We start from the raw sequence: 57671 nt of genomic DNA, 5'->3' as shown, positions 1-57671 counted from the left end.
AGCGGAAAAGTTGCAATTCAGGCAGCGAAGATAGAACCTCCTGACTTGATTTTACTTGATATTAATATGCCTGATCTAAATGGCTATGAAGTTTGTAAGCAATTAAAAGCTCAGTCAGAAACTGCAAATATTCCCATAATTTTTATTAGCGCTTTAGACCAAACTATAGATAAAATTAAGGCGTTTGAGATTGGTGGAGTAGACTACATTACAAAGCCTTTTCAAGAGTTAGAAGTGTTAGCACGGGTAAAAAATCAATTGATCCTTTACCAGCAACATCAGCGACTGATTGAACAAAACCAGCAATTGCAGGAAGAAATAAAGGTACGCCGAAGAATTGAAGATGCTTTGCTTGCAGCCAATGAGCAGCTACAACAGTTTGCGCTGTTAGATGGATTGACAGGAGTAGCCAACCGGAGAAAATTTGATGACTATTTAAATCTAGAATGGCAACGACTTGCTCGTGAAAATATGCCTCTATCTCTATTATTATGTGATGTAGATTTTTTCAAAAATTATAATGATACCTATGGTCACTTAACGGGAGATTATTGTTTACAGAAGATTGCTAAAACAATAAAATTATCAACTAAGCGTCCATCTGATTTAGTAGCGCGTTATGGTGGAGAAGAATTTGTCATAATTCTCTCCAATACCGATTTTCAGGGGGCTGTATATTTAGCTGAACAAATCCGACAAGAGGTATATAATCTCAAGATTATCCATGCTAAATCTAAAGTTGATAATTTTATAACTTTGAGTGTAGGAGTTGCAACTATTTTTCCTCATTTGGAGATTTCTCCGAATAGCTTAATTGAGATTGTTGACAAAGCGCTCTATGCTGCTAAAGCCCAGGGTAGAAACCGCATTATAGCTGAAAATTTAACAGAATCACAGACAAGGGAAAAGTGAAAGACAGAAACTAGTACCGCTTTGCGTAATTCGTAATTCGTAATTCGTAATTCGTAATTCGTAATTCGTAATTCGTAATTCGTAATTCGTAATTCGTAATTCGTAATTCGTAATTCGTAATTCGTAATTCGTAATTCGTAATTCGTAATTCGTAATTCGTAATTCGTAATTCGTAATTCGTAATTCGTAATTCGTAATTCGTAATTCGTAATTCGTAATTCGTAATTCGTAATTCGTAATTCGTAATTCGTAATTCGTAATTCGTAATTCGTAATTCGTAATTCGTAATTCGTAATTCGTAATTCGTAATTCGTAATTCGTAATTCGTAATTCGTAATTCGTAATTCGTAATTCGTAATTCGTAATTCGTAATTCGTAATTCGTAATTCGTAATTCGTAATTCGTAATTCGTAATTCGTAATTCGTAATTCGTAATTCGTAATTCGTAATTCGTAATTCGTAATTCGTAATTCGTAATTCGTAATTCGTAATTCGTAATTCGTAATTCGTAATTCGTAATTCGTAATTCGTAATTCGTAATTCGTAATTCGTAATTCGTAATTCGTAATTCGTAATTCGTAATTCGTAATTCGTAATTCGTAATTCGTAATTCGTAATTCGTAATTCGTAATTCGTAATTCGTAATTCGTAATTCGTAATTCGTAATTCGTAATTCGTAATTCGTAATTCGTAATTCGTAATTCGTAATTCGTAATTCGTAATTCGTAATTCGTAATTCGTAATTCGTAATTCGTAATTCGTAATTCGTAATTCGTAATTCGTAATTAGAAGAGTTCTCTGTTACCTGTTCCCTGTCATATCAATTCACTTAATTAAAGCTACAAATGAATCTCCGCGTCTGTCCATTTGTATCAATCTTAAAGTGAAACTTTATCACCTGTCACCTGCTATATCTGTTATTGAACTTGCTGAACTAAATCATAAAAAGGTTGCCAATTATCTTCCTGGGCGATTGGTTCCCAAATTGATTCAATTACAGGTCTTAATAATGCTGTTTGTGGATTATATTTAGCTAGAGTTTGGGCAATTATGTCCATTTCATCGGGATCAAAATGATTGAGAATTTGATGATAAAGTACACACCAATTATCAAAAATTGCTGATGCTCCCAAAGCTGGAACAATCTCGGCAGTATTCATCACAAATGCAGGTTCATCACGCCATTTACTGTTAAAGGTGCGAGCCATATCTGAAAAAAATTGATGATAACCAATTTGGCTATCTTGTAAAAAAGTGATTGTTAGTTGCAAAAGTTGATCAGCTTCGGCAAATTGCCCATTTTCAAATCCTAACTTTTTCAACATGAGAGTCCGATATTCAGCAAGATAATATTCGGCAAATTTAGATAAACCACTTTGCAAATCACCGATATCAATTACTGCCTTTAAAGGTTCTTGCAGCAATTCTAAATTCAGTTTGCAAATACCTGGCTGCTGACTGTAACAATAGCGTTTATAATAATCAAAATATGCCGCAGTAAAGGATAGATCATAAGTGGGAATAAAGGCGTAGGGACCATAATCAAAACTCTCTCCTGTAATCGACATATTGTCAGTATTCAGGACTGCATGACAAAAACCAGCCGCCATCCACTGTGCGACTAGTTCGGCTACTCGCTTCACTAATTCCGCATAAAACAGGGCATATTTATCATCTTCAGAATTGAGATGTTGGTAATAAGTCGCAATGACATGATCTAGCAACTTTTTGGTTAAATCAGGACGCTTTAAATAGTGCAGTCGTTCAAAACTTCCAAACCGGATATGGGATTTACTCATCCGTATCATTACTGATGAGCGAGTAGGCGAAGGTTCATCACCCCGCCACAAACCTAAACCTGTTTCAATCATACTCAGACAGCGTGAGGTTCTGACACCTAAGCGGTTTAGTGCTTCTGCGGCTAGAACTTCCCTGACTCCACCTTTGAGGGTGAGCATTCCGTCACCACCACGGGAGTAAGGTGTTGTCCCAGAACCTTTAGTACCAAAGTCGTATAATTCGCCATCGGTTCCCCGCACTTGTCCGTAGAGAAAGCCTCTACCGTCACCCAAACGTGAGTTATATTCACCAAATTGATAACCGTGATAACGCAGTGCTAATAAAGGTTTGCGTTCTTGAAATTTCCCAAAGGCTGTAATAAAATCTTCGTCTTTGACTACTTGAGGATCAAGTCCTAAACTGGGTAGTAGTGCATTATTGCGCCAACGCAGAATGTGTTGGGGAAATTCTGCTGCTGTGACTTCATCATAGTAGTCACTACCTAGAGATTCTAAGGCGCTTTCGTAGTTAAGGGTAAGTAAAGGATTACTAGAATTGGTGTGATTTGGAGTTTCAGCCAGAGTCATTATCAGCTAATTTTAATTGATCTTATCTTAATATTACAAAAAAAGGGAACAGGGAACAGGGAACAGGGAACAGGGAACAGATAAGAAACTTTAGTTCTAAGTTTAAAGCTCAGTCAAAAAAAGGATGTTTTTACCAGATGCGTAGCACAAAAAAACAGTGCGGAGGCGGAGCGGCTCCGTCCATTATTTCAATCTTATGTTTTTAAACATGAGTTTTTTCTGTTAAGAATTGCCCGTTAAGAGTTCCCTCTGAAATCTCTACAATGTTTTTCAATGCTATACCTATTTAGAAATAGTCTCTTTTCCAGTTAGGATTAGTGAGACTGGTGAGAATATGATCTTCCCATTCACCATTAATCAATAAATAGTCTCTAGCATATCCTTCAATCACAAAACCAAGTCTTTTGAGTACGTTACCGCTACGGCGATTATGGGGCATATAATTGGCCATGATGCGGTGAAAATTTAATTCTTGAAAGACATATTCAGTGCCGGCTTTTAGCGCTTCTGTCATATAGCCTTTACCTTGGGCATTTTCTGCTAGATTATATCCAACATTGCAATAACTGGCGGCTCCCCGGACAAAATTGCTAAAATTAACAGTACCAATAATTTGCTGGGGATGTTTTTTGGAAGAAATAAATAATTTTAATGAATAGTCATTAATGAATTCAAAACAATGTTTTTCTATTTGATCCTGCCAATATTCTTCTGTAAAAAAGCCATCCATCCAAGTTACACAATATGGAGTAAGGTAGGTTTTATTTTTGAGAAAATAGTTGATAATTTCCCTTGTATCTTGGGGAATCGCCATTCTTAATAACAGGCGTTCGCTTGTAATTAGTGGCAGTTCTGATTTCATAAGCTACATTATTGAGAATATGTCTTTTATTAACACGCTTGAGGGATCTGGAAAACCTGAAGAAACGGCTTCTACTGTCAACAATTTGATTAAAAAAAATCAGGAGTCAGGAGTCAGGAGTCAGGAGTAAAATCCTCTTGTAGTGAGAGTTTCATTATCAATTGATGTCCTAACCACCCTGTCCACGGCTATATAAGTTGTTTAATCAGCCAGTAACGGGTTGAATATAGGAATAATACAGCAGAATTCAGGAGTCAGGAGTCAGGAGTCAGGAGTAAAACTGCCTTGGTGTCTAGGTTTCAATTTTGATTCTGTACCTCATTGATCTGCAATCTGCTGTATTTGATTTTTGAAATATACGTAAGGTGGGAATTACCTACCAAACCTTTGCTAAGGTGGGCAATGCCCACTTGAATCCTCTGGCTTTAGACATGGGGTGTAAGAGTATCCCCGTATCCCCGTGTCCCCGCGTCTTCTTCAAGGCTGCTGTACTGAGCAGGAATTTTTTCTGAAAAATCGTGATGATATTATAGCAGTTGTTGATAAATCCAATCTACAAAAGGATAATGATGGTGGGAATACGCTACAATTGGCAGCAAGCAGAGATTTTGGCAATATACAATACACCATTTCTAGAGCTTATTTATCAAGCTGCTAGTGTGCATCGCCAATTTCATGATCCAAAACAAATACAAGTCTGTAAACTAATCTCTATTAAAACCGGGGGTTGTCCAGAAGATTGTAGTTACTGCGCCCAGTCTTCTCGCTATAAAACCGAGGTAAAGCCAGAAGCACTGTTAGAAAAAGAAACGGTGATAAATATTGCTAAGAAAGCGAAAGAAACTGGTGTGAGTCGCGTCTGTATGGGTGCTGCTTGGCGGGAAGTGCGGGATAATTCCCAATTTGAGCAAGTCTTGGATATGGTACAGGATGTCACTGCTATGGGTTTAGAAGTCTGCTGCACTTTGGGAATGTTGAGTGCAAATCAGGCGAAACGCTTAGAAGATGCGGGACTTTATGCTTACAATCATAATTTGGATACCTCTGAAGAATATTATAGTACGGTGATTACTAGCCGGACTTATAGCGATCGCTTGCATACAATTGAAAATGTTCGCCAAACTAATGTTACTGTCTGCTCTGGCGGCATTCTTGGTTTAGGCGAAAGCGTCGAAGATCGTGTAGGAATGTTGTACACTCTATCGAATTTACAGCCACACCCAGAATCTGTACCCATCAATATTCTCTCACAGGTTCCCGGTACACCTTTAGAAAATCAACCCGAAGTCCCAATTTGGGAAGTGGTGCGGATGATTGCTACCGCTAGAATCATTATGCCCGCTTCTGATGTGCGTTTAAGTGCAGGTAGGGCAAAACTTTCCCAAGTCGAACAAGCTTTATGTTTTATGGCGGGGGCTAATTCCATCTTTTCCAGCGATGATAACAAAATGTTAACGGTGACAACTCCCTGTCCTGATTATGATGCAGACCGGGAAATGCTGAATTTGCTGGGTTTAGAAATGCGTCCACCATTCCAAAAGCAGGAAAAAACTCCTACTGCTGTAACTGTGTAGATACCCCCACAAATAAATTGCTCCCCTATTGAAGGGGGAGTACAAATGGCCTTGCTTTAATGGAGGGTGTGTCAGACCCAACAATGCAAAAAACAGATATTTTTGATCTGACGCACTACACTAATACGCTATTCCCAAAGCTGAAAACTCAGCACTGTGGATTTTATTAATAAAATTTCTTAAAAATAGCTAAAACTAATTCACCAATATAGTTACTAATAATTATCCAAGCTGCTATTAAGCATTTATTACCTGCTAAATATTAATTCTATTTGTATCCAAAGTAAGTCAGTAACAGCCAAAAATGGCGGAATCTCCCTCATATAGAGGATGGTATTTTTTGACAGTCGGATAGTCTTAACGAGAATGTTACAAAAATTCATCTTTCATTAGTGATAAATTATCTCAATAAATCTGATATGATATGCCCAGAGCTTATTGAATATCTATCTCAATAAGTAAATCAAGCATCCTAGCTATTTCCCACAATTCACAGGAAATTACACCATGACGAGCATGGCTGTGCAAACCCCGGAATCAATCCCCTGGTGGTCAGGGAACGCCCCGTTAACACATCTTTCAGGCAGATTATTAGGCGCTCATGTTGCCCATGCAGGACTAATCGTGTTTTGGGCAGGTGCGACAACCTTATTTGAACTTGCTCGTTACCAAACATCTCAACCAATGTCCGAGCAAGGCTTAATTCTCCTCCCCCACCTAGCAACCTTGGGTTGGGGTGTAGGTAGTGGTGGAGAAATTGTAGATACCTATCCCTACTTTGTCATTGGAGTATTGCACCTAATTAGCTCTGCTTTTCTAGGTTTGGGAGAATATTTCATGCACTTTGGGGTCCTGCTATCCTCGAAGAGAAATTTTCCTTCTTTGGCTACCGTGGTCACGAGAAGCATACCTATCTTACCGCTTGGGAGCTTTAAGCTGAATGAGTTTTATCGCTGCCTATTTACTGTTAACTAATAGCAATTTCTCTAATTTGTTAGTAATTTCTGGGTGTGAAAATGTCAAAAAAAATTGGTTTGTTTTACGGTACTCAAACTGGTAAAACCGAATCTGCTGCGGAAATAATTAGGGATGAGTTTGGTGATGATGTGGTTACTCTCCAGGATATTTCCCAAGCTGATGCTGCTGATTTTGATGATTATCAATGTCTGATTATCGGCTGTCCTACTTGGAATATTGGTGAACTCCAAAGTGATTGGGAGGGCTTTTTCCCGGAATTGGGTACTATCAATTTCTCAGGTAAATTAGTTGCCTATTTTGGTACTGGTGATCAACTTGGTTATGGGGATAATTTTCAGGATGCTATGGGAATTTTAGAAGAGAAAATTTCCGAGCTTGGTGGTAAAACTGTAGGTTATTGGTCAAAGGATGGTTATGATTTTAATGAATCTAAGGCATTAAAAAATGGTAAGTTTGTCGGTTTGGCATTGGATGATGATAACCAGTCTGATTTAACTGATGAACGTATCAAAGCTTGGGTAGCTCAGTTAAAAAAAGAATTCGGTTTGTAAAAGATTCTGTGTTTGTTGGTTATCTAAGTGTGGGTAATTTTATCATCTCTTTACCTACACCTTTCTTCCTATCCTCTATTCTATTTTGTGAGCATATTTATGTCTGATATTTTTGATGTTTTGTGGTTAAGTTCTAGTCCTGCTTTGGCAAGGTTTGATCAACCGTTATTAAAATACTTATCTAAGTATATGAAGGTTGCTCAGTGGGAGTACCATCAAGAAAAAGATGAAGGTAGTTCTATAGATGAAGCTGTTGATTTACTCAATGAATTTTTGACACCTTGCACTGATTCTATCCATTTAATTGGTCATAGTTCTGGTGGTGTAATTGCTTTAGATTTTGCTCGTCGCTATCCCGAAAAAGTGCGATCGCTAACTTTATTATCTGTGTCTTCTCAACCTGCACATACTTGGCACACTCACTATTATGTACAAAGAGATTTATTTACTCTCAGTCGTGAACAAATATTAGCAAATAGTGTCCGTAATCTCTTTGGAAAACAACCTTATGATATTACTAAAAAGCTGATGACAGCTTTAGATAAAGATTTAGATCAAACTCCTTTGTCACACTCTTTACTCAAGTTGGTTGATTTGCCTAAAGGTGGAGTTTCTATGCCGTTGATGGTATGCGGTAGTAAAAATGATTTCATTGTTGATTCACCTGCATTACACAACTGGTTAAAATATTTTAAACCGGAAGATCATCTCTGGGAATATCCTAAAGGATATCATTTTTTTCATTATTTCTATCCTCAACCAGTGGGGGAACAAATATTGAGTTTTTGGCGACTTTATCATCTACAACCAATGCTGACATCTCAATTTATTTCCCAAAATTTATCCAATTAGCTACTTCCTGAATTATTAATTTTTTAGGGGCATATATATCACCCCTATTAACTCTTTTTCGACAACAAAATTACCTACTGCCGCTCATTTTTTGTTGCAATGTTTGTCTGAATCACTAATTGTTAAGTTTTATTACAAAATCATATTTTATTAAACATCGATTTTCATTTTCAACAATTACTTAAATCCTATGAATACAAGTTCTGATTTTCTGGCTGAACTATCTGATTTTCTCTATCCTCATAATCAATATCATGGAGAATTGAAGACAGAGTATTTACAATTTAATTTACACTTACAAGAATTTTCTCAACGAGTGAATTATATTTGTAGTTTGCAAACTGGTGGTAAAATTTCTCCAGATGAGGCTTACAAACAAATTCACCTGCTTTGGAAACAATTAAAGCGTAGTAAAAAAGCGATTCAAGATTGAGGTATGAAAATCAAAAATTTTCTTTCTTAAACACTTACTCTTTGCGTCTTTGCGTCTTTGCGTGAGACAATCTGCTACTTTGATACACAAATGCCTGATTTAGAATTACCTCAACAGATACAAAATGCAGGATTTTATATTTACACTTGTTCTAATGTTTAAATACCCCCTTAAAAAAGGGGGGAATTTTAGTAGTAAGGAAAAATCTTGTACTACAAAAACTACATTTCGGTCAATTGGCTATTAGATGATCTTGGCAGAACGCAGACCAAACAGCAATCCCACAGCTATACCCATAAACACGCCTAAAAAGACAATATATTCAACTACAGCCATTTGCGTTTCTCCTCTTTAGTTACTTATTTATATTGAATCATTAATAATTCGTAATTCGTAATTCACAAGAATTATTTCTCAGTCCCCAAATTACGCTAAAATACAGCCCACGCTTATATTAGGGTTTTTGAATGACTTCTGTAATTAAAGTAGATATACCAGAAAAGTCTTATGAGATAGCTGTTGCACCGGGGAGTTTAGATACACTAGGTGAACAGATGGCAAGTTTGCAGCTAGGCCAGAAGGTATTGCTGGTTTCTAACCCGATGATATTTAAATATTATGGTGAAAGAGCGATCGCATCCTTAAAAAATGCGGGCTTTGAAGTCACAAGTTACAACTTGCCACCTGGTGAACGCTACAAAACCCTTAACTCTATTCAAAAACTCTATGATATCGCCCTCGAAAACCGCCTAGAACGCTCCTCAACAATGGTGGCTTTAGGGGGAGGCGTTATTGGTGATATGACAGGGTTCGCAGCCGCTACATGGTTGAGGGGAATTAATGTAGTGCAAATTCCTACCAGTCTCTTAGCAATGGTAGATTCGGCAATTGGTGGTAAAACCGGCGTAAATCATCCCCACGGTAAAAACTTAATTGGCGCATTTCATCAACCGCGCAAGGTTGTAATTGACCCAGAAGTCTTAAAAACTCTGCCAGTACGAGAGTTTCGGGCGGGAATGGCGGAGGTAATCAAGTACGGCGTAATTTGGAACGCTGAATTGTTCACCCAATTGGAAGCGAGTAAACACCTTGACCAACTCCGCTATGTAAAATCCGACCTGATAAATTACATAATAACCCATTCTTGTCAAGCGAAAGCAGATGTTGTCAGCAAAGATGAAAAAGAATCTGGATTACGGGCAATTCTTAACTATGGTCACACTATCGGCCATGCAGTAGAAAGCTTAACAGGCTATCGTCTGTTAAAACACGGAGAAGCTGTAGGAATTGGCATGGTAGCAGCAGGAGAAATTGCCGTAGAATTAGGTCTGTGGCAAAAAGCAGACACAGAACGTCAAAATGCCTTAATTAAAAAATCTGGTTTACCAACACAATTACCCGCAGATTTAGATATTGAAGCAATTATTGATGCTTTACAATTAGATAAAAAAGTCAAATCCGGTAAAGTTCGCTTTGTGTTACCAACCCAAATTGGCGAAGTGAAGGTTACGGACGAGGTGACATCAGATACGATTCGGCAAGTATTGCAGAAAATCCAATAATCAGTTTTGGATTCAAGGAGACAGAGATATAAGCTGCCAACGAGTGCGGTTTGCACTCCCGCAACATCAGAAACACAACTATTACCTCTTTCCTCCTTTCCTCTTTTCTGTCACCTGCTATACCTGTGTTTCTTCAAAGTTGATTTATCCAATAGCCATGAAAGATGGTTAAATTTGTCCTGATTAAGCCAAAACACAGGCGGAAGTATATATACCTTAATTGACTAATTGCCCTCAGAGTGGAAACTGGGGGTTTAACTAAACCTTTTTCTAAGTTCTATATTTTACAACACAAAAAACCATTTGACTAACCGAAATCTTCCGGATATGGTCAGAACTCAGAAGGATAAGAAAATAGTAGATGCACCTTAATTTAGATTATATCCCTCAGAGTATAAGCTGGGGGTTTTATTTTAGCAATACTAGATTGCTTAATTCTGTATTTTTTTGATTAAAAAAGCTCTCTAACCAACAGAAATTTCCTGAATTGAGTAATAATAGCCTCAAAAAATCAAGATCACAAGTTTACTTAACTTGATGTATTTTTTTCAGCTTTTTATGCTGGGTAGCTTATATTAGCAGTTTACAGCTATGAATAGTATATATTTTTGTAACAAATTTGATTGAACTAGTACACAACGGCGTAAATCAACCATATTAGCAGTTTACAGCTATGAATAGTATATATTTTTGTAACAAATTTGATTGAACTAGTACACAACGGCGTAAATCAACCATATTAGCAGTTTACAGCTATGAATAGTATATATTTTTGTAACAAATTTGATTGAACTAGTACACAACGGCGTAAATCAACCATATTAGCAGTTTACAGCTATGAATAGTATATATTTTTGTAACAAATTTGATTGAACTAGTACACAACGGCGTAAATCAACCATATTAGCAGTTTACAGCTATGAATAGTATATATTTTTGTAACAAATTTGATTGAACTAGTACACAACGGCGTAAATCAACCATATTAGCAGTTTACAGCTATGAATAGTATATATTTTTGTAACAAATTTGATTGAACTAGTACACAACGGCGTAAATCAACCATATTAGCAGTTTACAGCTATGAATAGTATATATTTTTGTAACAAATTTGATTGAACTAGTACACAACGGCGTAAATCAACCAACCATTAAAAATTACTAAAAAGCTTGTATTATCTGCTTTTTTAATTTTTAATTGTTAATTTTTAATTCCGAGAAAGCGGTACTAGAGTCGAGGCTAGGATTTAGAAAATGATCTTCAGTTCTGTTTGTGATCTACTGACATTAGCTAAGAGCAAACATTATAGGCAGCAAATTGGGAGCTAACCACAGTGCATAACCAATAAACCCAAATAATAAGGTAATCAAGGCTGTAAAAACGTAGCTAATGCACATCAGCAGCCCGTCAGACTCAATAGTGGCAACGGACAAAAGTAATATAGCCACGGTGGGGATAGGATTGGTCAAGGGAATTGGTAAAATTAGTAATAATGTCAACCAAGAAATACAAAGCCCATTCAATTGCCAAGTCCAGGGATTATTCGCTATTCTTGCCAATCGGGGACGGGCAATTTTCTCTAATATCCTAGTTACCCGATGTAGATTGTTTAAAATTATCTGAGCAAAAGCGCCAGGAAACTGGTAGTTAGCGATTTTTTTGGGTAACCAAGGCGATCGCCTGCCCAAAACCATTTGCAATGATAATATTAAGCAAGCACCACCAAAAGGGCCAGTCAACCCCGGTGGCATCGGAAACAAAAACGGCAAAACTAATAATGCAATCACCAAGCTAAAACCCCGTTCGGAAGTTTCCGCCAGAATATGACCGAGAGTAAGAGGCTGTTGGGCTAAACGTTGGAGTAAAGACTGAATGTCTTGAGAAAATCTCAAATGCATTTTGGTGCTAAGTGATAGGGAATGACCACCATAGATAGATTATAGTGGTGGCACCAAAACACCTATAGCTTTAGGAATCACACGAAACACAGCGGGAGTATGTGTCGTTATTTCCCCATCTGTATTTATAGGGCGCGGTTTACGAGTGTATACTTCAATTTCCTGCCCTTGGATAGCGCGAACATTCTGCCAATGTATATGTCTACCTTGGCGCATTGCCGGGAGTAAGGGAATGATTTCCCACCAATGCTTAATTTCTAAACTATACAGATCCAGTCTTTGATCATCTATGGTAGCATCGTGAAATACAGCCATTCCACCACCATAATAGCGACCATTGCCTACAGCAATTTGCACAGTTTTGACGTGAACTGATTGGCTATTGATGCGAATTTCTGCACGAAAAGGGCGAGATTCCCAAATGACTTGTAATGCAATAGCAGCATAAGCAAATATTCCCCAACGACGTTTAACTTCTTTGGTTAATCGCTGGGTAATTTTTACACTTAATCCCAAACTGGCAACATTAAAAAAGTACTTACCATTTACCCAACCCAAATCAATCCGTCGCAACTGTCCACCGGCAATAATTTGACAAGCTTCCGGTAGAGAATTGGGAATCCCCAAAGTCCTCGCTAAGTCGTTAGCAGTTCCCAAAGGTAAAATTCCCAAGGGCAATTGAGTATCAACTATAGCCTCTACTGCGGCGTTGAGAGTACCATCACCTCCACCCACAATTACCAAATCAATTTCCTGTTGGTAGCGCCTAATAACATCGCCCAAGTGTGTTGGGTTTTCTGTAGATTCTTCAATCACATGAAAACCAAGTGTCTCCAGACAACGAATAGCTTCCAAGAGGCGTTCTTGTCCTTGACGGGAATGACGATTTACTAACAGCAGGGCGCGGGGATTCATGGGGTGTACCTTTTGTAGTTTAGATGTCAAGATTCTCCATGTCTTTCGACCTTGCGTGAATTTTCATCTTCAAGCTTAGTGAGATGAGGATCAAAGTTACAGGAACTTCCAATTAAAAAGATAGATATCCTAACCTCTAGGGTATGTTAGACAAAAGTCCAGCACTTTCATAGATTAAATTACACCAGTACCTTCGTAAAGCATCCTCAGAAATTGGATGACTTATTTTTGGGAATTTCCACAAACAAGTGAGGTTTTCTCTAGTTTAACTTTAGCTTAAACGAAAAGAAGCCCCACACTCCTAAGAGTGAGTGTGGGATGAATTTTTGGGCGATGACGAATTGACCCACAACCAATTCAATCCGCAGGATTGACAGGGCAGGGGGTCGATGAGGAGTCGCCATTTTTAACTTTGAGGGAATCTATAAAGTCTTCAACTACATGAGTCAGATACAGCAGAATTCAGGAGTCAGGAGTCAGGAGTAAAACAAAACTGGCTTGGTGTATAGGTTTCAATTTTGATTCTGTACCTCATTGATCTGCAATCTGCTGTAAAATAAATCAGCGATGCCTACGACGGAATATGCATAAATCAGAAAGGTGAATCCTACTTAAAGTAGTACGGACTTAAACAGAGAATTTTATTATGCATCGTCTTCAAAAATTAATGAGTACCACACTTTTAGCAACTGTGCTATTTTCCCCTGTTGCTATAGCACAACAACAATCATTAACTACACAAGTTGATCATGCTGAACAGCAGGTACCATGTCTTAATGACAAAGGCAGACCTATCCGGTGTCCTTGGGAAAAACCTATCAAGGCTCCCATAAATAGAAATACTGACGCTGAGAAAAAGGCAAATCCTTGTAATCCTAAAAAAGGAGCGCCTGTTGATACCAAAGCTTGCCGCGATTACATTCTTGGTACTCCTACACCTAAACCCAGCCCTAAATAAATTCTAATTTTGGTACTAGCTAGGTCTTAGGGAACACCAAAAAATTAATTACCCAAAAATCGTAGGGTGGGTTACGGACTACCTAACCCACCATAAATTTAGGGGATAATGCTGGGTTAACTGTCAAATAAATTTTGACGAATAAAGAAGCGAACCAAGAACAATGGCAAGATTTATTTACCCTTCAATTAGTTCTTAATAGACTACTAGGTCTTAATGTGAAGCAGGTATACATTTTTGTTATATACCTGCTTTTTAGGCACTCATATTTATAGCACTAGTACACAACGGCGTAAATCAACCAACCATTAAAAATTACTAAAAAGCTTGTATTATCTGCTTTTTTAATTTTTAATTGTTAATTCCGAGAAAGCGGTACTAGTGCCGACAGCAACACAGTAAATGGCAGCATGACGTTCCCCGTCAATACCCAAAAGAGTATTTAAACTTAAGTCATGGAATCCACCGATACAAAGACTGCCCAGTCCCAATTGCACAGCCATTAAAGATATATTTTCAGCTTGATGACCAGCTTCTAAAAGTGCAAAACGGTAGCCACGCGCACCATATTTAGACATTGAGCGCATAAAAACAGATGTCAACACAAAGAGAGCATTGGCATTCACAAAGTAATCCTGCTGTAATAATGGTTCTAAAAAATCTGTTAGTACTGCATCACTAACCCGATGAAGCCCGTGTCCGCGAGGTTCATAGTGATATAGTCCGGCTGTCAGACCTTCCACCGCTTGTGTAGATACGAACATCTCCATCGGATAAAGTCCTCCCGCAGAAGGAGAGTTGCGAGCTTCATAGAATTGACTATCCGCTTGACGCAGCCCGTTGAGTCCACATCCTGCGTCCAGCAGTTGAGCTAAAGAGATGAGTGGCATCACCTTATTCTCAAACGATCGCACAGAAGAACGTCGTTGCAAAAGCTCAATCAGCGGATTATCGTGTGGTGCTTTTGGCAGTTCTAGAAAAGGAGCCTCTGGCAGATACCGCAGTTCAGAGGCTGGAACACGCTTGACATAACTTTTAGGGACTGGAGAATTCAAATGATAGAGAAGAGCTAACTCTAGAGGTTCGTTGGCTGTGTGCATTGCTCTAATTTCCTCGTTTTAAGCCATCGGATGTGGGCAGGGATTGAGGTCATTTTCGGTACGTCGGCCACCATAACCCAACCTTTCTGGAACCTCGAACAAACGCCGAGTCCCCAGAGGCTCTTGTCCATAACCAAAATAGATAGGGACTAATTCACTGGCTAAAGTCCGCACTACTCGGAAACCGAGGGACGCGATATCAGGGGTGGTAATTTCCACTAAATACGCTTGGACACCCACTGAATGCAGCCTGGCAACTACTGATTGCAATTTTTCTACTTCGGACTCAGATTCGTAAGTTGGTAAATCTTCAACTTTGCAGGATTGGTCATGGTTAAATAAGAAATCCAACTCGCCCAGCCGAGCAGTTGTGTAGAAAAAAGCGTTGTGATCGTCCAAATACTTAATATCACTATATTGATGGAGATTAGCACCAGCACCAGTTTTCATCCGTTCTATGTCACCAAAGCGGGCTTGACAAACTTCAAAGATTGCCTTGTGAAAAGCCGTTTTCCCATCCAGATGACATCCTAAACCAGTGGACACAGCCGGACTTTTGCCTGACCGGTCAATTAACATAGCCATGACAACTGGGACGTTAATATCAGTAGTTAAATCGAAGGCAACTAGCTCAATTCCAAATCGGGCGTAGTGGCGGGCAATTTCCGTCTCAATTCCTGGTCGGTGGTCGAAATAGATACGCCGAGCAGATAGGCGATTTAACCAAGTAATGATGAAAGCATCGCGTTCAATCAACTCGCACAAACCACGGTAGGCAGCAAACTCCAAAGAGGGTCCACTAGCCATGCCGTTAGAAGTGACAGGTAAAATATGATCTCCTGGTTGATCGCCGTCCCAGTCCAAATAAACCAAGAACGTTGGCACTAAAACCTGTTGGTTGCTTGCTATAGATAGGGCATTCATCCACGAAGTCTGCGTGGCTGGCTCGAAAGCTGGAAAAGGGAAATTTGGGTCAGAGTATTGTTGGTCAGAAAAAGAGGAAAAAACTGAAGGAGGAACGGCACGATTACCTAATTCTTCATAGCTACCAACAATCAGTTGCCCATAATCAACAATACCACCGCAATATCTTTCTATAGCTTCACCCACAGCCCCAAAAATTGCTTGTTCATCAGTCATGCCCCTGCCTACACCGTAGCGTAAATCATCCTGTTGTTTGCAAAGTTGGAAATTTGCTAATTCGGCTTGCCATAAAACAGGAAACTCGAACTCTGTATAAGGCTTGGTGAATCTATCTAAGGCTCGGATGATGCCAGTATGGGGGCTGACTAAATCGCGCCAGCGAGGACTAGCGATCGCTGTATTCACTTTGTTTCTCTCCTATCTTTTTCTGTTCCCTGTTCCCTGTTCCCTGTCACCTGTTTTGCTGAACAATGGGGACAACCTGGTTTTTTGAGGACAACATTGTGAGTGAGCTTTGTGCCGAGCAAGTCTAGATGCAGTAATTTACCGTCAGTAGCGATCGCTAAACCGAGGATCATCTTCACCGCATCAAGAGCTAGATAACTACCCACCAACATCTGGGCTATGGGTAAATTTTCGCGCAGCCGTGGTTGAGAACGCCGTTCTCGGTTCAGAAACTGCTCAACTGCCAATTCCGCCTCTGGCAGCTTGGAACAGGCCATAGACCGCATCCGATAGCATAGATAGCAGGGTCCATCCTGGGAAAAAACCAGCGGACCAACAGTTCCCTCCACACCAGCCGCCCCACCTGGTAGCAATGGGCGCTGCATCTTCAGGCATAATCTGTTCAGACGATAGGCTAGATTCACAGATACGGCATCAGTGGCGACAATCACGAGGTCAACATCATCAAGCAAAGGATTGATTGTTGCGTCGTCAATTAAAGGCTCTGTGACGATCTCAGTTTGGGTAACTCCGCCAAGAGACTCAATCTGTTGAGCCACTTCCACACCTCGGAAAGCACCGATTTTATTCAATACCGAGCCTGACATGATCAGGGAATCATACGGAACTATGCAGGCATGATCGCACAAACGCAGAAAACCGATACCAGCCGTAGCCAGGTTGATTGCTGCTATTAGTCCCGAACCTCCCAGTCCAAAAATAGCAATCCTCGCATTGGCTAAGTTTTTCTGAGCATCCTTTTGGTCAAAGCCTAACTCATGATAAAGGCTGATTTGAGGAAGTAAATAAGCACGACTATCTAAATCGTCTGTATCCTCTAGATACTCTTCTACTAAGCGATTGTCCATCAAAAACTCTAAACATTGATTGACTGAAGAATCTGTCAACTTTTCGCCAATCGTAGCTCTGATTTCTCCTATTGTTCGAGAGCCGTCTAGTAAAGGTAAAACAATACTTTCCACATCATGCAGAGCTTGACCCTTTACTCTCAGGGTTCGTCGCGTCGTATTGAATATCATACTTTCTTCGCCATTACAATCTGACGGCATAACGTTAATGACGACGTGTTCTAGTAGACGTAGCCGCTGATCATCGTTTAATTTCATTGGCTTTATTTCAGGAGTTGAATGCTGCTGTAAGTGGCAATTTGTGAAAATGTGAAAATTGAAAAACCCTGTTTTTGCTAACAAAAAAAGAGTGTAATAAAAACAGGGTTCTTATCAGCTTTTCCAGCCAGATTTTGTGAATCTAAACTCAAAAAACTCCGTTTCTAAAATTAATCAATTGCAGTTCTATCTCCAGGTTTAGTTAGTATCCAGTTAGTATCCAAATCCGAAATCATCAGTGTCCTCCATCACGCCTGATACTGTTCCGTCACTGATAGATTTGCATCCGCCACATCCGCCACAGCCACGACATCCACGACATCCACATCCACCGCAGCCACGACATCCGCGACATCCACGACATCCTATACATCCTATGCATCCGACACATCCACCGCATCCGCCGCAATTAGCAAACCATCTTTGGGTGGTTTCAGAGTCAAATACTCCTGACATTGATAATTTTTCTAAAGCTGCTATTTCTTCTTCAGACAACAGAAGTTGTTCTAGTTTGTCGGCTTGATCTACCAAATGCATTTCTATTGTTGGTTGGGTCAGTGTTTTTTCTGCAAGCATTGTCACTTACTCCTTTTAACTTCAATTCAATAACCTGTTTGCAAATCTGTCTTTGACTTTGTGAAAAGCTGGAATGATTTTTTTGAGTCAACTATTTTTGAGTCAACTATTTTTCAGTAAAGCATCAGTTTTTGAACGACCGAAGGTGAAGAATTACCCGAAAATAAGACAACTGTTAATGCCTAACTATCTTCCCCATCCAAGTATAGTTAAACAAAAACACTAAGCCTCATATTCAGAATCTCACTAGTTCATAAAAGGTCAAAATCACTTTCTGGTCAGTGCAGGTAACTCCCAGATGGGATTTATATTCCCTCAAACTTTGTCTTTAAGAAAAATCTTGCTCTTGTTAGCGTCGCAAATGATGTCTTTTTTACTTATCTAACTCTTATCACAATATCTTTTACTGTCATATTTACTTCTTTCTTAAGTAGTATTCTTGTTATTCTTAATAGGGTAGAACGCCATTTACTAAATTGTCTTAAGGATGAATAAATCCCTGGTGATAGAAAGTTAATTTACAGTTTAAGTCAATTTAAAATAATGCTTATAGCTGATATAAAAGCGTAGTTCTATTTCTTTATGGTTACTACTTTAGTGAGGTATTAATATTACAGTTTTTTCGGGAGATTATCTAAAAATATCAAGTTAAGTATCTGATAATCCTTTAATTATAGAGCTTGTATTGATTCTAGGCTGTTTTGATATACGTGAAAATTCTGAAGAACATAGATTTCAATGTTTTTGATATATTCATCCTTAAGAAGTGGAGAATAAACTTTTTCAAAAGTAAAATATTAAAGTAATAGATAGCAGGAATCAGAAAAAATAACTCATAAACTAGGCAGCGACTGCATTCTGGTCAAGTCTAGCAGAGACCAAATTTTGATAACTGTATATTTTATCCTTAAGAAACCAATTTATCCAAAGTGATAAATCTAGTTATTAGTCAGAAAATATCAAATCTTTTGAAATCAGACAATAATCTAACATTTTATAAAAATAAGGTTTAATTAATGAGCGATTTAAGAGTTTGGTTTGAAGACTATACTAGAACTTTATTTCGTTCTTTGCCCTTATTATGGACAGCAGCACCTCAAGAAATGCTCTTTTTGATTGCTGTCACTTTATTACAGGGGTTTCTTCCTGCTATCAGTGTTTGGATTACCAAACTAGTAGTAGATACTGTAGCCACAGCTTTGACATCTGGTAGAGCATTAGACGATTCCATGTTATGGCCTTTAGTAGCAGCATGGGTGGGAGCTTTGCTACTAGAAACGCTTCTCTATCCTTGGATATTCGCACTTCAGGGAAATCTCAATGACAAGTTAACGGCTCACATTAGCTTATTATTAATGCAGAAAGCTGATACATTTTCAGACCTGAGTCGTTTTGAAGATGCTGAGTTTTATGATGAGCTACAACTTCTCCAAGAACAAGTTAGCTATAAACCGTTAAACTTACTGGAGAATTTGGTGGAATTAGGTCGATCTTTGGTGACTTTAATCGTAATAGTTGGATTACTAGTTCCCCTAGCGGTTTGGATACCACTAGTGATTGCGATCGCTACTATACCCCAAATAGTAGTTTCTTCCCAATATGGCAGGGCTATTTGGCTCACTTTATTTGAAAACAGTCCTCAAGCTCGAAAAATGGAGTATTACACGACAGTAATGCTCACTGACACCTATGCCAAAGAAATCAGGTTGTTTCAGCTAGGTGCGTTTTTTATGGGGCTTTACGGACAAGCATTCCAGTCTTTACATCAATCTATGCGTCATCTGCGGGGCAAACAAGCATTTTGGTCATCTAGTTTAGCTATTCTGAGTACATTAGGGAATGGTTTTTCTTTCTACTGGGTGGTACAAAAGGCTTTCAGAGGAGCATTCAGCCCCGGAAGTGTACTTCTGTTTGTACAGTCATTAACTTACTTCCAGAATAATCTAGAAAGATTTGTGACTCATTGGCTGGATCTGTTTGAAAATGTGATTTATATGCAGCAGTTTTTCAATTTTCTCGATAGCCCCACCCCAATGGTATTGAGTATACCAGGAGAAAAAATACCAACTCCGATTCGTTCAGGTATTACTTTTGAGAATGTTGATTTTCACTACCCAGATGGTAGATTAGCACTCAAGGATATTTCTTTTACTCTTTACCCAGGACAAACAGTAGCGATAGTCGGAGAAAATGGCGCAGGGAAAACTACTTTAGTCAAGCTATTAACGAGGCTTTACGACCCCACAACAGGACGCATTATCGTTGATGGTATAGACCTGAGAAATTTAAATTTAGAGCAGTGGCGGCAACAAATTGCGGGAGTTTTTCAAGATTTTGGTCATTATGCCCTTACCCTGGGGGAAAATATCGCCTTAGGAAACCTAGCGGCTCTAGAACATCGAGAAATTCTTAGATATGCGGTGGAAAAAGCCGATATCGTCAAACTAGTTGCTGATTTTCCCAGTGGAGAAGATACACAATTGGGTAAGCAGTTTGGTGGTACAGAACTTTCTGGAGGACAGTGGCAAAAGTTAGCTTTAGCTCGTGCTTTTGTTCGTAAAGAAGCCCAATTACTACTCCTGGATGAGCCTACCGCAGCCCTTGACCCCCGCAGTGAGTATGATCTCTACTTTCGCTTTATTGAGTTAGCTGAAGGCAAAACTACCATCCTGATTACCCACAGATTGGCTTCAGTGCGAATGGCTGACCGGATATTAGTCCTCAAAGATGGTCATTTAATTGAAGATGGCACTCACCAGGAACTTTTACAGAGTGGAGGCGAATATACCGCCCTCTGGAATATGCAGGCACAACAGTATGGGGTGTAGGATACTCATCAGCCATGAACATCAAAAATCCGATTCCTTGGCTAATCGGGCTGACTGTATTTAGTTTATCTGGAATTGGTATTGCTTACTTCAGCCATTGGTATCAAGCCCGTAAAGATGATATTACAGACTTGACAGTCCCTGTCACTACCAGCAACTTAAACATTAAAATCAAAACCAATGGAGTCGTTCAACCAGTCCGCAAAATTAATATCGGACCGAGAGAAGCAGGTCGAATCGCCAAACTCTATGTAGATGAAGGTAGTTTTGTCCAAAAAGGACAATTAATCGCAGAAATGGAGCGGCAAGCATTTCAAGCCCAGGTGAATCAGTATCGGGCGTTGTTATTGAAGGCAAAAGCCGATTTACAAGAAAAGCGCAATGGTTATAGACCAGAAGAAATTGCGATCGCTCAAGCTGATGTAAATAAATACACAGCGCAAGTGCGGGAAGCTCAATCTCGCTTGTCATTAGCCACTCAACGAGTCAAGCGCAGGGAATATCCTGTATCTCAAGGGGCGATATCCCGTGATGATTTGGATGCAGTTTTGAATGAAGAACAAAGCGCCAAGGATAACTTAGAACAAGCTAAATTTAGTCTGATATCTGCTCAACAACAACTGAAAAAACAACTTTTTGGCTATCCGGCTGAGGAAATTACCAAGGCCGCAGCTGAGGTAGCTCAAGCAACTGCCCAATTACAATTTTACGAAACTCAGTTAGAAAATACTTTTATCCGCGCCCCTTTCTCTGGGTTGATTACAAGGCGTTTTGCCCAAGAAGGCGACTTCGTAACCCCAAATACTTCTGTTTCTACCAATGAAGGGGGAACTAGTGCCTCCATTGCCGAATTAGCCAGTGGGTTAGAGATAGAAGCTAAAGTTCCCGAAGTAAATATGGCGCAAATTAAGCAAAATCAGCCTGTGGAAATTCGGCTTGATGCTTTTCCTGAGCAAGTTTTTCAAGGGCGAGTTCGCTTGATTGCTCCTAGAGGAGTTAAGGAAGAAAATGTTACATTTCTGCGGGTCAAAGTTGGTTTGGCAACAGGTCAAGATAAACTCAAGGTAGGGCTAAATGTCAAGTTAACTTTTATGGTGAATGACATTCGCAATGCTTTGGTAATTCCTTCGGCTGCTGTGGTTTCTGGTAAAAAAGGGCAGGTGGGTGTACTGTTACCAGATAAAGATGATCAAGCAAAATTTCATCCGGTACAGGTAGGAATTACTTCTGGAGATAAAACCCAGATTTTGGGGGGACTTTCTGAAGGTGAACGGGTTTTTATTCAACCACCACCGAACCAATTGATTGATGGTATTGGATTTGAATAACAAAAATATAGTCATATATAGTCAAATATTAATATCTGTGGTATTATTCAGAAATGAAATTATCTGACTATGCCAAATCAAAAGGAATAAGCTATCAGACTGCCTGGAGAATGTGGAAACGTGGAGAACTTAAAGCTACACAGTTGCCTACAGGTACAGTCATTGTTGACGTACAAAAAACTGTAGAGGGTGTTGTTATTTATGCAAGAGTCTCAAGTTCTGAAAATAAAACTAACTTAGACAGTCAAGCTCTAAGACTTGTACGCTACTGTGAAGCTAAAGGCTATCAAATTAAAAAGATAGTTAAAGAAGTAGGCAGTGGCGTTAATGATAACCGGAAAAAATTAGTTGCATTGCTTAATGAAGATGACTATAAAATAATTGTTGTTGAACATAAAGATAGATTAACTAGAATTGGTTTTAATTATTTAAAGGTTTTACTCAACAAGCAAGGTAAGGATATTGAAGTAGTAAATCTCGCAGAAGAAGAAACAGAAGATATTATGCAAGATTTTCTTTCAATCATAACTAGCTTCTGTGCAAGAATTTATGGATTAAGAAAAAGAAAGAGAAAAACAGAATGTATTGTTAAGTGCCTGGAGTCAGAATGCGATTAGTTGAGAGACATATTGATCGTCGGGATAGACGCGTTCTCGAAGCGTTGCGTAGCAAAAAAGTATCGGAAGAAGAAATTAAGTTATTTTATGCTGGGAGGGGAGTATGAATTTGGTGGAAAGTGTGAACATGGCTTTTGCCACTCTCGCTGCTAATAAACTCCGTAGCGGACTAACAATGTTGGGAATAATTATTGGCAATGCTTCTGTTATTAGTATGATTGGTATTGGACAAGGCGCACAGAATCTTGTGTTGGGAAAACTTGAGGCATTTGGAGCAAATCAACTCACGGTGTATAGTAATTTTGAAGATGAGGAGGGGATGAAATTTCCTGATGCTCAATTGGTGCTGTCAGACGCAGAAGCAATTAAAGCTCAAGTTCCTAGTGTTAGCCAAGTTGCTCCTGTAGATGAGCAGAAAATGTCAATTAGCTTTAAAAATAAATTAACATCCACAACTGTTAGAGGCACTACATCTGATTTGCTCGCTGTACAGAATCTTGTTCTTGTCACTGGCAGAATGTTTAATCAAACACAACAGCAACAACAGGCTCAAGTCACTGTTTTAGGTGCAGAAACTAGCCGGAAGTTGTTCGGTGATGAAAATCCTGTTGGGCAAGAAGTGATGATTAATAATATATCGTTTCAAGTTATTGGTTTGTTGCAATCAAAAGGTGCATTTGCTGGGGATAATTTGGATCAAACTGCAATTGTGCCATTAACAACATTTGCTAATAGGTTAGTTGGACGCAGATCAATATCTGATATTCCTATTAGTTATATTTTAGTGACTGCCAAAAATAGAGATAGTGTTCGCGCTGCGGGTTTTCAAATTACTAATGTTCTTTCTCGACTGCATGGTAAAAAAGATATAGCTGTTTTCGCTAATAAAAAGTTTCAAGAATTAGTAGTGCAGGTGACTGGTATTTTATCGTTATTATTAGCCTTGATTGCTGCCATTTCTTTGTTAGTTGGTGGGATTGGGATTATGAATATTATGTTAGTTTCTGTGACTGAACGCACTCAGGAAATTGGTTTACGCAAGGCTGTGGGCGCAACTCAGAATGATATTTTAGTGCAGTTTTTAATTGAGGCAATTATTCTATCTCTTTCCGGCTGTTTGCTGGGAATAATTTTAGGAGTTGGCGGAACTATACCCTTAGCATTTTTCACGCCTTTGACTCCTCAATTTCCTCTCTATGCGATTGTTGTAGCAGTGGGAATATCTGGTAGTATAGGTTTAATTTTTGGTGTATTTCCTGCCCGACAAGCTGCTATGTTAGACCCAATTGTCGCTCTCAGAAGTGCGTAATTATTGAGTTTTTTATTGTCAGAATCAGGATTTACAGGATTTGAAGATTTACAGGATTTTGTATTCATTAATTTTTTTATCCTGTTAATCCTTGAATCCTGGGCATCCTGATTCTGACACTTTCATTTTCACAGCTTGATTAAAAATTTCTCAGATTGCTAATATTTATTTCTGTAGGTTGGGTTGACGCAAGGAAACCCAACATTATTAAACTTGATGATGAATATTTTTGTTGGGTTGCACTGTTGCTTAACCCAACCTACATTACTTATTCTGATTCTTCGTCGCTTATTGGTTTTTGAGCAGTGTGTCCCACAAAAATAATCTGAATATTATCATCAACAATTGTAAAAATAATTCGATAGGCGTTTCGTCCCTTTCCATATATAAGTTGTCGAATTTCTTGATCAAAAAATTCATTGTCAAATGCTAGAGAACAACGAGAAGGCATTTTTTCTAGTGATATAATAGATTTATATAAGTAGCTTGGCGCAATTAAATATAAAACCTCTCTCCAAACCTCTCCCCTACAAGGGGAGAGGCTTTGACTCCCACTTCCCTGGTAGGGAAGGGGGCTGGGGGGTTAGGTCTATATTATATTTTTTAACGCCCACCTACTTAATCCTTCTAACCATGTTCTAGCCTTTTGGTGAGAAATATTACTAAACCAGAAATAAGCGTCTTCTATTGCTTTCTGCGCTTCTGGTTGGATGATAATTTGATATTTATCATTCATTGGAACTATCTAATTTATTAAATAGTTCATTAAAGAAATCTTCGGCTTTTTTTCCTTCACCTTTCTGCATTTGTTCTAAGCCAAGTTTAATACCTTTTAAAGTTTCTACTAACTCAACAGCATCTAAAAGTTCTTGATAAGATTCTGCATCTTGAACAACTAACTCGGCTTTTCCGTTGACAGTAAGAACTAAGGGATGTTTTGTTTTTTTAATCCGTTGTATAAATTCAGTGGTATTCCGCTTAAAGTCGGTGAGGGAATGTATATCTTTAGTAAGGTTGATCATATCCACAAGTTTAATTAGCATCTAATTCGATGTTAATTATGATTGGTGGTATTTGTCAAGTATTTTTTGGTAACTGCTTTGAGTGGGTTGGTTAAGCTGTTGTTGGGTTGCGCTGTCGCTTAGAGGATGTTTTAAAAGTATTTTTGGTAACATCAAAAGTCTCAGAATCTAACCCCCAACCCCTTCCCTACCAGGGAAGGGGAGTAAGAATCAAAGCCTCTCTCCCTGTGGGGGAGAGGTTTGGAGAGGGGTTTAGAGTATAATTTGCAACTTTTCAAACATCCTCTTAGAAGCCAATTTAGAAGAGGAATCAATTCTCCCTAAATTACCAGAATCACCACTAGATGATCTTCATACACAACTAAAAATTGATTAGTGAACGAAATATTTAAAAAAATATAGGCGAACATTAATTAGTTCGCCCAAAATATACTAACCGACATCATCATGAGCGAAACGATTAAACAAAAAATCTAACTCATAGTTCCGCAGTTGATAATATTGAGGCTCTTCTATGATCTCAGATCCCCGACTTGTTAGAAATCGGGGATTTTGTTGTTCACGACAAGTTAAGTATTGATATTAGTGGTTAGGAAATGGGGGTATTCATCTGTAAGCTATCAACTAAAGAAACAGCTTGTTGTAATGCTTCCTTCCGGTCTATCATTAGGTGATGAGGAGGTAATAAACTCAACACTCCTAAATTTTCCAACCGTTTCTTAATCTTACCCTTAGCCCCAACAATGATGACTTGACGACCTTTTTCACAAGCTTCTCTGATAGCACTTTCAATAGTTAAGGAAGCTGTTACACCCATCATAGGTACATCACTCAAATCAAGAACAATGACATCACAATCTTTGATGGCGTTATGTTCACGAGAAATTGCCTTAGAAACACCAAAAATCATCGCTCCACTTAAGTAGAATAGTAATACTCGACCATTAGCTTGATCTAATAGGCTCTTCTCTTCTGGAGTCAAATCAATTGCATCGTCAGCATCACTAATAGCCTTAACTGTCTCAGACTGCATATTAGAAAGACGTTCAATAGTTAAGATGTTGGCAATAAATACACCCACACCCACAGCCACAATTAAGTCTACAAATACAGTCAAGAGTAAAACACCATACATGATGATTGAACCCTTGAGTGATACTTTGTGAGAGCGTTTTAAGAAACTCCAATCAAGAATATCAACCCCCACTTTTAGCGCGATACCAGCTAATACAGCCATCGGAATACTTTGAGTTATCCCAGCAGCACCCAAAACCACAACCAACAATACCAAAGCACGAGTAATACCAGATACCGCAGTTTGCGCCCCAGTTTGGATATTAACAACAGTTCCCATTGTTGCCCCAGCACCGGGTAAACCACCACATAAACCAGATACTACGTTAGCGATGCCTTGCCCAATTAATTCTTTATCAGATTTATGTTCAGTGCGGGTTAAGCTATCAGCAACCACAGCAGTTAATAGGGTATCAATACATCCTAACATCCCCAACATTACCCCATCAACTAACATGAGGGTGATGTTTGATAATGTGAAAGTTGGCAGTTGAATCTTTGGTAAACCAGTTTCAATCACACCGATACGTTTAATATCTGCATCACCAAAAAATACCAAAGAAACAACTGTCACCGCTATTAATGCAATTAACTGAGGGGGGACAATTCGCTTAACTTTTGATGGCGTTAAATAAATAATTGCCACCGTCATGACACCCAAAATCAAAGCAATCGGGTTGATATTTCCTAATAAATCAGGTAAGTTTTGGACTATTACTAATACTCCACCTTTGGGGCTAGGCCGTCCCAAGAAAGGGGCAATTTGCAAAATAATCAAAATCACCCCAATTCCTGACATAAAGCCAGAAATTACGCTGTAGGGCATAAGGGTGATATATTTCCCTAGCTTAAAAATGCCAAAGATAATTTGAAATATCCCCGCTAACATGACCACAGTAAAAGCCATGGCCATGCCATTTTCTGGGTCACGTGTTGTTAGGGAACTGATAATACCGGTGATGACTACAGTCATTGGTCCGGTGGGTTCAGAAATTAAAGTTGGTGTACCACCAAATAATGCTGCAAAAAAGCCTACACAGACAGCACCATAAAGACCGGCAACTGGACCTGCACCGGAAGCGACACCAAATGCTAAAGCTAGTGGTAGAGAGACAATGGCAGCGGTAACACCACCAAAAATATCACCGCGTAAATTACGGAAATGGATAGTATTGGTTATTTGCATAAGTCGATGCTCAATGACAACAAAATTGTATGGGTGAGACAGGGTTGTTTCTGTCTAAATTAAATTCACAATTTTAGCCATAGAAAAACATCTACACTCTTCTGCTAGAAACTCAAATAGTGAGGAAAAACGTAATCATGTTATATTTATTTACAGTGATAATAGTTGGGTGGCTTTTATAACTCCCATTTTTTGAAATATTGGGAGTGTTTAAGCTACTTTCCTCTCACGTTAAAAGACTGAGTTCTATCTGATTGTTAGTGTGTATGTTTGCTAAAATTGCCATAAAACTTGCAATGGCTAGATATATTTTAGATATCTATGAGATTTGGCAAAATGATTTTTTAAAAAAATGTTATCATTTTTGGGCATTTGCATTTTAGTCAGTTGAACATTAAGTGTTATATCAGGTGAAACTAGGTAAAAAGATTTTTAGGTTACTGGAAGATACTGTTACTTGGTTGCGCTTGATTTGAGTGCATTTACGCAAGTACGCGACAATAAACGTAACAGATTTTATCCTAGTAACAAAAAACCAGAACTTACCCTAGAACGAATTTGAATAAAAATAGCATACAGCCTTTAGCACGCAAAATATTAATTTCTGAATGTAATATTTAAATACTACTACTATCCCATTATCTGTTTTACCGATTTCTCCGATATATTGTCTTCCCACCCTTCGGTAAAGTTACTACTGGCGTTGCATAAGTGCGGGATGTTTTTTGAGTGTAGAGACGTTCCATGGAACGTCTCTACAAGGGTTTCAAATATATTCAAAATTGTTTTTATCCCAGAAATCAGCAACGCCAAGTTACCACTTGTCCTGTATTTCCGGGTATTTTAAAACTTGTTGAGCCTTATAGTCTCATTGTCAAGACTGATGATACTAAGTACCTGAGCAAAATTAATTTAACATTTTTGGAACAAACAAGAATCTCTATAGTTGTTATCTGTATGCTGTTCCCTGTTCCCTATCCTAACTATAAAATTTATTTTGCATGACTACTTATGAAAAAAGCAACCGATCAAAGATGGTTATGCTTTGGATGCGGTTGTCTGGATCGAGACAAGCTTAGTTGTCAGTGAGTGACGCGGGCGAATTGGGTGTTGAGATTATCTTGAATCACAATCAGCTTCTCCGCTTGGGCATAATCTAAATCAACTAACGTTTTGAGTAACGACCACCAAAAAGCCAGGGTCACGCCCCGGCTTTTAAAGTCTGCGTCGTTTCCACTCAACAGCCGTCTGGCCCGCAGAAAGTTCTCCCGTACAGTACCTCTGCTTCACAGATATAGATAATGCCCGCATAATCGGTGAAAAACTTTATTGCGACCTGATCCGCAATATTCTCGGCCATCTCCCGATTTTCCGTGAGTACCTCGAACTTTACATTCGAGTCGGTGTCGGCAGTGCTGGGTTTACCCGTAGAGCGCACGTTACGACTGCCTTTACCTCCAGTATCCACCACCGTATAACCGGTCGCCCCGCATTCATCAATGATCTTGGCGACTTTTTTCATCAGAACCTTTTCCGTGACGATGACGAGCTTGTTGGCACGCTTGGACATATTGGTTAACTCCTTAAATTATGTACATTAATCTACTTGGTCTGCCGGGTCAATGGAGCCCCGACTGACCGCGACCCGTCTGGGATTAGCCGCCTATCGCCTGGGCAAGCCCGATAAATAACGGTATACACACGCCGATCGCAATTGGCGTACCAACGGCTGTGGACGCGCCTATATAGGCGGATGGATTGGCTGACGGGATACCGGCTCGCAATGTGGGAGGACCTGAGATGTCTGAACTAGAGGAAGCGATGACAGCCATGACCACAACACCGCCCATGCTAAATCCCGTAGCGTAGTGGGCAATCATGCCTAGACCGAAGGCGAGCAACCCATGCACAATCGGTGCTACCACACTATACACGACGTACCATTGGGCCACCTTACGCAATTCGCCAATTCTTGACCAAGCTTCCATACCCATGACCAGCATCAAGATCGAAAGCAAGCCGCGAAAGGCGGGATCATAGAAGCTTTTATAGACACTTTCCGGCTGGGTGAACAGTCCAAGAGCGAGGCCTAACAACATTGCCGATAAGGCAGGACCCCGGAGGCTTTCCTCGATAATCGGCCATATCTTGACACGATTATCCGCATCCCCCTTCTGCTTGTTGAGATACTCTTGCCGGGTGCTGGGATAATCACCTGCCGCAATGGGCTGCTTGCTGAAAGACTCCTGCATGGCAGAGTCGGCTGCTTCTTTACGCTTTTTCTTGTTGAGGTAAATATTGGCCACAACAATCGCAGTTACGAGCGCGGGAATATCCATGAAGGGATAAAGTGCGCCAGTCCATGCTTCATAAAAGATTTTTTGTTCTTCCAGTAGTGTCAGGGCGGCAGCCATAGTAGAGCCACTCACCGCACCAAACAACCCCCCGGTAGCGATCGCATCCACGGTTCTGACTTTCGGCAGCTTGGCCAATGTAAAGCGGGCGATGAATACAACCAGAATCCCTATGACAACAGAAAACAATGCGGGTAACACCATATCCATCAGATTGGAATTGCGGATCGCAATGCCACCGGTCAGACCGATTTTGGTGAGCAGCATGAAGACGATGATCGTACAAATTGATTCTGGAATTATCAATTCGCTACCAAGGGCAGCAATGATCATCCCACCAATCAAAAAGCCGAGTGTTGGGGACTGCAACTGCTTAACAAAGTCCTGCAAGAAAACGGACAAAAAATCCACGAATACCTCCTTGTGTCTCCTCTAATGAGGAGTATTACAATAGATGAACTTTAAAGAGCTAAAAAAAGTAAGAGTGAGGCGTTTCACCAATTAAACCTAAGCACAATACCTGTCTTCATCTGTCAATAAATTTACTTGGTCAACAATAATGCAACCATGTTAATTTGGCATTAATAATCTTGGGTACAAATCCAAAATTTAGATACCCAGCTTATTTGTATGCGAAATACTTGGTATTGGCTTTTTGCTGATACAAGCCGAAAACTTTAAGCTGTTAAAATTACAATAAATCTCATTGATTAACAGCCTTTGCAGATTTATCTTGGTCAGATGAATATATTAATCTTGAGCTAAAGATTGGCTCTTAGCATTTTAGTGTGATTAAAACATTTTTCTCAAAATACATTTGTAAATGCTCCTCAAGTAGTGCTTAACTGTTTGCTCAGTACAAAAAACAGCAAGCATAAAACATCTTGCTGATTTGTGATTATGTTTGACAATTTACATAAATTGTGAGTTAAGGTGCTACTCAAGGAGAAACCTTAGTTACCCTGAAACACAATCATGCAGAACTATCTACCCAGTTTTATTTTTGCAGTTGCGACCGGGGATCAACTGTTTGATTAATAATAATATACAGCCTTTATATCGAAAAAAATTAACCCAAATGCATATTTATTAAATAAATATTATATACCTCATATAAGCAATAGCTTATATGTATCCCGAAAATTGGCTGTATTTGTATATGTATAAGTTTTTATCTATGAAAACCATTATTGATTCCTGAGAAAATAGAGAAGAAGCGAAATTTAATTCGCCGCTTTTTTATCTTAATCAACATCATCATGGGCGAAGCGGTTAAACAAGAAGTCTAACGCGTAGTTACGAAGTTGGTAATATTGGGGATCTTCCATAATTCTGGCTCTATCCCGTGGCCTTACAAACGGAATTTCCATGACTTTTGCATGGGTTTCTTTTCCATTGCGTCACCTAAACCCACCATTGCCAAATGATCCCGGACAATAGCCCGTTTTTCCGCTTCTGGTTTGGTGGGATAAACAGTTCTTAGTAACTGAAACAGGGGATCTAAAGCTTTTGCCATAGTTTGATTTACACCTATCAAAACACCCAAGCCAATACCGACAATTGCCGCTAATGTATAGCTAATAGCCACCCGTTGCAGACTAGCCCAGATTTGCCAAAAAAGCCCTTTATCAGTTCCTCCTTTGTCATAGAAGGGATACAAAATTAAGATCCAGGTGTCTTGAATAACTTTGATTGGTCCGGGTAATGTTGCCCCTGGAGTCCAAGAAAATACTTGCCAAATGGCTAGAAAGATAAATAACGCAATAGCTGGGGGGATAAGTTCAGGAAGTTGTTTTTGTAAACCCGATAAAAATTTATTCTCCAATTTAGGACTTGTGGCACGTTTTTGGGCTATTGTCATGGATTTTTCCTCAAATTTATGAATGGTTAATGGTTATTTTGTGAAAGTTAAATCTGCATTTTTTAAACCCGTGTAGAGATGTTCCCTAGAAAATCTCTACTTTTTTGGACATATCTATCTATTAAATGCTGACTTTTTTGATTTTCAAACTCTTGAGATATTCTTCTGGTTTCTCCGGGTCGAATTTGACTCCATCAAAAAATTCTTCAACTCCACGAGATGTATTAGTGGGAATGTCAGCAGCAGGTATTCCTAATTCTTTAGCTGCTTCTTTCCAAATATCTTCGCGGTTCACTTTTTTGATTAATTCTTTAGCTTTGGCTGCACCATTAGCTATGTAATCTTTAGGCAAAAATCCCCAACGCACGTTTTCGGTAATGAACCATAAATCATGACTTTGGTAAGGATAAGAAACACTACCTTTACCATCTTTCCAGTAATAAGCAGCCATTGATTTATCATCTATTTTCCGACCATCACCCATATCATATTTACCTTGGAATGGGTCAGCCAAAACTGCTGGAGAAGATAAACCAAAATACTTTTTAGCGGCAAGAATTTCTGCGGCTTCTTTGCGGTTATTAAAGTTATCTAACCACTGTTGGGCTTCCATAATCCCTTTTAATAAGGCTTTTGTGGCTTTGGGATTTTGGTCAACCCAATCACCTCTCATGGCAAAATATTCTTCGGGGTGATTTTTCCAAATTTCGGCAGTTAATGCGGCCATAAAGCCGATTTTGTCATTAACGAGACGGAATGGCCAAGGGTCGCCTGTACTGAAAGCGTCCATTGTGCCGGTTTTCATGTTGGCGACGGTTTGCGCTGCTGGTACTGTTAATAATTTGACATCTGTATCTGGGTCAATTCCACTAGCTGATAACCAGTAGCGAATCCATAAGTCTTGGTTAACGTGGGGAAATGTAAACGCTGCGGTAAAGGGAGTGGAGGCTTTGAGTTGGGCAAATAGGGGTTTAGCAGTATCAAGTTTTAAGCTAATTCCTTTTCCTAGATGTTTGTTTGCGATCGCAATGGCATTACCATGAGTAACTAACTGGGCAAGAACATACATCGGTATTGGTTTATTACCCTTAGTAATTTTTCCTTCTGTAATTAAGTGTGGCATGGGCATTTGCCATTGACCACCATCAATACCACCACCCGCAGAACCAATTTCTACGTTGTCTCTTGCTGAACCCCAAGAAGCTTGTTTAGAAAGTTCTACATCTGACATCCCATGCTTCTTAAAAAAGCCTTTTTCTAAAGCAATTATTAATGGTGCAGACTCAACAATGGGAATATATCCAAGTTTGGCTTTTGTGGTTTCTGGTTTTTGTTCTGGGCTAATATTAACAACTGGTTGAACGGAGGATGTTGTCGAAGTTCCACCCGGTTCAGGTGGATTTCCTAAGCAGCCCTTCAGAAAAACTGCACTTCCTGATGCGACCGCTGTAACAATGAATTTCCGGCGAGAAACTTGATTAAAAAATCCCGACATAATACCTCTCCTTGACTAAAGAATTTATTTTTTAGGCATGAAAATTACAGCAAAAACAGAAAAAATTCTGGGATTTCTTGCCTCTGCACTAAAATATATGTAGTCATGCAAAGTCAACATTTTCTGATGAAAAATGACTAACTAGACTATGGGACAAAGTTTCATTACTTTGGGTCACTAGGAGGAATGGGGAAGCATCTCTGACCTAGTAAAATTTAGTTTACAGGGTTTTTTTAGAAATTGGTTAACTTTGAAAGGCAATTATGAAATAAATATTAGATTGGATATATAAGCAAAAATTTATAACTTGGGATTAATGTTAAGTAAATTTTCTAATATATCTTCTTTTCTGTTCCCTGTTCCCTGTTAAGGAACAGGGAACAGGGAAGAGTATAGAATTTGAGAATATAAGCCGATTAAAAAAACTATGGGTTTCAAAATAGACGCGGTTTATATAGTTCAAAATTAAAAATTGAAGACAGTTGGAGTAAGGAACACTTACCCCAAATCAACTGAGACTGCAAGAAAATGGTAGGTTGGGTGAAGACAAAGCGCCACCCAACACAAGTTTTTAAGCTAAAAATTCCTGTAGTTCCACAATACCTTTAGATCCATCAATCTTGACTTGTTGACCATCTTGGAGTAAATATGTAGCACCACGTACATCCATGACTGCGGGTATACCGTATTCACGGGCAACAATTGCACCATGAGAAAGTTTACCGCCTGCTTCAGCAATTACTCCTCCAGCCCTGACTAAGAAAGGGGCCCAGCCAGAGTCTGTGTAGGGAACGACGAGAATTGTACCTTTGTTAATCTCACCGACTTCTTGTAAATTTCGTAATACCATGACTCGTCCTTCGGCTTGTCCTTGACTGGCGGGAATACCGAGTAAGATGTTGTCAGAAGTATCAATAGGAGAGGCGATGGGGTGGGGGGGATTGTTGCCATAAACTAGAGGAGGGATTTCGATAATCTGGCTATGTTCCAGAAATTGCGATCGCCGATTTTGCAATAATTCCGGTAACTGATTCCTCAGCAATACATCGGCATTTGCCGCTAAACGCCGTATTTCCCCCAATTTCAAAAAGAAGATATCTCCTGTTTGTGGCAATAAACCGGTTTGTAGCCAAATCTTTTCTAAAGCCAAAAAAGTCCAGCGTAGTTCGGCTAACAAGCGAGAATAAACTTCTGTGACTCGTCCTTTGAGATCCACACGTCTTTGCACAAAACCTTCAGGGCGCTTTCTGGACTCATCTTGATTTGGAAGTTCATTTCCCTGCATCAACTGGACAAACAATTGTTTGACTAACTGCGGCTGTTCTCGCCAGGTGGGAACGGAAATATCAGTCCCGACTTCGCTTAAATAACCATAGTCTTCTAGCAGTTCTTCAAAGTCATACAAAATCTTTTCCCCTTCTGGGGTTTGCGCCAACTGTTCAAAAACGCTCTCCGGCTCAAACTCAGGTAGAATTTCTTTGGCATCTGCGGCTAAAATATGGAGCGATCGCAATGATGCGACTTCTGGAGTAATACTATGATCAATTTGCTCCTCTTTCACCCCGGAAATTGCTTGACGAATGGCAGCACTCAAAGGGGATAAAATGCTGTAATAAGTACCTTGATGGAGTAAATCTAGAATTAAGTCCACTCTGACTAACAACTGAGATGGCGTTAATTCCTCAATTAGTTCATTCGCCAACTTTGTCAACCCAGGAATGAAGCGTCGCCGATAATCTCGCTTAAATTCTTTTTCTAAACTGATTTCTCGTTGGAATAACTTTGTTAATCCTGGCAAGTTTTCCCAAGTAGATGCTAAAGGAGGTTTACTCATTTTTGCGCCTCTGGTTAAAAAGTCCAGACTTTCTGGCGGTAAACCCATTTCTAGGAAAATCTCTCCTAAAAAAGTAGCATTAAAGTAGGCTCTAGAGTAGTGCAGCGTCGCCATGTTGGTAAAGTCCATCTCACGCACGCTATCGCCCAGTACTAAAGTAAAAAGTTCTCCCCACATTCCACAGGTGAGGGGTAAATTAATCGACCAAGTTAAGGGGTGAATCACTCCGGGAATCACTTCGGCGGCGATTTTCCTTGTCCAAATTGGTAAGAGAGTCGTAATCGGGCGCGATTGCAATACCCAGATAGTTTGCCCATCGTAACTCCATTCCACATCTTGGGGAATGCCATAATAACGGTTTTCTAGTCGCCGGGCTAAGTATGCTACTTGCTTAATTAATGCTGGGGGAATTTTCCCTTCACCCTCAAATTGCAGACAAGATAATTTTTCTTCACCGACGATAAACACCCGATATTGTTCTGGGGTGATTTTTCCAGAAACGACTTGTACAGGGCTACCAGATAGGGCTTCAATGACTACAGCATCACCTTGTTGGGCCATAGGATCACGGCTGAAAGCTACACCGGAGAATACACTCTGGACTTGGGGTTGAATGAGTACCGCCATTGCGGCATCTTTGGCACCGAGATCACGCCGATATTGGACAGCGCTGGGATGATGATAAGAAGCTTGGACTTGTGCGATCGCTTCCAGTAAACCTTGTTGGCTGGTAACATTCAATATTGTTTCGTATTGTCCAGCGGCTGAGGCTTGTGCTGAGTCTTCCCCAATGGCTGAGGAACGCACTACGAAGGGTGACAATGCCGATGGTTGCAGAAAATCAATCAATAGGGCAGGATCATCAAAGGGGGATAAAATCCATCCTTTTGGCACTGGATAACCCCAGCGTTTGATTTGAGATAATGTGGCTGCCTTGGCTCCAAATATACCTGCATCCAATTCATCATCTAAAGTGACAATCCCTTGCTCACTACCGCTTAAATATTCCATCATCGGTTGCGCTTCGGTTTGGGCTGCTTCGACTGATAAGTCCATGTCATCGGGAATTTGTTTATAAATCCAGCCGAGTAACCCTGCTAATCCAAACGCTGCCACGATTTTGGGAAAATCTTCAGCGTGCATGAGTGCCACCAATAGGGGAAATAGCACCAAAACCCCATATTTGATTGTCTGTCTAGAGCGCAGAGTCATAAAGCCAATGGCTGCTACTAAACTGACAAATCCTGCTACTAGGGGATCATGCATCAAAAATCCCCAAGCAACGTTGGTTGTTCCTGCACCTTTTCCTAAAAAATATCTCCCTATCACTAAGGCAATTAAAGCTATCAATTCCCAAAACGAGCCGCTGGGAAAGAAAGCACGCGCAATTAATACTGCTACTATTCCTTTCAAAGCTTCTGACATCACTGCCAGAATACCCACTAGTTTGCCACCGTGATAAAAAGCTGCGGAGACACTAATATTACCTGTACCGATTTGTGCCAATCGCTTACGCTTGAGTCCATAGGTAATCCAGGCAATTATGGGCATTGCCCCTAAGAATGGACAAGCAATTAAAATAACTAAGACACCCCAAAGCTGAAACATTTATTTTTGATTATGAATTTTAGCTTAAAAAGTAGAAGCCTCTCACCTACCCGATAGGGAGGTGATGAGATAAATACGTAGCTTGCTTCCCGTTCGCTCTAGCGTTGCGAAGCAAAGGGTACAAATCTTCTTCTTCTTCTCTCCTTGTGATACAATTTGATTAATAGGTGTAATCCAATTAAATGCTGAAAAGCAGCCTATTAAAATAAAAGCTAATTGTTCGGATCAACCCAAGAACCGTGGGGCGCACGGTCTCAAAGCTCAGTCAATGTCTTTAAAGAAGAGTCACTGAGAAGCCCACACTCACCGGAAAGGGAGTGTGGAGTACGTCACACCTATCTTCCATCTAAAATAGCAAATCAAAATTTTAATTAATTTTTTTTTCGCTGGTTTAATTATTGGCTTTATGGACACTAGGCAGCGTTGGAAAACCTTGTTGCTAGTGTCCTTATAGCTTACTTAATGATTCTAGTTTAGAGCATAAGCAGATTGTAAGGCCCACAGAATGAGCGCTGCTATCGACCCCAACAGCAAAACAGTAGAGATAGTCACTACTTTTGGGGAATCTGCACCTTCAAATTTCATAATCCCGCGATTTAAGTCAGACATAGCTTTGTAAACCTCCTTTGTTACAGTGCTAATCTGTCCGTCTTGATTGTAGTCTTTCTGTTGGACGATGATGTTAAATTTACATTATTATTTTCTTTAAGCTTTGCAACGGTTTTTTAAGTAACAACACTTTTGCATACACAATAGCTACTTTTGTAATCTGTCGCCGTCTTTTTTGGTAATTTTGTATAATTTATTACTATATTATTTTCGAGGAAATTGCAGGTGAAAGAGGTACTAATCGTCATTTTGGCGGTATCGGTGGGATTATTTGTGGTGATAGAGTTAGGATTGCGATCGCTCTTTGGTTTTGGTAATCCCCTGATTTACATTGGTGATGAGCAAATTGGTTATTTATTAGCACCTAACCAAAGCACCCGTCGCATGGGGAATCAGATTGAGATTAATGAGTATTCTATGCGAAGTGCGCCCATACAAAAGCTACCTCAACTTTCAACATTGCGAGTTTTGCTTTTAGGCGATTCTATTGCTAATGGTGGTTGGTGGACAGATCAAAAAAATACTATTTCTAGTTTGCTGATGGCTTCTTTGTCATCTCAGAGTCATTACCAACAAGTAGAAGTGCTAAATGCTTCAGCTAACTCTTGGGGACCAAGAAATGAATTAGCTTATTTACAGCGGTTTGGCAATTTTCAAGCGAAGGCCGTGATTTTACTAATTAATACAGATGATTTATTTGCGACTGCGCCTACTTCTTTACCTGTGGGGCGCGATCGCAATTACCCAAATCATAAACCACCGTTAGCAATGGTGGAAGTATTACAGCGTTACGTTTTCAAACAAAAATCGATTCCTGAACTTGAAGAGTTGCAGAATGAAGCAGGCGATCGCGTCGGTATAAATTTAGAAGCAATTAGTAAAATTCACAGTTTCGCTCAAGAAAATAACAGTGAATTGCTACTGGTTATGACTCCCTTATTGAGAGAAATCGGCGAACCAGGTTCCCGTGACTATGAAATTGTCGCCCGTAAACGTCTCAGTGATTTTACTAAAGAACAGCAAATTACTTATATAGATTTTTTACCAAAATTTAATTCAATTGCCAACCCAAAAGCCTTATATCAAGACCATATTCACATGAACACGAAAGGAAATAAATTTGTGAGTCAAGAAATCGAGAAATTGGTTTTAGAGATACAGCAGATTCTTTTGTTATAAGGTACATCATATTAATCAGTTGGTGTCCTAACCGCCCTGTCCGTTGCTATAGTAAATTACTAAAATTAACAAATTATTTTTAGACATAATTCCGATATTTATGTCTTTGAGTCTTCAGATTTCTTGGTATTTTTAAATTAAAAAGGTAAAGGTGGTCAGGTATAACAGCCCCAAGGATAAGCTTTTATTGTTGGGGCTTTATTTATGGATGAAATAGCTGCTCAGGGGTGGGGTTCTTGTACCTCATGACACTGGGAAGTGCTGTATTAAAATCGGTATGAATCTTACGCAAGGGGTTCAGTAATGCTCAACCCCTACAAAGAGACTCTCAAGCTTTGATTGATTAAATAGTTCTTCCTTATCAAGAATATCATAACACATCTAAAACCCCATGTCAACACTTCTCTTCCTCTCTAAGCGTCAGGTTGATATTTACAGAAGGTGTCTGATAGCGTGGTGCAAGCCATATCAGGATTTCCAGGATTTTAGAACTTACCCATTGATAAGAAATTTATCAATCCAAATTCCTAATCCAGATTGCTAAACCTCCTCCACGGCCACGCGCTGCAATGAAGTCTTCCGTAACTAAAAAGAAGGCAAAAAAGGGTAATTTAGCTATGGGTTGGTTGTAAAAATCCTCAGTCTCAACTTTACCAGAACGAATTGGTTGATTGTAAATAACACGATTAAACAAACTCATTTGCATCTGGGTAAAGTCAAAAGCCAATAAATTTTTTTTACCTAAATATTGTGCTGGCCCCGTCAATTTCAACGATACCTGACCAAATTGCACCTGATTACCAATTTCCCCTCTACCTAAAGCCTGTTCTAAACTGGGACTAAAGGAAATATGTGCTGCTACAAATTTGGGTAGATAGAAACCTTTACCCAATATAATTCCCCCGCGCTTTCTAACTTTTTTTGTTCCAGTCGCAAAACAAAGTCGCCATTTACCAATCAGAGATTCAAAGGAATAATTCAGGCGTTGTTGTTTAGCAGTTTTTTCTGCTTGTAGTAAGGCATTTACTAATACCTCCGCAGTCGGAAGTTTATTTCCTTGACGATAGTCAGCAGCAGCTTGGGATAGGGTGCTGACAAAATCAGGTGTAGTGGTAGATGTCAAATCAGCCTTCATGAGAACATTGGAAATTTAGGGTTTTATCTGCTTTGCTTATGATCTTGATCGATTCTAACCTTTATTTTCCTTAAGAAAGCATAGGGGTTAGCAGACTCATATTAGCGTATATATAAGGAAACCAATAAAATCATTACCATTAGACATCTCCAGAAATTAAATATGCGTTATCCACAACCCTTGTAGAGACGTTCCATGGAACGTCTCTACATTCTTTTTTGGAGATGTCTATTAAGTTAAGTATCTTTCCACTAAGGATAGATTCAAAATACCAAAATCTTTAGCACAATAGAATTACCAAATAGTTTTTGGTGTGGTTTGAGGAGTATCTAACTCACCTAATAGGTATGACGAGGTGAAATATGGATGCTAGAAAACTCCTGAGTCAATATAAATCAGGAGAGCGGAATTTTCAGGGCATAACCCTACATCAGGCTAATTTAAATCAGGCTAACTTGAGTGGGATAAATTTAGCTGAAGCTGACTTGAGTGGTGCTGACTTAAGTCAAGCTAACTTGAGTGGATGTAACTTAAGCAGAGCAAATTTGACTAATGCTGACTTAAATGCAGCAAATTTGCAATATACCAATTTGAGTGAAGTTAACTTCATTGGCGCTGATTTAATGAAAGCCAATCTCAGAGAAAGTAACCTGAGTCGTGCAGATTTGCGTGGTGCAAATCTAATGTTGGCGAACTTACTGGGTGCAAACCTTAGCGAAGCAGAAATGAGTGGTGCTGTTTTAACTGGTGCTAATCTTAACAAAGCCAATTTAATGGGTAGCAATATCAATGAATCAGAATTCAATAGTGCAGATTTAGCAGGAGCAATCATCACGGAAGTAGAGATGACCGAGGAAATTTTGCATATCGGTTTATCTCATCAATGGATAACTTGGGCTGGGAGTTACTAATTCTGTGGAGACGCGGTTGCTATAAATAAAATTTTTGGACATAACTCTATTAGTTATGTCTTTTTATTTCTGCATCCTCACTTAATCAAAAAACAGGGGCAATTCATGAATTACCTCTACGTGAATAAAGCGCAGCCTCACAGATAAGAAGTAAAAGCTGCTTGATATTTGATAGCGTATGCCATATCTTGTTTTTCAGTTTGTATAGCAACGGACAAAGCGGTTAGGACATCAACTAATCCTAAAACTTAGACACTAAAAGGCTTCTAGCACTGTCACCTGTCACCTGTTCCCTGTCACCTGCTATACCTCCCGCAACTTGCAATCTGCTATATATAAAAAAATGTCCGCGTTAGCAGACATTTATAAGGGCTTTTTACTTGTATAGGCTACAATCATGTATGGAAGATGCTGTTTTTATTGTTGATGATTAGAAGTAAAAAATCAAGCCTTTTAAACTAATTAACCAGACATAATCACTTGAATTATATCTTTTTTATCAAGATTTCTACTATATTTTTAATATTAGAAAAAGCTTAATAAAAGACATTATACCTATTGAACAAATCAGTTTTCTCTGCGTAATCTTTGACGCGAATCTATCCTACGGGTGTCTAGATGTGATATGATTGGTACTTCAACAAAAATCATGCTCAAATAAAGTAGGAGAACTGAACTTGGAAACACAAAACACGGCTTCTTTCTTAGACACTAACTATCGGGTAAAGGTGGTTGGACAAAGAAACTTAAACAGAACAGCAGTTGCAACACATGATATTAAACAGGGTGAGGTAATATATAATATATTGCCTTACGCAGTCAAAACAAATGCAGATTTTTTAAGTGTCCAGATTGGGACAGAAAAACATATTCTTGATCGGCTACTAGAAGCAATGAATCATTCTTGTTCTCCAACAACGTTTGTGGATGTTGCTAAAATGCAAGTGATTGCTATAAAAAATATCTCGGAAGGAGAGGAATTAACCTTCTTTTATCCTTCGACAGAATGGGAAATGGATAGACCATTTCAATGTAATTGTCAATCTTCTCAATGTATTAGTTTTGTGAATGGAGCTAAACAATTATCAATTAGTCAAATGATGGAATTTCAACTCAATCTCCATATCAAAAACTCGATCAAAGATTCCTTGAATATTGACTGATATAGCAGGTGACAGGGAACAGGTGACAGGTGACAGTCTGAAGAGTCTTTTTTTGGTGTCTAGGTTTTATAATCAGTTGGTGTCCTAACCGCCCTGTCCGTTGCTATAGTAAATTACTAAAATTAACAAATTATTTTTAGACATAATTCCGATATTTATGTCTTTGAGTCTTCAGATTTCTTGGTATTTTTAAATTAAAAAGGTAAAGGTGGTCAGGTATAACAGCCCCAAGGATAAGCTTTTATTGTTGGGGCTTTATTTATGGATGAAATAGCTGCTCAGGCTTGGTAACGGCGCGGTGTATAAACCCAGACTTGATCATCACCCTGTTGAATCTGACGAGTTTGAGAGGAACCAATGAGAATCAAAGTTCGCATATCGGCTGATGCTGCTTCTAACTGGTCAAGGGTGATGACTTTGACTGCTTCTCCAGGTCTACCAAGGTTCCGCCCTAATACTACCGGAGTATCTGGCTTTCTGTACTGTAGCAAGATATTTTTAGCTTCGGCTAATTGCCAAGTGCGTTCTTTGGAAACAGGATTATAAAAAGCAATGACAAAATCAGCTTGGGCTGCTGCGGTAATGCGTTGGGTGATAATTTCCCAAGGTTTTAAAATGTCAGATAGGGAAATCGCACAGAAGTCATGTCCTAATGGTGCGCCAATGGTAGCTGCTGTGGCTTGCATGGCGGATATTCCAGGGGCGACTTGGATTTCGATGTTTTGCCATTCTGGTTTGTTGTAGCGGTCTAGAACTTCAAATACTGCGGCTGCCATTGCATAGATACCGGGGTCGCCTGATGAAACCACTGCTACATATCTTCCCTGGGCTGCTAAGTCTAGCGCCATTTTTGCCCGTGCTTCTTCTTCCCGGTTGTCGGACTCATGAATGTGTTTACCATCAGCAAGAGAACCGATTAAATTTATATAAGTTTTATAACCGACTAAATCAGTAGCAGCATTGAGGATTTCTTTGACTTGGGGAGACATCCATTTTGATGCACCAGGGCCAGTCCCAATTATGGCTAATTTTCCCCGTTGTTGTTCTTTGGTTTCCGAATCGCTGTCTATTGCTAACTTGTCTGGGTGATAAACTAAACAGTTAGGTTGAGGAGTTCCCAAATTTTCAGTAATCTGAATTGTTAACTCTCCGTTGGGGTCTATTGGTAATTGACTTTCACTCAACCAAGGGGCTGTTCCTTCTAATTTAACTTTTGCCCCGGCTAATAAGTCAGCAATAAATTTTTTTCCATCTTCTGGGTTAGCTAAATGATATCCAGGAGGAGGAGATAGCAAAGCTGTGCGAAAACGCAAATCACCTGTGGTCGTAATTGCTGGTTTGACATTTAGCACTTCTGCAATTTGACGGGCTAAATCATTGACTCCACTCAGTCCACCTAAAAGCGGGACTACTGCGCTACCATCTTCAGCTACGGCTAACACTGGGGGTTCTTGACTTTTATCTGTAATTAGGGGTGCTAAAGTTCTGATGAGAATACCAGCTGCACAAATACCAATTAATGGCGTTCCGGTAGCGAATAACTCTCGCAATGTTTCGCCAAAATTCGTAAAACTAACATCAACATCTGAGGTGCGATTTACTAAACCGTATAATTTCGCCCCTGGTAAAATACTGGTAATTTGCCGTCCTACTGCTACACTATTTTGACCCAATATAACAACGGCAGCTGCAACCCTTGTGTTCATATTTTAGATTTTAGAGTTTCTGTTTAGTCGGTATGACAATCATCGAAAAATATGGAACTTCTTCGGGATTCACTTCATCGAGTGGTAAAATTCTCTGTTGTGTCGTTGTTGCCCGTTCAATATATTTTGCCCGTGATGCTATTCCTAATTGATGGAGGACATCGCGGACTTTGGTAAAATGGCGACCCAGTTTCATGATTGCAGCTGCGTCTGTGGCTAATAGATGTGTAATTAGCATTTCTGTGGGCAGTGTGGCAGGTAGAACTGTGAGAATATCGTTGTAGTAGGTGAACGGTACGCCCAGGGAGACTGGACAGGCCATGAGTGAAGAAATTCCGGGGACAACTTCCGTTTGGTATTTATCAGATAAACGTGTGAAGATATACATGAAGGAACCGTAGAAAAACGGGTCTCCTTCACATAATACAACCACATCCCGACCAGATGCCAGATGGTCGGCGATGGGTTTAACTTCTTGGTCGTAGATGGATTTGGCTTTTTCGGGTTCTAAGGCGCGGGGAAGATGATACAAAACCTCGATTTGATTGCCGGGTAAATATTGCGACACTATTTTTCTGGCGATACTTTCCCGGTCTGTGGCTGATTGATAAGCTATGACGGGGGCCGATTGTAATAGCCGCAATGCTTTTAGGGTCAATAGTTCTGGATCTCCAGGCCCTACACCAATTCCATACAGACGACCGCCCGTTTTCATGATTATTCTTCCTCGGTTGCTAAGGCGTTAATGGCAGCTGCTGCGATCGCACTTCCGCCCCGTCTTCCATGTAAAGTTAAAAATGGTACATTGCGGCTATCCGCTGCCAATGCTGCTTTTGATTCGGCTGCACCCACAAACCCCACTGGAAAGCCTAAAATTAAGGCTGGACGTGGAACGCCAGTATCGAGCATTTCTAATAACCTAAACAGGGCTGTAGGTGCATTTCCAATCGCTACTACTGCCCCGTCTAGATGGAAACGCCATAATTCCAACGCTGCTGCTGACCGGGTATTTCTCAACCGTTTGGCTATTTGTGGTACTTCTGGGTCGTTGAGAGTACAGATAACGTTGTTATTGGCAGGTAATCTTTTTCTGGTAACGCCTTCGGCTACCATACGGCAATCACACAAAATTGGTGCGCCAGCTGCTAAGGCTTTTCTACCTGACTCTACTGCATTTGCTGAATATCCCAAGTCTGTAACTATATCCGTCATTCCACAGGCATGAATCAGGCGGACTGCTACTTGTGCTACATCTTCTGGCAGGAGATCTAGCTTCGCTTCTGACCGGATAATAGCAAAAGAATTACGGTATATTTCATTAGCATCGCGTATATAGTTTGACATTTTTCTTTATTTGATATTTTGGATTTTCAACCGCCGATAAAAGCGGATATTTAGCTATGATGTATTGCTTGTTTGAGTTGGGGAGCATGACGTTGGCTGAAATCTCTAAAGGTTTCTTTAGAATTTAGACGTTCTATTTTATACGTTTTTAACATCTGCTCAATTAGTGCTGGAAGTTCGCTAAAATTTACATATTCATAAAGTTGATGTCCAAATTTTTGTAAGGTACTGTCACTAACATAAACTTGATATCCTTCTAAAGTTTCATTTTCTGACTCAATGCTGACACCAAGCAAGGTAATATCAGCTTGATTATGTTGGGCGCAAGATTTCGCACAACCGCTAAAATGAATATTAACTGGATAATCTAGGATAATCCGATTTTCAAGATATTTTGCTAATTTTAAGGCATGATCTTTAGTTTCGGTTGCGGAAGCAGCACAACCGCGTTTACCAGAACAAGCCACTAATGCACTTTTAATATTAGTCGGAGAATAACTTAGTCCTAAGTTGCTAATTTCTCTTTCTACTTCGACGACTTGTGGTTGGGGAATATCGGTAATCAGCAAATTTTGCCAAGGTGTTAGCCTAATATTACCACTACCATATTTTTCTGCTAAATCACCCAAACCTCTCATTTGCAAACTTTCCACCCTGCCTAGGGGTAGGACGACACCAATATAGAATAATCCTACTTGTTTTTGGGGATGAATACCAATTGAGTCTGCCGGAACAGTTATCATATCTGTTTGGGCTGGTAATTGGGAAAAGCTATGACAAACTAGGGGTTGGGAAGTAAGGGATTTGCTTGTAAAAGCTAAACGCAGATAATTTTCTATCCCTAAATTATTGATAACTTCCCGCAAACGTGGTTTGCGTTGACTTTGAGAATCTATATGTTGTAAATAAACATCCGCTAAAGCTGCTAAAACTGGTAAACATTCCTCTGGTTTTAAGAAAATTCCTGTATCTCTAGCTGGTTCTCCTTTTTCACCAATAGTCAAATAAAGACGGAAGTAAATATTACCATCAACCAACACAGCCTCAAAGGTGATATCGTTAAGCTGATTCAATACCGAAACTTTACCACCACCATCAAAGCAAACACTAAATTTAGCAGATAGTCCGCCTAAATGAGGATGTGCTGTAATATAATTATCCCAGGCTTTCACTAAGGGACGAGTATCGATTAATTCCTGGAAATCAATACCCGCAGTGGGGCTGGTCATAATGTTACGGATATGGTCTACATTAGGATTGGCAGAACCTAAACCCAATTGCTGTAAATGCTGGAGAACTTCAATATTTATCCCGGTTTTGATTTCTCGGATTTGCAAATTGGCTCGATTTGTTACATCTACATAGCCACCACCATAATTATCGGCTATGTTTGCGATCAATAGACATTGTTCACTCTCCATATTCCCGCCTGGTATTCTGATGCGAGACAATATGCCATCTTGGGCAGGTGTGGTGTAAAATAAGCCTGGACAGGCGGTAAATGCGGACAGCAAAATTAAAACTCCTTCTCTGTGTGACGCAGAGACAGAACTTGATAAACTCCTTATAGTTGGCATTCTGACTTACTCAATTTTGGATTTTGGATTTTGGATTTTGGATTATTTTCTTACCCGTGTTTTTCCGAGTCTGGGGTTCTGAGTCAACCCCCAACAATCTAAAATCTCTTGTTCGGAAATCTAAAATTGCCTCACAGCTGCGGCACAGTCCCGGAATTTCACCGAAGTTTCCCAACTCTAAGATTTAGCAGTTTAGCACAAGGAGGTATTTTGCGGATCGCTTTGAATCAAGAGCAGCGAAATAGATAAATTTGAAATTTATCCTTCAGGCTTTGCACAGGGGATATTTCGTGTTATTGTCTGACTTGTTTTTATAGGAAATTTCATATAAAATGGACGATGATGAAAATATTATAGACATTCGTTTACGACCTCTTGTTTAGATGGGAGACTCTCTCAAAAATATCCGCTCATTTCCTGAAGATGTGCGTGCTTCATTAGGCTATGCGCTACAACTGGTGCAAGTAGGCGAAACACCAATGGATGCCAAGCCTTTTAAAGGGGTTGGAAACGGTGTGTATGAAATCGTCAAACGCTACGATACCGATACTTACAGGGCAGTCTACGCGGTAAAGGTTGGGGATAAAATTTATGTTCTGCACGCTTTTCAGAAGAAATCAAAGCAGGGGATTAAAACTCCACAGGCTGATGTTGACTTGATTAAGCAACGCTATAAGGACGCGGTAGCAAGGGAGAAACAATCATGACACAGGAACCAGTTTTTGAAGAAAGCAGTGGCAACGTATTCGCTGACCTCGGTTTATCGAATGCAGATGAACTTTTTACGCGGGGTAAAATAGGGCTTCAGGTACTCCGTCTCCTGAAACAACGCAACCTTAAACAGCGCGAAATCAGTGAACTTCTTGGCATTCCTCAGCCAGAAGTATCTCATTTAATGAAAGGAGAGTTTCAACGTTTTAGCGAGGGTAAACTCCTGATTTTTCTCAAGCGACTTGATACGGAAATCACTTTACATCTTCGTCCTCATCATCCGCTAAACCAATCTGCTGAAACTGTAATATTGCTATAGGGCGTGTAGCGGTATTACGAATTATTATTTATGAATAAATGGCTATCAATAATCGGTATAGGCGAAGATGGAATTCCGGGATTAAGTGCGATTCCTAGGTCGCGCTTCGCTATCGCTCTTTCTCTCCTTAACCAAGCTACAATTATTGTCGGTGGGGAACGTCATCTGGCTATGTTACCCCCAAACGACAACCGCGAAAAAATCACTTGGAAATCTCCCTTTAGCGCTTCAATAGCAGAAATTATTCAACGGCGAGGTCAAGCAATTTGCGTGTTAGCTAGTGGCGACCCGATGTGTTACGGTGTGGGTGCAACTATTACAAATCATATTCCTATTTCTGAAATTACGATTATTCCTGCACCTTCGGCTTTTAGTCTTGCTTGTTCTCGATTAGGATGGTCATTACCCGAAGTGGAAACCTTGAGTTTATGCGGTCGTCCAGCTTCTCTTCTCCAATCTTACATCTACCCAGGTGCGAAGTTATTGATTTTGAGTTCAGGACAGGAAACACCGAAAATTGTGGCTGAACTCTTGACAAATCGTGGTTATGGTGATAGCAAAATTACCGTTTTGGAAAGAATGGGCGGTATTCATGAACGCATTTTAGAAGGTATCGCCGCATCTTGGCAAGAAACAGAAATCGCAGCTTTAAATACCATTGCAGTTGATTGTATCGCCGATGTGGGAGTAATGCCTTTATCGAGATTTCCCGGTTTACCTGATAGTGCGTTTCACCATGATGGACAATTAACTAAATGGGAAGTGCGGGCAATTACTTTATCGAGTTTAGCACCTTTACCGGGGGAGTTGCTTTGGGATATCGGTGCTGGTTGTGGTTCAATTTCGATAGAATGGATGCGGAGTAACTTTCGATGTCGTGCGATCGCTCTTGAACAAAACGAAACTAGAATAAATTATATAATCGATAATGCCGCAGCTTTAGGGACACCCAATTTACAAATCATCACCGGAAAAGCACCAGAAATAATTCACAACTTACCCACACCCGACGCGATTTTTATCGGTGGTGGAGTCACCGCACCAGGACTATTTGATATTTGTTGGAATGCGTTACGTCCTGGGGGGAGAATGGTTGCAAATGTTGTGACTTTAGAAGGTGAACAAACCTTATTTCAATGGTATGAAAAAGTGGGAGGAAATTTCACCCGCATTTCTATTCAACGCGCAGAACCAATTGGTAAATTTTTAGGTTGGAAGGGAATGTCTCAAGTTACGCAATGGATAGGATATAAGTTATGAAAACCCTGATTAATTAAACGCAGATAAACGCAGATAAACGCAGATGAAATCAACCAATGGGATAATTACCAGGGTTTACCGCATGAATAAATTCACTACCTGAATGTGGTCTTCCTCGTTTATAAGCAGCTTCCTCCGGTTGACCCCAACCCAACTGCAAAATAACTTCTAAAAACTTCGAGTTTTCCCATTTTAACAAACTAGCCCATTCTGTTCTTTGAATAATTCTCTCAACATCTAATATATTGATTTTTTCGTGTAATTTACCATTACTCACACTCAAATATAACTCCATTTCTGCTGTAACTGCATTCCAAAATTCCAGAATTGAATTTTTTGAAGTTTTCAAAATTTCCAAATCACTTTTTAAAGCAATTAACTGCGCGTCAACTTCGGGATAATGTAGAGTTTTTCCCTTGACTGTCAAATCTTTCCAGACAATCCCAGAAACTTCATTTTCTCGTTGATATTCATGAATCGATGCTTTAAAATCTTGATAGGCTGTAAACTTTTGTAGCCCTTCACTTGTGATAAACTGGTCGAGAACGGGATTGCCAGAGGCCGTTACCTCTAACTTAAGACGTTCTCCTTTCAGACAAGCTTGGCGTTCATCTGCTAAAATTTGGATGAGTTCCTGGGTAGTATAAACTTTTGGCATCGGAACAAACCTAATTAGTAGTTATTAGTTATGAGTCATTAGTCATTGGTGAAGCGTGATTTAACTATTATCTCTTGACCGGAATAGAAATGCAGTATCAGGTAAAACTAAAAATCTGCACCTGGATATGAGAAATGATGTATATAGAAAATAAGTCCGCTAGTGCGGACTTCCAGAAAAGTTAATTATCCTGTGTGGAAATGTTTACTGACTCAACTCGCTGCTGAATTCATTAAATGAGCGTTGCTTGAACTCAATAGACTGGTCACGAGGTAAGAAATCAAACACTTCTCGAAATTTGTCGTCTATCTCTTCAAAAGGAACTTGACCCTTTTTATTCAAGATTACTTTTCCTGACTTGTCAAAAATGACAACTTGCGGTACACCCCCTGAGTAGTAGTATCCTGGTTCCGTGGGGTCGTAGCTTGCCTTAATTGGTATTGTATCAACACTTATGGGGATAATCTCCGCTGCTCGTCCATAGAATGCCTGAGTTTGGGAAATAAAGACCGCATACTGTTTACAATCCTTGCTATCATCAACATAAAATGCCAGCAATGCGGGTTTATGTTGTGCTAAAGTCTGGGCTAGGGTTTGTCTGGGAGGAACTAGAGAACCATTACCAGCATAAATTACGAAAATATTCCCTTCGTATCTATCATCTTTCATACCTGCCGAAGCTGGCTGTATACTTATGATAAGTAGACAAATCACCAACAATAAGCATTTTGACACCAACCGTCGCCAGTTAGCAATTATTTTAGTTTGTAAAAAAAGCCACTTCATGCTATTCATCAACGAGAACCTTTTAAGCTACTATTTTCCCTAAGTTTGTGCTGAATTCAGCCGACTAGTACCGCTTTGCGGAATTAAAAATTAAAAATCAAAAATTTAAAAAGCACATTACACAAGCTTTTCAAGAATTTTTAATAATTGGTTGACTTACGCAAAGATGTACTAGCCTAGATATATAATTACATCTACGCACCATTTTTTAAGATACCCTGTGGTGGGATTATTTATCATACCAATTTTGTTCGTGCAGCTTGCCATAGACTCTATTTTGAATCTTGAATTATTAATGTGTGGCTTTTTGTGCCAAGATTCGCTACACTTGCAAGATTAAATTTGTAATTAAAGACGATACGTTAACAACGGCTGTGGGAAAGAAAATAGAACTTATAGATAGACTACAACTGGGTTTAGCGGTATCAATCGCTAAAAGTGTCACATTTTTAGTACGCTCTCTGCGTCTTGGTGCTGCTAGTGTATTACCAGGGTCTATTGCGCGACGCATTGAACCCCGAATTTTACAATTATTGAGTCAGCAAGTTAAAAACGGAATAATTTTGATTGCGGGAACCAATGGAAAAACCACTACAGCCCTATTATTATCTACGATTTTAGAACACAAAGGTTACAAAATTGCCCATAATGCTACTGGAGCAAATCTAGAAAATGGTTTAGCAACAGCTTTAATAGACAACGCGAACTTACTAGGTTCTCTAAATGTAGATTACGCCATTTTGGAAGTTGATGAAAATATTGTTCCCAAAGTTTTAAAACCTCTTCAACCCCGGATTATTCTCTGTTTAAACTTGTTCCGTGACCAACTCGATAGATATGGGGAAGTTGACACCATTAGCAAACGGTGGACAAAAGTTATTTCTACATTACCAGAAGCAACGGTAGTTATTCCCAATGCTGATGATCCAACTTTATCAAATCTCGGTCAGCAATTACCCCAAAAGGTGTTATTCTTTGGGTTAAATGAACCAGAACATTATTTAGAAGCAATTCCTCACGCTGTAGATTCTATTTATTGTCCGAGATGTGGACATTCTCTTGATTATCAAGGGGTTTACCTATCCCATTTAGGAGATTTCACCTGTCCAAGTTGCGGTTTTACTAAGAGTAAACCAGCTTTAGAAAGTGGTGAATGGTCACAAATCCTGGTTGGTTTATACAACAAATATAATACTTTAGCCGCAGCCACCGCAGCCAAAGAATTAGGAATTGATGAAGTCACAATTAGAGAAACAATTAATAGTTTCCAAGCTGCTTTTGGTCGAGCCGAAGATTTAGTAATTGATGGAAAACGGGTGAGGATATTATTATCTAAAAATCCTGTGGGGACAAATGAAACTATTCGTGTTGTTACTCAAAGTACAGATAAAACAACTTTGTTGGTTTTGAATGACCGCACCCCGGATGGTACTGATGTATCATGGATTTGGGATGTAGATACAGAAAAATTAGTAGAAAGAGGTGGGACTTTGGTTGTAAGTGGCGATCGCGTGTATGATATGGCCTTACGTCTACGTTATAGTCAGAAATCTGCCCAGAGTAACCTCAACTTGATTGTAGAAGAAGACTTGCGGCAAGCGATCGCTACAGCATTGGCACATACACCAGCCAATGAAACTCTACACATTCTCCCCACCTATTCCGCCATGTTAGAAGTGAGAGAAGTTTTAACAGGTAGAAAAATTCTTTAATGTGTGCTTAATCGAAATACTGCAAAATGTCAAGTAACGCACCTTATACCAGATTAATATGAAGCTGCATAGAATAATGGAACGCGGATACACGCAGATAAACGCGGATGAAGACAGATAAATCAATGGATTTCAGAATTATGTGCAAGCTCACATAAAATTGGTATTACCGCATCATGACAAATTACACTCCTATAGTCAGGTGAAAATCTAAGATCACTATGCAAAAAAAATAAATGCGATTTTTTCTAGATGATCCGGTGCAATTTTCCGGCCGATAAACGCATAATAGAAGAGTGACTAATCTGTTAGCCCCTTTAAAATCCCTACAACAAGGTCGCTGGTTCAAATTGATCTGTGGAGCCAGTTACCAACATTTACCTGCGGTCAGAAGCTTAACATTAGCCTACACTTTGGCGGGCGCTGACTGCATAGATGTGGCAGCTGATCCAGCTGTGGTTGCCGCAGCACAAGCAGGTTTACTAGCAGCCAAGGATTTGGTGAGGGATGCCCAAGAGCGAGGCTTTGGCTTTCAAGGCAATTTACCCTTGTTAATGGTCAGCCTCAACGATGGAGAAGACCCCCATTTTAGAAAAGCAGAGTTTAATTCTAGTAATTGTCCAACGGATTGCCCTAGACCCTGTGAAAAAGTTTGTCCAGCACAAGCAATTGTGTTTAACAATATAGAAGATAGTTTTTCAGGAATTGTTGCTCAGAAGTGTTATGGCTGCGGTCGTTGCATCCCAGCTTGTCCCTATGACATAATTGATACAGTATCATATGTCTCAACTCCAGAAGCCATAGCTTCGCTTGCCAGAGGCAACGCACCACTGATCATGCAAACGGGAATAGATGCGATAGAAATTCATACACAAGTAGGGCGTTTGGCAGAATTCCAGCGCCTGTGGTCAGCTTTGGCATCTGGAGTAGATAAATTAAAGGTAATAGCTATCAGCTGTAACGATCATGAAGGACTAATTGATTACCTGCAAGCAATTTATAAAATCATTGCCCCCCGTCCCCAAGTTGTAATTTGGCAAACAGACGGGCGCTCTATGAGTGGTGACATTGGCGATGGAACCACTATAGCAGCCATAAAATTAGGGCAAAAAGTTTTGGCAGCAAACCTACCAGGATATGTGCAGTTAGCAGGCGGTACTAATAGCTACACCGTCCCCAAGTTAAAGGCAATGGGACTGCTAAACGATTTTAGATTGCCGATTTTAGATTTTAGATTAGAACATAACAATCCAAAATCCAAAATCCAAAATCCAAAATCCAAAATTGCCGGCATTGCTTACGGTAGCTATGCCCGTGTATTGCTGTCACCCATTCTTGAAAAATTAGAGAATCAGGAGGTGAGTCACACTAGTATTAAGGCAACAGTCCGTCTGGAAGAAGAACCAGAATTACTCTGGCAGGCTGTAGAGCTTGCCCATTCTCTCGTTTCCCAACTCAAGTCACAGCGGTACCCCTAATCGCTCATTCGTTATCTCTACAAACGTCACCATAGAAAGCATGACGATTACAGAAGATCTCCAAAAGTTGTTAGACATTTTGCCCCAAGACCTGCGAAACGTACTAGAGAATCATCCCAAACGAGATAGTTTAGTGGAAGTGGTCTTGGATTTAGGTCGTCGCCCCGAAGCTCGCTTTCCTAATGAAGCTGAGTATCTAAGCGAAACACCCGTTACTCAAGCACAAATAGATGATTGCATTCAAAGAGTTGGAACCTTTGGCGGAGATAATCGGGCGGGAATTGAGCAAACTTTGCATCGGATTAGTGCTATCCGCAACCGCACGGGTAAAATTATTGGCTTAACCTGTCGTGTCGGTCGGGCAGTATTCGGCACAATTGCCATGATCCGCGATTTGGTCGAAACTGGTCAATCGATTCTCATGCTCGGTCGTCCAGGTGTGGGTAAGACTACCGCCTTACGAGAAATTGCCCGTGTGTTGGCGGATGATTTACATAAACGTGTTGTAATTATTGACACCTCTAACGAAATCGCTGGAGATGGTGATGTTGCTCACCCGGCAATTGGTCGTGCTAGACGAATGCAAGTGGCTAAACCAGAACTACAGCACCAAGTGATGATTGAAGCTGTAGAAAACCATATGCCAGAAGTCATCGTTATTGATGAAATTGGTACGGAACTGGAAGCTTTAGCGGCGCGTACCATTGCGGAAAGGGGTGTGCAATTGGTAGGTACTGCTCACGGTAATCAGATTGAAAACCTGATTAAAAACCCTACCCTTTCTGATTTGGTTGGGGGTATTCAGGCTGTGACGTTAGGAGATGATGAAGCCAGAAGAAGGGGTTCTCAAAAGACGGTTTTGGAACGTAAAGCTCCTCCCACTTTTGAGATTGCTGTGGAAATGCTAGAACGACAGCGCTGGGTAGTACATGAAAGTGTAGCTGACACAGTTGATACTCTGTTGCGAGGTCGGCAAGCCAGCCCACAAACGAGAACTGTTGATGAACAGGGAAAGGTGGCGATTACCAGACAGCTATCTGTGGTTAATGGTCGCGGTGGACAGCTGGCTAATGATGAAGAATCTTTCCCCGCTGCTCGGCAGGTCAATGGCTGGCGTGCTTCTGGACAAATGGTAGCTCTGCCGCCTTTGTCTCTAGAACGGGAACGTCCGACTGGGCGCAGTGAATTTGACCGCTTGTTGGATGAATCTTTCAATTATTCAGACAGTATTGATTTCAGTACTCCTAAACTAGCGGGGCCAAATGGGGAAGATTTACCATTACACATTTACCCCTATGGGGTGAGTCGTCACCAATTGGAACAGGTAATTAATGTTCTCACTTTGCCTGTGGCATTAACAAAAGATATAGATAGTGCTGATGCAATTTTGGCATTGCGATCGCACGTCAAAAATCACGCTAAGTTAAGGCAAATGGCAAAAGCTCGTCATGTGCCAATTCATGTGATTAAGTCCAGCACCATTCCCCAAATTACTCGTGGTTTGCGGCGGTTGCTGAACATGGATGATCCGGAACTGGGCGATGACCGAGAATTACAATTGTTACTTCACAATGGCAGTGATGACGAGATGGACGCTTTGGAAGAAGCAAGACTTGCAGTTGAGCAAATTGTCATTCCTAAAGGTCAGCCTGTTGAGTTATTACCTCGTTCTTCTCAAGTTAGAAAAATGCAGCATGAGTTGGTAGAACATTATCGACTCAAGTCTGACAGTTTTGGCGAAGAACCAAATCGTCGGTTAAGGATTTATCCGGCATAATTTCAAAACCTCAACTACCCACACTGTATTCGGAAATTTCTAATCCAGTGTGGGCTTTTATAGCAGGGGATGGGGTGATGGGGAGACGCGGAGACGCGGAGACACGGAGATGGGGAGAAATAATGATCTACTGCCCCCTGCCTATTTATTCCCTGTTCCCTGTTCCCTGTTTACGAATTACGAATTATTCTCTCATGGTGAGGACGACAAGGACTGCCCCAACAAACTTGATTCGGTGGCATATTAGTAAAAACACTACTACGCGCCCCAATTACTGCATTAGCACCGATTTCTACTCCTGGGGCTAGGAAACAATCTGCTGCTACCCATGCACCATTACCGATGGTAATACTTGCGGTTTTTAAACCAAAGGCTGGATCTTGAATATCATGACTACCTGTACACAGGTAACTTTTTTGAGAAACTATGCACTGTTCACCAATAATAATCTGATCAAGACTGTAGAAAACTACATCATCACCAATCCAACTGTAATCACCAATGGTAACTTTCCAAGGATAGGTAAAACGGGCTGTGGGTCTAATTAATACGCCTTTGCCAATCTTAGCTCCAAATAGCCGCAGCAGGGCGCGACGCAGAATATTTAGCGGTTGGGGAGTCAGAGGAAATGCGATCGCTTGCACCAACCACCATATTAAAACATACCAACCCGGACGACCTCGGTCAAACCAGGATTGGTCATATTTACGTAAATCTACAAAAGGTCTGTCATCTGTCATTAGTCATTGGTCATTGGTCATTGGTCATTGGTCATTGGTCATTGGTCATTGGTCATTGGTCATTGGTCATTGGTCATTGGTCATTGGTCATTGGTCATTGGTCATTGGTCATTGGTCATTGGTCATTGGTCATTGGTCATTGGTCATTGGTCATTGGTCATTGGTCATTGGTCATTGGTCATTGGTCATTGGTCATTGGTCATTGGTCATTGGTCATTGGTCATTGGTCATTGGTCATTGGTCATTGGTCATTGGTCATTGGTCATTGGTCATTGGTCATTGGTCATTGGTCATTGGTCATTGGTCATTGGTCATTGGTCATTGGTCATTGGTCATTGGTCATTGGTCATTGGTCATTGGTCATTGGTCATTGGTCATTGGTCATTGGTCATTGGTCATTGGAGTCATTAGTCAGGAGAAAGATAAATATTTCCCCATTACCCATTACCCTGCTTCCTGAGACAAAGTTGAGGAGGTTGATTCAGATGTATTGGCAGTATTTAACTGTCCACCACAACTGCGTAATTCGTAAAGTTTGACTCCAATTTGATATTCATATTGGCTCAATAACCGTCCATAGATATATCCAGCTTTGCCATCTAAAAAGCCGCGCTGAACAATATAGAACAAAATAAACCTTAATAATGGTTTAAATGGCAAGCGTACCCACACTGTTTTTAAGAAGCGTTTACGTTGTACTGCATCACCAAATAGATTTGCACCAATTGTTTTACCATTATCTTTACCTGTGAGCAAATTTAAATACACACGAGCTTCCCAATTAGAATAGCGGTTATGTCTTTCTAACCAGTGATAAAGATTGCGGAAATCTTCGTGGAGCATATCATGTTTGAGATACCCAACTTGTCCTTGCAAAATTACGTGTTCGTGAACTTCGTTATCACCTGTGTTGGGTATATCTTCGGTGTTGAGGTTTTCGTAGCGGCCTTTTTGATGTTTAAATAAGCGGAGATTCCAATCAGGATATTTACCTCCGTGACGAATCCATTTTCCCAAGAAAAATACACGGCGATTGATGTAATAACCATTACACTCATTGCTTTTAATTACTTCGGCAATTTCTGCCCAAGATTCAGGTGTAATCCGCTCATCACAATCAACAATTAGCACCCATTCATTCCGAAAAGGTAGATTTTCTAATGACCAATTTTTCTTTTTCGGCCAACTGCCATTAAAGTTGAATTGTACGACTTTTGCCCCGTAACTCTCCGCAATTTCAATACTTTTATCGCTACTTTGGGAATCGACAACAAAAACTTCATCAGCTACTGCCAGACTAGTTAAACAGGCAGGTAAGTTAGATTCTTCGTTTTTGGCGGGAATGAGTACGGAGACTGGTATTTTAGATGACATAATAATTTTTACTTTAATTTATTTTTTGTTCGCTGTAAAAAGAAGTCCTTGAATGGCTGCATTTAAGTAACCAATCTGACCATAAGCATAGACTAGTTTATCAAATCTTTCGGCTGGATCAGTAATATATTGTAAGGATTTATATAAGCCACGTACAAACTTCTCGCTGCCTCGTTGCAGTTGACCAATACCGGCTTTACCAGCAAGTTGTTCCCGATAGCACTCACTAATACCTTGCCACCAACCCCGGTTTAAAAACCAGGAGGGTTTTAGACGTTCTGGGGCAACATTGTGAGCAACTAGGGCTTGGGGAAGATAAGCTACTTGCCAACCACGCTGAAGGGCAAATTCGGTCATTTGCAGTTCTTCATTAGATAATAGGTTTTTGCCGACTCGTCCTAGTTGAGGGTCAAAACCGCCTATAACTTCTAGAAAACTGCGCCGAATAGAGTAATTTAAGCCTCTAGGGGTGGAACCGGGCTGTTCAATGTAGACGATACTGTCTCCCAAGTCGTAGGCTCCTAAGTTACCTGCTAGTCCGGGAGATATCCACTTTGGTGGTTCAATGTCTGGAGGCCAGATGAGGGTAACTTTACCACCAGCGATCGCTATGTTGGGATTATTTTCGTAGGCAGAATACAAAACTTGCAACCATTGGGGACTAGCGACTGCATCATCATCCA

At 39.9% G+C, this 57671-nt stretch carries 50 protein-coding genes and 3 pseudogenes (2 of these 53 running past the window's edge); 24 read left to right on the top strand and 29 right to left on the bottom strand.

Features of this window, described 5'->3' with window-relative positions; genetic code table 11:
* Positions 1 to 912 carry the 3' portion of a PleD family two-component system response regulator gene (locus tag A9Y75_RS09500; protein WP_071189305.1) on the top strand. 129 nt of this gene lie to the left of the window's left edge, so 912 of the gene's 1041 nt are visible here — the last part of the coding sequence; its start codon lies beyond the left edge, outside the window; its stop codon occupies positions 910 to 912.
* Positions 913 to 1829: 917 nt separating this feature from the next.
* Here A9Y75_RS09500 and A9Y75_RS09495 read toward each other — a convergent pair.
* Complete coding sequence (locus tag A9Y75_RS09495; RefSeq protein ID WP_071189304.1) at positions 1830 to 3278, bottom strand: YdiU family protein; 1449 nt, start codon at positions 3276 to 3278, stop codon at positions 1830 to 1832.
* A 286-nt stretch (positions 3279 to 3564) separates the two neighbouring features.
* Positions 3565 to 4140: a GNAT family N-acetyltransferase gene (locus A9Y75_RS09490; protein WP_071189303.1), complete on the bottom strand. Its 576-nt coding sequence runs from the start codon at positions 4138 to 4140 to the stop codon at positions 3565 to 3567.
* Positions 4141 to 4706: 566 nt separating this feature from the next.
* On the opposite strand from A9Y75_RS09490, the gene bioB reads away from it, so the two are divergent.
* From bioB to A9Y75_RS09465, 5 genes and pseudogenes are all read left to right on the top strand, one after another.
* Complete coding sequence (bioB, locus tag A9Y75_RS09485; RefSeq protein WP_071189302.1) at positions 4707 to 5714, top strand: biotin synthase BioB; 1008 nt, start codon at positions 4707 to 4709, stop codon at positions 5712 to 5714.
* Between the two features lie 507 nt (positions 5715 to 6221).
* Positions 6222 to 6622, top strand: a pseudogene (locus A9Y75_RS09480) (chlorophyll a/b binding light-harvesting protein); the annotation flags it as partial.
* A 108-nt stretch (positions 6623 to 6730) separates the two neighbouring features.
* Positions 6731 to 7243 (top strand): flavodoxin FldA, encoded by a 513-nt coding sequence (gene fldA / locus A9Y75_RS09475; RefSeq protein ID WP_071189301.1) that lies wholly within the window; start codon positions 6731 to 6733, stop codon positions 7241 to 7243.
* 99 nt (positions 7244 to 7342) lie between these two features.
* Positions 7343 to 8095 (top strand): alpha/beta hydrolase, encoded by a 753-nt coding sequence (locus tag A9Y75_RS09470; RefSeq protein WP_071189300.1) that lies wholly within the window; start codon positions 7343 to 7345, stop codon positions 8093 to 8095.
* Between the two features lie 190 nt (positions 8096 to 8285).
* On the top strand, positions 8286 to 8528 hold the full coding sequence (locus A9Y75_RS09465) for a hypothetical protein (RefSeq protein WP_071189299.1): 243 nt from the start codon (positions 8286 to 8288) through the stop codon (positions 8526 to 8528).
* Between the two features lie 243 nt (positions 8529 to 8771).
* Here A9Y75_RS09465 and petL read toward each other — a convergent pair whose 3' ends face one another.
* The gene (gene petL, locus A9Y75_RS09460) at positions 8772 to 8864 is read right to left on the bottom strand and encodes a cytochrome b6-f complex subunit PetL (protein ID WP_013193238.1); all 93 of its coding nucleotides are present in this window, start codon (positions 8862 to 8864) and stop codon (positions 8772 to 8774) included.
* A gap of 131 nt (positions 8865 to 8995) precedes the next feature.
* Between petL and aroB the strand changes: the two genes are divergently transcribed.
* The gene (gene aroB / locus A9Y75_RS09455) at positions 8996 to 10090 is read left to right on the top strand and encodes a 3-dehydroquinate synthase (RefSeq protein ID WP_071189298.1); all 1095 of its coding nucleotides are present in this window, start codon (positions 8996 to 8998) and stop codon (positions 10088 to 10090) included.
* A 1287-nt stretch (positions 10091 to 11377) separates the two neighbouring features.
* Here aroB and A9Y75_RS09450 read toward each other — a convergent pair.
* Both A9Y75_RS09450 and A9Y75_RS09445 read right to left on the bottom strand, forming a co-directional pair.
* Positions 11378 to 11989: an exopolysaccharide biosynthesis protein gene (locus A9Y75_RS09450; protein ID WP_071189297.1), complete on the bottom strand. Its 612-nt coding sequence runs from the start codon at positions 11987 to 11989 to the stop codon at positions 11378 to 11380.
* Between the two features lie 39 nt (positions 11990 to 12028).
* Complete coding sequence (locus tag A9Y75_RS09445) at positions 12029 to 12904, bottom strand: lipid kinase (RefSeq protein WP_071189296.1); 876 nt, start codon at positions 12902 to 12904, stop codon at positions 12029 to 12031.
* Between the two features lie 646 nt (positions 12905 to 13550).
* Between A9Y75_RS09445 and A9Y75_RS09440 the strand changes: the two genes are divergently transcribed.
* Positions 13551 to 13862, top strand: a complete 312-nt coding sequence (locus tag A9Y75_RS09440) for a hypothetical protein (protein WP_071189295.1) — start codon at positions 13551 to 13553, stop codon at positions 13860 to 13862.
* Positions 13863 to 14206: 344 nt separating this feature from the next.
* Here the strand turns inward: A9Y75_RS09440 and A9Y75_RS09435 are convergent, their stop codons facing one another.
* From A9Y75_RS09435 to A9Y75_RS09425, 3 genes are read right to left on the bottom strand one after another with little or no spacing between them, the layout of a single operon-like run.
* Positions 14207 to 14962 carry a SagB/ThcOx family dehydrogenase gene (locus A9Y75_RS09435; protein WP_071189294.1) on the bottom strand — a complete coding sequence of 252 codons (756 nt, stop codon included), beginning with the start codon at positions 14960 to 14962 and terminating at the stop codon, positions 14207 to 14209.
* Positions 14963 to 14980: 18 nt separating this feature from the next.
* The gene (locus A9Y75_RS09430; RefSeq protein WP_071189293.1) at positions 14981 to 16291 is read right to left on the bottom strand and encodes a YcaO-like family protein; all 1311 of its coding nucleotides are present in this window, start codon (positions 16289 to 16291) and stop codon (positions 14981 to 14983) included.
* Positions 16288 to 17457, bottom strand: coding sequence for a TOMM precursor leader peptide-binding protein (locus tag A9Y75_RS09425; RefSeq protein WP_071189292.1), 1170 nt, complete (start codon positions 17455 to 17457; stop codon positions 16288 to 16290). The genes A9Y75_RS09430 and A9Y75_RS09425 overlap by 4 nt, the downstream gene beginning before the upstream one ends.
* Positions 17458 to 17695: 238 nt before the next feature.
* Here A9Y75_RS09425 and A9Y75_RS28380 point away from each other — a divergent pair, with 238 nt between their 5' ends.
* The 5 genes from A9Y75_RS28380 to A9Y75_RS09400 all read left to right on the top strand — a co-directional run bounded on the left by A9Y75_RS28380 (position 17696) and on the right by A9Y75_RS09400 (position 24115).
* Positions 17696 to 17980: a hypothetical protein gene (locus A9Y75_RS28380; RefSeq protein ID WP_177176141.1), complete on the top strand. Its 285-nt coding sequence runs from the start codon at positions 17696 to 17698 to the stop codon at positions 17978 to 17980.
* Between the two features lie 1069 nt (positions 17981 to 19049).
* A complete protein-coding gene (locus A9Y75_RS09415; RefSeq protein WP_071189290.1) occupies positions 19050 to 20861 on the top strand; it encodes an ABC transporter ATP-binding protein in 1812 nt (603 codons plus the stop codon).
* 14 nt (positions 20862 to 20875) lie between these two features.
* Positions 20876 to 22189, top strand: coding sequence for an efflux RND transporter periplasmic adaptor subunit (locus tag A9Y75_RS09410; RefSeq protein WP_071189289.1), 1314 nt, complete (start codon positions 20876 to 20878; stop codon positions 22187 to 22189).
* A gap of 53 nt (positions 22190 to 22242) precedes the next feature.
* Positions 22243 to 22806: an IS607 family transposase gene (locus A9Y75_RS09405; RefSeq protein ID WP_071189288.1), complete on the top strand. Its 564-nt coding sequence runs from the start codon at positions 22243 to 22245 to the stop codon at positions 22804 to 22806.
* A gap of 103 nt (positions 22807 to 22909) precedes the next feature.
* Entirely contained in the window at positions 22910 to 24115 is a 1206-nt protein-coding gene (locus A9Y75_RS09400; protein ID WP_071189287.1) for an ABC transporter permease, read from the top strand.
* Positions 24116 to 24383: 268 nt separating this feature from the next.
* Here A9Y75_RS09400 and A9Y75_RS09395 read toward each other — a convergent pair whose 3' ends face one another.
* The 5 genes and pseudogenes from A9Y75_RS09395 to A9Y75_RS09380 form a co-directional block, all read right to left on the bottom strand.
* Positions 24384 to 24566: a hypothetical protein gene (locus A9Y75_RS09395; protein ID WP_083389536.1), complete on the bottom strand. Its 183-nt coding sequence runs from the start codon at positions 24564 to 24566 to the stop codon at positions 24384 to 24386.
* A gap of 138 nt (positions 24567 to 24704) precedes the next feature.
* Positions 24705 to 24851, bottom strand: a complete 147-nt coding sequence (locus A9Y75_RS29530; RefSeq protein WP_236721365.1) for a hypothetical protein — start codon at positions 24849 to 24851, stop codon at positions 24705 to 24707.
* Positions 24844 to 25158: a type II toxin-antitoxin system Phd/YefM family antitoxin gene (locus tag A9Y75_RS09385; protein WP_201788401.1), complete on the bottom strand. Its 315-nt coding sequence runs from the start codon at positions 25156 to 25158 to the stop codon at positions 24844 to 24846. Before A9Y75_RS09385 ends, A9Y75_RS29530 begins: the two co-directional genes overlap by 8 nt.
* Before the next feature lie 411 nt (positions 25159 to 25569).
* A pseudogene (locus A9Y75_RS29525) lies at positions 25570 to 25662 on the bottom strand (bacitracin ABC transporter ATP-binding protein); the annotation flags it as partial.
* 64 nt (positions 25663 to 25726) lie between these two features.
* Positions 25727 to 27397, bottom strand: coding sequence for a SulP family inorganic anion transporter (locus A9Y75_RS09380; protein ID WP_071189285.1), 1671 nt, complete (start codon positions 27395 to 27397; stop codon positions 25727 to 25729).
* 744 nt (positions 27398 to 28141) lie between these two features.
* On the opposite strand from A9Y75_RS09380, the gene A9Y75_RS28375 reads away from it, so the two are divergent.
* Complete coding sequence (locus A9Y75_RS28375) at positions 28142 to 28402, top strand: hypothetical protein (RefSeq protein WP_071189284.1); 261 nt, start codon at positions 28142 to 28144, stop codon at positions 28400 to 28402.
* A gap of 77 nt (positions 28403 to 28479) precedes the next feature.
* Here A9Y75_RS28375 and A9Y75_RS30095 read toward each other — a convergent pair whose 3' ends face one another.
* The 6 genes and pseudogenes from A9Y75_RS30095 to A9Y75_RS09350 all read right to left on the bottom strand — a co-directional run bounded on the left by A9Y75_RS30095 (position 28480) and on the right by A9Y75_RS09350 (position 36549).
* Positions 28480 to 28602, bottom strand: coding sequence for a hypothetical protein (locus A9Y75_RS30095; RefSeq protein ID WP_269086280.1), 123 nt, complete (start codon positions 28600 to 28602; stop codon positions 28480 to 28482).
* 32 nt (positions 28603 to 28634) lie between these two features.
* On the bottom strand, positions 28635 to 28967 hold the full coding sequence (locus A9Y75_RS09370; RefSeq protein ID WP_071189283.1) for a hypothetical protein: 333 nt from the start codon (positions 28965 to 28967) through the stop codon (positions 28635 to 28637).
* A gap of 85 nt (positions 28968 to 29052) precedes the next feature.
* A complete protein-coding gene (locus A9Y75_RS09365; protein ID WP_071189282.1) occupies positions 29053 to 30162 on the bottom strand; it encodes a sodium-dependent bicarbonate transport family permease in 1110 nt (369 codons plus the stop codon).
* 833 nt (positions 30163 to 30995) lie between these two features.
* A pseudogene (locus A9Y75_RS29520) lies at positions 30996 to 31612 on the bottom strand (hypothetical protein).
* A gap of 121 nt (positions 31613 to 31733) precedes the next feature.
* Entirely contained in the window at positions 31734 to 33107 is a 1374-nt protein-coding gene (locus A9Y75_RS09355) for a CmpA/NrtA family ABC transporter substrate-binding protein (RefSeq protein ID WP_071189281.1), read from the bottom strand.
* 571 nt (positions 33108 to 33678) lie between these two features.
* Positions 33679 to 36549, bottom strand: a complete 2871-nt coding sequence (locus A9Y75_RS09350; protein ID WP_071189280.1) for a glycerol-3-phosphate acyltransferase — start codon at positions 36547 to 36549, stop codon at positions 33679 to 33681.
* Positions 36550 to 37383: 834 nt separating this feature from the next.
* Here A9Y75_RS09350 and A9Y75_RS09345 point away from each other — a divergent pair.
* Positions 37384 to 38337 carry an SGNH/GDSL hydrolase family protein gene (locus A9Y75_RS09345; RefSeq protein WP_071189279.1) on the top strand — a complete coding sequence of 318 codons (954 nt, stop codon included), beginning with the start codon at positions 37384 to 37386 and terminating at the stop codon, positions 38335 to 38337.
* A 514-nt stretch (positions 38338 to 38851) separates the two neighbouring features.
* Here A9Y75_RS09345 and A9Y75_RS09340 read toward each other — a convergent pair.
* Positions 38852 to 39472, bottom strand: a complete 621-nt coding sequence (locus A9Y75_RS09340) for a hypothetical protein (RefSeq protein ID WP_071189278.1) — start codon at positions 39470 to 39472, stop codon at positions 38852 to 38854.
* Positions 39473 to 39834: 362 nt separating this feature from the next.
* On the opposite strand from A9Y75_RS09340, the gene A9Y75_RS09335 reads away from it, so the two are divergent.
* Entirely contained in the window at positions 39835 to 40383 is a 549-nt protein-coding gene (locus A9Y75_RS09335; protein WP_071189277.1) for a pentapeptide repeat-containing protein, read from the top strand.
* A 677-nt stretch (positions 40384 to 41060) separates the two neighbouring features.
* Positions 41061 to 41546, top strand: coding sequence for an SET domain-containing methyltransferase (locus A9Y75_RS09330; RefSeq protein ID WP_071189276.1), 486 nt, complete (start codon positions 41061 to 41063; stop codon positions 41544 to 41546).
* Positions 41547 to 41824: 278 nt separating this feature from the next.
* Here the strand turns inward: A9Y75_RS09330 and cobJ are convergent, their stop codons facing one another.
* From cobJ to cobG, 4 genes are read right to left on the bottom strand one after another with little or no spacing between them, the layout of a single operon-like run.
* A complete protein-coding gene (cobJ, locus tag A9Y75_RS09325; protein WP_071189275.1) occupies positions 41825 to 43252 on the bottom strand; it encodes a precorrin-3B C(17)-methyltransferase in 1428 nt (475 codons plus the stop codon).
* A gap of 10 nt (positions 43253 to 43262) precedes the next feature.
* Positions 43263 to 43967, bottom strand: coding sequence for a precorrin-2 C(20)-methyltransferase (locus A9Y75_RS09320; RefSeq protein WP_071189274.1), 705 nt, complete (start codon positions 43965 to 43967; stop codon positions 43263 to 43265).
* 2 nt (positions 43968 to 43969) lie between these two features.
* Positions 43970 to 44596 carry a precorrin-8X methylmutase gene (locus A9Y75_RS09315; protein WP_071189273.1) on the bottom strand — a complete coding sequence of 209 codons (627 nt, stop codon included), beginning with the start codon at positions 44594 to 44596 and terminating at the stop codon, positions 43970 to 43972.
* A 50-nt stretch (positions 44597 to 44646) separates the two neighbouring features.
* Entirely contained in the window at positions 44647 to 46173 is a 1527-nt protein-coding gene (gene cobG, locus A9Y75_RS09310; RefSeq protein ID WP_083389534.1) for a precorrin-3B synthase, read from the bottom strand.
* A 383-nt stretch (positions 46174 to 46556) separates the two neighbouring features.
* On the opposite strand from cobG, the gene A9Y75_RS09305 reads away from it, so the two are divergent.
* The 3 genes from A9Y75_RS09305 to cbiE are packed head-to-tail and all read left to right on the top strand — an operon-like array spanning position 46557 to position 48463.
* Positions 46557 to 46880, top strand: coding sequence for a type II toxin-antitoxin system RelE/ParE family toxin (locus A9Y75_RS09305; RefSeq protein WP_071189272.1), 324 nt, complete (start codon positions 46557 to 46559; stop codon positions 46878 to 46880).
* Positions 46877 to 47203 (top strand): XRE family transcriptional regulator, encoded by a 327-nt coding sequence (locus A9Y75_RS09300; RefSeq protein ID WP_071189271.1) that lies wholly within the window; start codon positions 46877 to 46879, stop codon positions 47201 to 47203. The genes A9Y75_RS09305 and A9Y75_RS09300 overlap by 4 nt, the downstream gene beginning before the upstream one ends.
* 30 nt (positions 47204 to 47233) lie before the next feature.
* Positions 47234 to 48463, top strand: a complete 1230-nt coding sequence (cbiE, locus tag A9Y75_RS09295) for a precorrin-6y C5,15-methyltransferase (decarboxylating) subunit CbiE (protein ID WP_071189270.1) — start codon at positions 47234 to 47236, stop codon at positions 48461 to 48463.
* A gap of 49 nt (positions 48464 to 48512) precedes the next feature.
* On the opposite strand, the gene A9Y75_RS09290 is transcribed toward cbiE, so the two are convergent.
* Positions 48513 to 49121 (bottom strand): hypothetical protein, encoded by a 609-nt coding sequence (locus tag A9Y75_RS09290; protein WP_071189269.1) that lies wholly within the window; start codon positions 49119 to 49121, stop codon positions 48513 to 48515.
* A gap of 204 nt (positions 49122 to 49325) precedes the next feature.
* Positions 49326 to 49916 carry a thylakoid membrane photosystem I accumulation factor gene (locus A9Y75_RS09285; RefSeq protein WP_071189268.1) on the bottom strand — a complete coding sequence of 197 codons (591 nt, stop codon included), beginning with the start codon at positions 49914 to 49916 and terminating at the stop codon, positions 49326 to 49328.
* 365 nt (positions 49917 to 50281) lie between these two features.
* On the opposite strand from A9Y75_RS09285, the gene A9Y75_RS09280 reads away from it, so the two are divergent.
* The 3 genes from A9Y75_RS09280 to A9Y75_RS09270 all read left to right on the top strand — a co-directional run bounded on the left by A9Y75_RS09280 (position 50282) and on the right by A9Y75_RS09270 (position 54874).
* Positions 50282 to 51619 carry a Mur ligase family protein gene (locus A9Y75_RS09280; protein ID WP_071189662.1) on the top strand — a complete coding sequence of 446 codons (1338 nt, stop codon included), beginning with the start codon at positions 50282 to 50284 and terminating at the stop codon, positions 51617 to 51619.
* Between the two features lie 296 nt (positions 51620 to 51915).
* Complete coding sequence (locus A9Y75_RS09275) at positions 51916 to 53097, top strand: LdpA C-terminal domain-containing domain (RefSeq protein WP_071189267.1); 1182 nt, start codon at positions 51916 to 51918, stop codon at positions 53095 to 53097.
* A gap of 40 nt (positions 53098 to 53137) precedes the next feature.
* Positions 53138 to 54874 carry a R3H domain-containing nucleic acid-binding protein gene (locus tag A9Y75_RS09270; protein ID WP_071189266.1) on the top strand — a complete coding sequence of 579 codons (1737 nt, stop codon included), beginning with the start codon at positions 53138 to 53140 and terminating at the stop codon, positions 54872 to 54874.
* A 170-nt stretch (positions 54875 to 55044) separates the two neighbouring features.
* Here A9Y75_RS09270 and hpsU read toward each other — a convergent pair whose 3' ends face one another.
* Positions 55045 to 55614 (bottom strand): hormogonium polysaccharide biosynthesis acetyltransferase HpsU, encoded by a 570-nt coding sequence (gene hpsU / locus A9Y75_RS09265; RefSeq protein ID WP_071189265.1) that lies wholly within the window; start codon positions 55612 to 55614, stop codon positions 55045 to 55047.
* A 13-nt stretch (positions 55615 to 55627) separates the two neighbouring features.
* Here hpsU and A9Y75_RS09260 point away from each other — a divergent pair, with 13 nt between their 5' ends.
* Positions 55628 to 56074 carry a hypothetical protein gene (locus A9Y75_RS09260; RefSeq protein WP_236721364.1) on the top strand — a complete coding sequence of 149 codons (447 nt, stop codon included), beginning with the start codon at positions 55628 to 55630 and terminating at the stop codon, positions 56072 to 56074.
* Here the strand turns inward: A9Y75_RS09260 and A9Y75_RS09255 are convergent.
* Both A9Y75_RS09255 and A9Y75_RS09250 read right to left on the bottom strand, forming a co-directional pair.
* Positions 56059 to 56988 (bottom strand): glycosyltransferase family 2 protein, encoded by a 930-nt coding sequence (locus tag A9Y75_RS09255; protein WP_071189264.1) that lies wholly within the window; start codon positions 56986 to 56988, stop codon positions 56059 to 56061. The two genes, A9Y75_RS09260 and A9Y75_RS09255, sit on opposite strands and share 16 nt — an antisense overlap.
* Positions 56989 to 57006: 18 nt before the next feature.
* On the bottom strand, positions 57007 to 57671 hold the 3' portion of the coding sequence (locus A9Y75_RS09250) for a glycosyltransferase family 2 protein (RefSeq protein WP_071189660.1). It continues 268 nt past the right edge of the window; only the last 665 of its 933 coding nucleotides appear in the window; the start codon falls outside the window, past its right edge; it ends in the stop codon at positions 57007 to 57009.

The sequence above is a fragment of the Trichormus sp. NMC-1 genome (assembly GCF_001858025.1).
GTDB lineage: Bacteria > Cyanobacteriota > Cyanobacteriia > Cyanobacteriales > Nostocaceae > Anabaena.
The sequence above is the reverse complement of the archived record's forward strand: the minus strand, read 5'-3'. Positions and strand labels throughout refer to the sequence as shown.

Excerpts from the sequence above, each read along its gene's own strand:
- A9Y75_RS09495 (WP_071189304.1), bottom strand. The coding sequence starts at position 3,278 with ATGACTCTGGCTGAAACTCCAAATCACACCAATTCTAGTAATCCTTTA.
- A9Y75_RS09490 (WP_071189303.1), bottom strand. The coding sequence starts at position 4,140 with ATGAAATCAGAACTGCCACTAATTACAAGCGAACGCCTGTTATTAAGA.
- bioB (WP_071189302.1), top strand. The coding sequence starts at position 4,707 with ATGATGGTGGGAATACGCTACAATTGGCAGCAAGCAGAGATTTTGGCA.
- fldA (WP_071189301.1), top strand. The coding sequence starts at position 6,731 with ATGTCAAAAAAAATTGGTTTGTTTTACGGTACTCAAACTGGTAAAACC.
- A9Y75_RS09470 (WP_071189300.1), top strand. The coding sequence starts at position 7,343 with ATGTCTGATATTTTTGATGTTTTGTGGTTAAGTTCTAGTCCTGCTTTG.
- A9Y75_RS09465 (WP_071189299.1), top strand. The coding sequence starts at position 8,286 with ATGAATACAAGTTCTGATTTTCTGGCTGAACTATCTGATTTTCTCTAT.
- petL (WP_013193238.1), bottom strand. The coding sequence starts at position 8,864 with ATGGCTGTAGTTGAATATATTGTCTTTTTAGGCGTGTTTATGGGTATA.
- aroB (WP_071189298.1), top strand. The coding sequence starts at position 8,996 with ATGACTTCTGTAATTAAAGTAGATATACCAGAAAAGTCTTATGAGATA.
- A9Y75_RS09450 (WP_071189297.1), bottom strand. The coding sequence starts at position 11,989 with ATGCATTTGAGATTTTCTCAAGACATTCAGTCTTTACTCCAACGTTTA.
- A9Y75_RS09445 (WP_071189296.1), bottom strand. The coding sequence starts at position 12,904 with ATGAATCCCCGCGCCCTGCTGTTAGTAAATCGTCATTCCCGTCAAGGA.
- A9Y75_RS09440 (WP_071189295.1), top strand. The coding sequence starts at position 13,551 with ATGCATCGTCTTCAAAAATTAATGAGTACCACACTTTTAGCAACTGTG.
- A9Y75_RS09435 (WP_071189294.1), bottom strand. The coding sequence starts at position 14,962 with ATGCACACAGCCAACGAACCTCTAGAGTTAGCTCTTCTCTATCATTTG.
- A9Y75_RS09425 (WP_071189292.1), bottom strand. The coding sequence starts at position 17,457 with ATGAAATTAAACGATGATCAGCGGCTACGTCTACTAGAACACGTCGTC.
- A9Y75_RS09415 (WP_071189290.1), top strand. The coding sequence starts at position 19,050 with ATGAGCGATTTAAGAGTTTGGTTTGAAGACTATACTAGAACTTTATTT.
- A9Y75_RS09410 (WP_071189289.1), top strand. The coding sequence starts at position 20,876 with ATGAACATCAAAAATCCGATTCCTTGGCTAATCGGGCTGACTGTATTT.
- A9Y75_RS09405 (WP_071189288.1), top strand. The coding sequence starts at position 22,243 with ATGAAATTATCTGACTATGCCAAATCAAAAGGAATAAGCTATCAGACT.
- A9Y75_RS09400 (WP_071189287.1), top strand. The coding sequence starts at position 22,910 with ATGAATTTGGTGGAAAGTGTGAACATGGCTTTTGCCACTCTCGCTGCT.
- A9Y75_RS09395 (WP_083389536.1), bottom strand. The coding sequence starts at position 24,566 with ATGCCTTCTCGTTGTTCTCTAGCATTTGACAATGAATTTTTTGATCAA.
- A9Y75_RS29530 (WP_236721365.1), bottom strand. The coding sequence starts at position 24,851 with ATGAATGATAAATATCAAATTATCATCCAACCAGAAGCGCAGAAAGCA.
- A9Y75_RS09385 (WP_201788401.1), bottom strand. The coding sequence starts at position 25,158 with ATGCTAATTAAACTTGTGGATATGATCAACCTTACTAAAGATATACAT.
- A9Y75_RS09380 (WP_071189285.1), bottom strand. The coding sequence starts at position 27,397 with ATGCAAATAACCAATACTATCCATTTCCGTAATTTACGCGGTGATATT.
- A9Y75_RS28375 (WP_071189284.1), top strand. The coding sequence starts at position 28,142 with ATGGAACGTCTCTACAAGGGTTTCAAATATATTCAAAATTGTTTTTAT.
- A9Y75_RS09370 (WP_071189283.1), bottom strand. The coding sequence starts at position 28,967 with ATGTCCAAGCGTGCCAACAAGCTCGTCATCGTCACGGAAAAGGTTCTG.
- A9Y75_RS09355 (WP_071189281.1), bottom strand. The coding sequence starts at position 33,107 with ATGTCGGGATTTTTTAATCAAGTTTCTCGCCGGAAATTCATTGTTACA.
- A9Y75_RS09350 (WP_071189280.1), bottom strand. The coding sequence starts at position 36,549 with ATGTTTCAGCTTTGGGGTGTCTTAGTTATTTTAATTGCTTGTCCATTC.
- A9Y75_RS09340 (WP_071189278.1), bottom strand. The coding sequence starts at position 39,472 with ATGAAGGCTGATTTGACATCTACCACTACACCTGATTTTGTCAGCACC.
- A9Y75_RS09335 (WP_071189277.1), top strand. The coding sequence starts at position 39,835 with ATGGATGCTAGAAAACTCCTGAGTCAATATAAATCAGGAGAGCGGAAT.
- cobJ (WP_071189275.1), bottom strand. The coding sequence starts at position 43,252 with ATGAACACAAGGGTTGCAGCTGCCGTTGTTATATTGGGTCAAAATAGT.
- A9Y75_RS09320 (WP_071189274.1), bottom strand. The coding sequence starts at position 43,967 with ATGAAAACGGGCGGTCGTCTGTATGGAATTGGTGTAGGGCCTGGAGAT.
- A9Y75_RS09315 (WP_071189273.1), bottom strand. The coding sequence starts at position 44,596 with ATGTCAAACTATATACGCGATGCTAATGAAATATACCGTAATTCTTTT.
- cobG (WP_083389534.1), bottom strand. The coding sequence starts at position 46,173 with ATGCCAACTATAAGGAGTTTATCAAGTTCTGTCTCTGCGTCACACAGA.
- A9Y75_RS09305 (WP_071189272.1), top strand. The coding sequence starts at position 46,557 with ATGGGAGACTCTCTCAAAAATATCCGCTCATTTCCTGAAGATGTGCGT.
- A9Y75_RS09300 (WP_071189271.1), top strand. The coding sequence starts at position 46,877 with ATGACACAGGAACCAGTTTTTGAAGAAAGCAGTGGCAACGTATTCGCT.
- cbiE (WP_071189270.1), top strand. The coding sequence starts at position 47,234 with ATGAATAAATGGCTATCAATAATCGGTATAGGCGAAGATGGAATTCCG.
- A9Y75_RS09290 (WP_071189269.1), bottom strand. The coding sequence starts at position 49,121 with ATGCCAAAAGTTTATACTACCCAGGAACTCATCCAAATTTTAGCAGAT.
- A9Y75_RS09285 (WP_071189268.1), bottom strand. The coding sequence starts at position 49,916 with ATGAATAGCATGAAGTGGCTTTTTTTACAAACTAAAATAATTGCTAAC.
- A9Y75_RS09270 (WP_071189266.1), top strand. The coding sequence starts at position 53,138 with ATGACGATTACAGAAGATCTCCAAAAGTTGTTAGACATTTTGCCCCAA.
- hpsU (WP_071189265.1), bottom strand. The coding sequence starts at position 55,614 with ATGACAGATGACAGACCTTTTGTAGATTTACGTAAATATGACCAATCC.
- A9Y75_RS09255 (WP_071189264.1), bottom strand. The coding sequence starts at position 56,988 with ATGTCATCTAAAATACCAGTCTCCGTACTCATTCCCGCCAAAAACGAA.